The organism is Pseudoalteromonas sp. Z9A5 (assembly GCF_011378875.1).
Classification (GTDB): domain Bacteria; phylum Pseudomonadota; class Gammaproteobacteria; order Enterobacterales; family Alteromonadaceae; genus Pseudoalteromonas.
The window spans coordinates 1-57671 of sequence record NZ_WTLC01000024.1 but is presented as its reverse complement, the minus strand read 5'-3'; the positions used below and the strand labels follow the sequence as shown (position 1 = coordinate 57671).

The window sequence follows — 57671 nt, the reverse complement described above, 5'->3', positions numbered from 1 at the left end:
ATAGTTTTTTCTTGTAGCACCCTTAATAACTTAACTTGTAAATTAAGTGGCATATCGCCTATTTCATCTAAAAATAACGTGCCGCCCTCAGCTTGCTGAAACAAACCTTGATGATCTTTGATTGCGCCAGTAAATGAGCCTTTTTTATGGCCAAATAATTCTGACTCTAAAAGCTCACCCGGTACAGCGCCGCAGTTTATAGCGACAAACGGACCCTCTTTTACATGACTATGCTGATGAATAGCTTGTGCGAGTAATTCTTTACCAGTACCACTTGCACCCGAAATTAATACATTAACATGAGTCGGTCCAAGCAATTTTACTTGCTCTAGCAAATGCAACATAGCACCGCTGCGCGTTACTATATTACTTTTTGGCACAACTTCATCTGCATTAACACCATGTATTTCTATCGCTTTAGCGAGGCTGTCAAATAGCTCATCTTTATCTATTGGTTTAGTTATAAATGCAAAAATACCTTGCTTGGTTGCCTCCACCGCATCAGGGATTGAACCATGTGCAGTCATCATAATAACGGGCAATGCAGGATAGCGACTTTGTAATTGACGATGCAATGCCATACCATCCATTTCGTCCATTCGTAGATCAGTTATTACAGCATCAAAAACATGACTTTTTAATGTTTGTAATGCAATTAAGCCACTTTCACAGGTTGTTACTTCGTAGCCTTTTGATTCAATACGAATAGCGAGCAGTTTTAATAAGCTGGCATCGTCATCGACTAATAATACTTTTGCACCTTGTGGTTTTGCTGCTGCCATTATTACTACTCCTTGGTTTCTTCGCGCAATAAAAGCTGTTGCTCTATAGTCGCTAATGACGAGAGGGTTTCTTGCATTTTATTATTGAGAGCTTGTTGCTCTTTTTTAGCATTTATTTGCATAATGACTTGCTGCTTTTGCAACCATAAATATTGCTTGATGTCGTCAGGCCAAAAGTAGGCTAAGTCGAGTTTAAGCAATTTAGTCATTACTGTATTAGGGTCGTTACTGGTGTTTAAACACATAAATTTAAAAAAGCTTTTTAGTTCTTTTTCACCAAGGTAAACCTGCTTAACTGGAGTTACCTTAAATCCACCACATTGATTTGCATGCCATGCAATTACCTGCTCTGCTGGTGGATAAATAGGATCGTCCTTTGGACGAGATTTAGGGCTTGGCTTAGTGTTTTTATCTGTCGTGACCTGAGTATCGATCACTGGTGCCGGTGTTGTTTTTGTTATTGAGGCAGAAACATGTTCTTCTTGTGCGTTGTTAATCTCGCAACCCGATAAAATGATGGTGCTACCAAGCACACATAAAATAGTCATTAAACGCGATCGCATGCTAATTAACTCCTTGAATAGTTGTTATTGGAATTTTAATTAAAAATAGACAACCTTTAGGTTCATTATGTTCCACCACTAATTGCCCTCGTAATTGCTCAACAGACTCTTTTACAATAGTTAAACCCAGTCCACTGCCTTGCAGAGTAACATTTTTACTGTGTTTGCCTTGATAAAATGCGCTAAAAATTTGAGTTTTTTCTTGCTCTTTTATGCCGCACCCTTCATCAGTAACAGCGATACAAAGCTGGTTTTGCTCAAGTGCCAAATTAATAGTGACACTTTGCTTATCTTCAGAAAATTTTAAGCCATTAGAAATTAACTGAATTAAAATCATTTCAATTAATTCGCTCGGTAACGCGAGCGTTTTATTAGGGAGGTGATTTTGCCACTTTATTGCTTGCTCTCGAGCACCTAAACGATGTTCAAAGTGACTGTTTATTTTATTAATAAGATAAGTAAACTCAACTTCGCTTAAGCTATCTTTACTGGTTCGAATAGCGTTGTAACTTAATAAACTGTCGATCATAGTACGTAAGCGCACCATTGATTGAGCAATAAGCTCAAGTACCGCTTTTTGCTCATCAGTAATAGGACCAACTATTTCATCGGCGAGTAAATCGGTACCCTCAACCATTGAAGCCAGTGGCGTTTTAAGCTCATGCGTTACATGGCGTAAAAAGGTATCTTTTTGTTGTTCAAGTACATGAAGCTGCTCTTGCACCCATTGTAACTTATTACCCAATTCAACTAATTCAGCAGAGCCTTTTACCGATATTTTTTGCTGCCAATGACCTTGCCCTAATTTATCTATAATTGATGTTAATCCTTTTAAGCGACCACTTATTCGCCATAAAAAACCGCCCCCTACAATTAAAGTAAGTGGAATAAGTGCTACCAACCAATTTATAAATGATGTTTGTAAGCTTGTTAATTCATTTTTATTATCAGTGATTTGGGTTTCGTTTTTATCACGTAACCACAGTGTAAGCTCCGCCATTAAATCACTTATAGGCACAAATAATTCTGCCTGCTCTTGTTTTTCTTCAACGAGTTGTACGTGCGCGGCTTGTAGAGTTTTACTTAAACGCTGCCATTGCGCACTATGATCTTGGCTTGCATTAATGAGCGTTAGTTCATCTACGCTTTGTAAAGATGACTGCCACTTATCAACAATTAATTTATCGAGCGACTCGCTTTTTAATACCCAGTTTTGTCTTGTAGCGCGCTCAAGGCTGTTTAGTTCTTGCTTTAAAGCATTGAACGATTTAGTGACTTGGTAGTTATTACTTACTATTAGTTGAGTAACGTCTAACTGCTTGTTAAGCGCATTTAAAAATACAATAACGACCAACGAAAGAGGAAGTAGTGACAACAGCATGCTTATTACAAATTGACCTATTAAATTAGGTCGCCAATTAAGCATTGTTTTGTATTTTTCAGCCATGGTTGTTGGCATTATGTTTAATCCTCATTGACGTTAAGCATTCTATTATTAGGCGTCTACCTTATACACTAGCTGAATCAACAATTACATTTAATACGATTAACTGTTCGCGTAATAAAAACACCTTGTCGCTAAACTGCAACAACGTAACTCATTGATTTTAAATACCTAGTATAAATCTCTTAAAATTGTGTTGCTAAAAGCACACAAAAGTTACATCAAATTCAGTAAAAATTTCATACTCACATCTAACTACCTAAATAACCGGTTGAAAATAAACAAAAATACTTTTTGGCATCATTTTTGTAATGGGTATAACAACTTTATTTAATAAGGAAATAATTATGAACAATCGCTTTTTAGTAATCTCGTCATTACTCGCTTTGGGCTTTTTAAGCACAGGAGCACTCGCTATGGACGTTCAAGCTACTTTTAACGAGTTAGACAAAGACAGTAACGGTACATTAAACGAAGCCGAAGCTGGCGAAGACGCCGTATTACATGAAAACTTTGCACAAATAGACACAAACCAAGATGGTTTGTTGTCGCTAAATGAATTCAAAAAATTTATTCAATAAACACATTTAATAAGGAACGTGATTATGAAACAACTTATAGCCGCTTTTTCATTAATGTTTTTAGCAATTAGTGCCACAGTACTTGCATCACCAACAAATGTGCGTTTTGCCCATTTAGATAAAGATATGGACGGGCAAATATCAATTACCGAAGCAAAAAAAGACAAAGAAGTAATGAAACAATTTACTGATTTGGATGAAAACGACGACGAAATGATCTCAAAAAAAGAATTTGAGAGCTTTAAACCTTAAGGTTAAGTTTTACTTAAGCTTCTATCTAGTAAAGTGAACTTAAAGTATTTGCCATAATCCCTGAGGGAGTGTGTAAAAGGATTTAATGTTGGGAGTTAAATTATGGCAAGTGCTTTATCCCTTCTAGCTTAAAGCTAAGTATTTAATATTAATTAAATTTAAATATTGACTGTTTTAGTGATCTAAAGCCCCGCTAACCTCGTTTAATGCTTTTTTATATAGAACAACTGTATAAATTTTTTGACTCGTTATCAGGTTCTTTGTGTCGCTAAAGTGGGTTACTTACTTAACACTATGAGTATAAACGTTAGTAAAACCGTAAATACTGCATTTTGGAAGGAACATCATGAAGATACTTACTTTGTTATCAAGCATCTTAATGCTATCAAGTTTTAGCGCCTCAGCACTTGATGTAAAGCAACGCTTTGACCACCTAGACTCAAATAAAAGTGGATACCTAACTCACGATGAACTTGATGCTCAACCACAATTACTAAACACTTTTGTAATGTGGGATAAAGATCAAGACAGTAAAATATCACTAATCGAATTCAAAAATTATCTAACCAATAACCTCTACTGAGTAATTTCATGAAAAATATAAGCTATATAGCGTTTTTTTCGCTTAGCATTTTTAGCACATTAAGTTTTGCCGTAAGTAACGATATTGCTAAGCAATTTGAAAAATTAGATAGAAATAAAGATGGGGCTTTAACACGTTCAGAAACAGCGGCAGATCCCGCTCTGTGGTCGCGCTTTTCTAACTACGATCAAGATAAAGACGGGAAACTAAGACTTAACGAATATGACTTGTATGCAAGTAAGTAATAATTATTAAAGCTAGGTAAATAAAAGTACCTAGCTTTTTTATATTGATACGTTATTAACTGCGACTCTATTTTCCGCAAGGACAATGCGTTAGATACTTTGTATCGCTAGGTTTGGGCTCACGATAAAGTCCATTCGAGCATAAGTTAATATAGGTTGCTTACTTGTATTTTGAGCTGCGGATCATAACGCAATAGATTCATAGTCGCTGCTGCATTTTTATCAAATACTCCCTCAGGGTAGGACGAAATGGTGTTATACCCTTGAGCCCTACCCTGTGAGTTAACTAGCACAGATAACTCAACACAACCTGAAGTACTTTTCTTTGCGGCTTCTATCGGGTATCCCGGCTCAACTCTTTTAGCAACATTCCAATATTCACCTGCCTCACTTTGAAGTTCAGGACTCGATAAATCAACAAAACTCGGCATTTTATCGTTTACTTGTTTATCCGACGTTGAGTTATAGGCTGTTAGCATCATGCTCAAGGGGAGTAATAAATAGAGGGTTTTCATCGCATTTTCTTTTACTTGGTTAGTTATTATTAATTAGATTTTCACTAATGACCTCTTTCGTAAACAGCGCCTGTCTCTCCTATATAAAAAACCCTTATCTCAAGTTGTTGGTATTATAAAAATGGTTTTGCTAGTGTTAACGTACAAACAATAAAAAATAATGCCTCATGTTACTCAAAAAAATAATCAAACCACTCATACTCGCTAGCCTTTGTGCTGGCTCTAGCTACGCTATTGCACAAACTAAAGTAATCTATAACGCCAATGGCTATACCCCTTTATATAAAGGAAAAATGCTAAAAGGCGAAGTTCAACAGTTTTCTACCCTTGTAATAAAAGATGGCAAAGTAGTAAAGCTAGGTGGCGATACATTAAAAAACAGCTACCCTAATGCAAAGTTAATTGATGCAAACGGTAATACATTGCTACCAGGCTTAATTGATGCGCATGGGCACGTTATTGGGTTAGGTGATAATTTATCGCAGCTTGATGTGCGCGGCGCAAAGTCTGTAAATGAAATTACGAAAAAACTAAATATATTTGCTGACAATAAGCAAGATTGGATTATTGGTAGAGGTTGGAATCAGGAACTTTGGGATAATGCGCAGTTTCCTACCGCAGCTGATTTAGACAAAGTAGTAAAAGATAGACCTGTTGTGCTTTCGCGTATAGATAGCCATGCTATTTGGGTTAATTCAAAAGCGCTTGAACTAGCTGGCATTACGGCTCAAACAAAAGCGCCAGATGGCGGCGAAATAATTAAAGATGAATTTGGCAATCCTACTGGTATATTTGTAGATAAAGCCGAGGCATTAATTACACAACATATGCCAGCACCATCAAAGCAAGATATTAGCGACTCTCTTGATGCAGCAGGCAAGCATTTACTTAGCTTAGGTATTACATCAACCCACGATGCAGGTATTGATAAAACCACATGGGAAGTATACAAAGAACGAAGCAAGCTTGGTAATTTGCCAGTACGTATTGTTGCAATGCTTAGTGGTGCAAGTCCCGATTTAAAAACGATGTTAAAAGCGGGTCGTTATCAAGATACTAACGACTTCATGTCTATTCGTAGCGTTAAAGTATACGCAGATGGTGCGTTAGGATCTCGTGGTGCAGCACTCATTGAAGATTATGCTGATAGAGCTAACTACCATGGCTTAATGCTCGAAACTCAAGAAAAACTTGAAGCGCTTTTTACCCTAAGCTTTAAAAGTGGTTTTAGTGCAAACACACATGCTATTGGCGACAAAGCAAACAAAGTGGTACTTGATGCCTACCAAAATGTATTTAAAAAAACAGGCGGCATATTACTTCGTAACCGCATAGAGCATGCGCAAATAGTAACGCCCGACGACATCCCTCGCTTTAAAGCACTAAAAATAATTCCATCAATGCAACCAGTGCACGCAACATCAGATATGCACATGGCAGAGCAACGCTTAACCGAAAAACAATTAAGTGGTGCTTATGCGTGGAAAACCTTTTTAAAGCAAGGTTCAGTTATTGCTGCTGGTTCTGATTACCCTGTTGAATTAGCTAATCCGTTTGATGGGTTATATTCTGCAATTACACGTATGGATCATGAACAACTACCCGCTAATGGCTGGCGTGCAAGTGAAGTACTAAGTAGAGAAGATGCCCTGCGAGCGTTTACTTTAGGGGGCGCTTATGCGGCTCATCAAGAGTTTAAAATTGGCAGCTTAGAAAAGGGTAAATGGGCTGACTTTATTTTAATCGATAAAGACTATTTTAAAGTGCCGGTTGACGAAATTTATAAAACCAATGTGCTGCAAACATGGATTGCAGGTACGCTTCGTTATGAAAAAGAAGAGGTTACATCAAAAAAATAAATGCAAATAAACGAATTAATTATAAAAATTAACTAAAGTAATCAAAAAGTGTGTCGATAAGGTTGGGTAATTTAAAATTCCCCTTATGTTTCAGGAAGAAAACATGTTATCAAAAAAGATATCTTTAACTTTATCGGCACTTTTTACACTTTCACTTTCAGCTTGTTCTACTCACCCTGTATATAACGGTCATGCTCCACATAATAACAATTCGCAAAATCACGCGCACAATGCTAAATACACTGAGAACTATCAGCCACGCGTAAGTAATTGGCAATTTCCAGAAAACAACTACCGCCCAATTAATAGCAGTAAATTACTAAGTAATTACACTGAACAGTTAGCTATGAAACTAATTGAAAACATGAACTATATAAATAGCACAACACCTATCGCTATTACGTCTTTTGTAAATTTAGACGACAATCTGCAAACAACAAATATTTTTGGTAATCATTTAGCTGAGAGTTTTATAACAGAATTACAAGAATTTGGATTGTCTGTTGTTGATTATAAACACACAGGTACAGTGCATGTAACACCAATGGGTGATTTTTCGTTTAGCCGAAATGGTAAAGACCTTAAAGGTTATCCGCATATAGAATACACATTAACGGGCACACTTACTTACACCAACAGAGGCGTTATTGTTAACGCTCGTATTATTGGTGCTAAATCAAAAGTAGTGGTGTCTTCGGCTAAAGGATTTATACCGAGCTTTATAGTGGAATCGTTATACCCAACGCGCAGAACAGATGGAATAATGTTAGACGCAATTCAATAGATTAAATAAAAAACAAAAAAGGGTTAACGCAAGTTAACCCTTTTTTACTTCAGCTTTTAGGCGCTTCGGCTTTAGGCTGGCGATATATTTTTATAATGTGATATAAATTTACAAGCGACAGTAAGCCATTCGTAAAAATAACGGGCACTGCACCTATCGCAACACCGTACGCTGTAAAGACCATACAACCAAACATGTTGTACCAACGTAGCTTCACTAGGTCTGTCATTGTTAACGATGCAACTAATAAAGCTGATGCAATATAACCTAAATATTCCCAACTCAATTGTTCTCTCCTAGGCTTTAGGTTAGCATTACATTACTGCTAACTTATCGCACTTATAAGTATTGCAAAGTTATACCAATTTTCTTAATTAAGTAATTTATTTTGAGCTAAGAAAACAGGGTCGATAACAAGGCAAAAATTTCGTTATTTAGTTGTTCTAAATCAGAAGTTTTTAACACAGTTAGCGCCAAGTTTAGCTCTAAAATTGATTAAAGATTATTGTGGATTGGTATTACAACAAAATAAAAAAGCTAACTTGCTTAAAAACCTTAAAAAAGTTTGCCGGCAATTGCCAGCAGCTTCCTAAATCATTACACGGGAAATGAAGGTTAAATAATATTATTAGCAAGGCTAATAATAGTAGCAAGTTAGCATAAATTCTTAGAGCCGTAATGCTAACGTCATTAAGGTGTAATAAATAGGACATTTGTCCGAAGAGCGCATTGATGTTTCAATACCATTTTTCTAGTTACCTTGTTGACCAACTCCTCACCTTTGCGGGTAGTAGTTATCAGCAATCAAAAAAAGAAGTGCTTATCCACCAAGATCAGCCCTTAAGCAAGCTTGTGCTTGTGCGCAGTGGTACTGTGTCGTTTAGTTACGACGTAGGTAATGGACGACGCCTGCTGCTAGGTCAATTGGATTGCAATAATACTCTTATTGGCGAAATAGAAGCGCTTAATAATAACCCCTGTATTTATACGGTAACGTGCTTTAGCGATGTTACATATAATCTTATTGAGCTTAGGCATTGGCGTACGCTATTACTTGAAAAGCCAGAGCTTAGCCTTTATACCGCACAAACTATTGCAGCTAAATTTCAAGAAAATCAAAAGATCAATTTAGATAAGCTATTACTACCTTTGAGCTACAACATAGCAAAAGATTGCTTATTAAGAGCGGAGAATAACAACCCTACGCTACTTCGTGCCTACCCAACGGTAAATGCTGAAGCAGAACGTTTTGCAACAACTGAGCGCGCTTACAGGCGTGTTGTTACAGAGCTAGTAGAAAAAGGCTTAGTACTGAGAAGTAACGATGGCTTACAAGCCGTAGATATACCAAGGCTAAGTGAATACGTAGATAGCTTTGCTCAACTTTAAGCCGGTTGCTTAAATAGTTAACCAAGCAGTTAACTAAGCAATTAGCTAAATTTTAAACACAAAAAAGGCCTTTACGGCCTTTTTTATTTATCTTGAATTTTGGTTAAGCAATTAACTCCCCACCATTCAAGTTAGTTATATTTGTATATTACTTTTCTAACAAAATATCGTGTATTTTTGCAAGATCAGATTTACCAGCAATAATTTCATCCGGCGTTAAACCCGAAAGTTCATGCGGGAACACTAACCACTCTTCAGACTCATGAATATAATAATCTGGCTTCATGTCTACTTTAGAGTTTTTAGGTTTGTAATATGGGCATGCAATACGAATATCGCGCGGTAAGTTTAAGCGCATAAGCTCAGAAAGCTTTTCTTTTAACGCAAAAATACTGCGACCAGAATCAAACACGTCATCAACAATTAAAAGTGAATCGCCAGCATTCGCGTTTTCAACAATGTAATGTAAACCGTGTACTTTAATTTCTTTTGACTGCTTACCAATACCGTAATAAGACGAGGTACGCACTGCAATGTGGTCTGTCTCAATACCTTTGTAATCATAAAATTCTTGCACCGCAATACCAATTGGTGCACCACCTCGCCAAATACCAATAATAAAGTCTGGACGAAACCCATCTTTATATACTTGTGCCGCTACGCGGAACGAATCTTCAAGCAGCTGTTGAGCTGTGATGTAGCACTTATCTGACATAGTTAAAACCCCCAGTGGTGAGAATAACATTTGAGCACAGCTTAAAATAAAGCCAAGATTCAACTCAAACAGGTATTGGCGACGGATTTTACCGTAAATCGAACTAAATTGCTTGCCTTGCGCACAAAAAAAATAGGCGCTTGTGAGCGCCTATTTTAAAACTAATTTATATTATGCTTTTTCTAGCAAAGTACGTGCAACCGTACGCATACCTTGCGTTGTTGCACCCGCAGCCCATTGGTTTGTGCTACTCATGTTAAATGCCGCAGCTAAATCAATGTGTACCCAACCTTTACCATCGTTTGGTACAAAGCGTGATAAAAAGCCTGCCGCATTTGATGCGCCGCCGTAACCGCCACCTTTTTGTGCACGGCTATTAGCTGTATCAGCGTAAGGTGATGGACAGTTTTGCTGATGCCATTTTTCAAGAGGTAGAGGCCAAGCAGCTTCCATTTCTTGGCAAGCAAATCCTTCAACTTCACGTACAAACTCTTTATCAAGCGCAAATAATGCATTGTACTCTTGACCAACAGCAACTAATGCAGCACCGGTAAGTGTTGCAGCGTCAATAATAAGTGGTGCGCCTGTCTCTCCTGCGGCCATTAAGCCATCAGCTAGCACTAAACGCCCTTCTGCATCAGTATTTACGATTTCAACGGTTGTACCATTTTTATAAGTAAGAATGTCACCTAACTTATATGCATGACCCGAGATTAAGTTCTCAGCACAACATAAAAACAGCTTAATACGTTTTTCAATACCACGATTAATAGCCAATGCTAAGCCAGCAGTTACTGTTGCAGCACCGCCCATGTCGCATTTCATACCAAGCATACCTTCGCTCGACTTAATAGAGTAACCGCCTGAGTCAAACGTAATACCTTTACCTACAAGTGCAGCACTTACTGGCGCGTTTTCATCGCCAGTAGGATTGTAATCAAGCTCAAGCAATACTGGTGGACGAACGCTGCCACGACCAACAGCGTGAATACCAATCCACTGTTGCTCTAATAATGCATCGCCTTTAATGATTTGGTAGCTGACGTGTTCAGGCGCTAATGATTGAATAAATTCAGCGGCTTTTTCAGCTAGGCTTTCAGGGTAAATGTCATCGGCTGTACCGTTAACCATTTCACGCGCCCAAATTGCCGATGTTTTTAAGTAAGCAAGTTCTTTAATATCTGATTGTGCGTTATCAACAAACTCAACACCATCTAATGATTTTGGTGTTACAAAACCTTGGTAAAAAGCCCACTGGCTTTCTGTGCACCAAGTGTCGCCTGCTAATTCAACGTTTTTAACGCCTTGGATTGCAATAGTACGACCTGCTTTTTGAACATTTTTTAATGTTTCTTGTTCAGACAAATGAACCGTTGCACCATGCTCGTTAAAAGATAACGACGCATTTTCGCCCCAATGGCTTGGCGCAGACTGCTCGCTTAGTTGAACAACAAATTTTTCACTCATGTTAGAATACCTTTGCACTTAAATGTGCCACCGAGTTTACTATAGAGCGCTTAAGTTCCCAACAGCTTGAGATAAATAACATAAATCACGCTACTGCTTAGCATTTACGCCTTGGAAGTTATTATGAAATATACGCCAGCACTGCAATCAGCTACATTATTAAGGCGCTATAAACGTTTTTTAGCCGACTTACAGCTTAATGACGGTTCTGAATTTACCGCGCATTGTGCTAACACAGGTAAAATGACGGGATGCGCAGAGCCTGGTTTTAATGCTTTTTATTCCACAAGCAATAATACTAAACGAAAGTACCCGCATTCATTAGAGCTTACCCAAAACCATTTATCGCAACTTATATGTGTAAATACAGCCATAGCAAATAAAGTGGTAGAAGAAGCAATAAATAACAACGTTATTAGCGAGCTTACACATTACGAACAATTACAAAGCGAAGTAAAATATGGCAGCGAAAACAGCCGTATCGACTTTTTACTTACAAGTAAAAATGAGCCTGATTGCTACGTAGAGGTTAAATCGGTCACTTTATTAAGTGAAAATGATACACACAATGGGCAAGGTTATTTCCCTGATACACAAACAGTTCGCGGACAAAAACATATTCGTGAATTAATAGAAATGGTCGAACAAGGGCATCGCGCCGTACTACTGTTTGCTATTTTGCATGAAGGGATAAATACCGTCAGTGCTGCGGCGCATATAGATGAAAAATATGCTCAGTTATTAAACCAAGCAATTAACAAAGGCGTTGAGGTATTGGCTTACAAAGCTATTATTTCTGCAAATGAAGTTACACTTCATACAAAAATTTCATTTATATAAAAATCTATTAATACAAAGCATTAAGTTAATTAAAATTTTTAAATAGCACTAAACTTTAGTAAAACTTTAAAATAGTCGTTTTGAATTCACTAAACTAACTTGTTTTTAAAAGTTTTGCCCACATAACAAGGCAAGTTTTAGAAAGCGAATACGTGAATGAATAAAAGTGTAAACAAGATATTAATACGCTTTTAAATCACTAAATATGGTTGAAGCTAATTCGATTAATTAAAAATAAATTTGCCTAGGATATAAGTTTCTGTTATTTATACCGCCGGCTAATGCTGAGGCATTAAATTAAGGATTTAGGAGATAGTTATGCCAGACCAAAAGAAACATGGTTTATTGGCTCAAGCCGGTTTAGAACCATACCAAGAAAAACCAGGCGAAGAGTACATGAATGATGCACAACGTGCTCATTTTAGAACGATTTTAGAAACTTGGCGTAACGATCTTCGTAACGAAGTTGATCGTACAAAGTCGCACATGCAAGACGAAGCAGCCAACTTTCCAGACCCAGTTGACCGCGCAGCACAAGAAGAAGAGTTCTCTTTAGAACTTAGAACACGTGACCGCGAACGTAAACTAATCAAAAAAATTGAAAAAACAATTAATTTGATTAAAGAAGATGATTTTGGCTTTTGTGAGTCTTGTGGCATCGAAATTGGTATACGCCGCTTAGAAGCGCGCCCAACTGCTGATCTATGCGTAGACTGTAAAACACTTGCAGAAATTAAAGAAAAGCAATCTGGACGCGGCTAATTAATTTATATTAATTAGTTATGCCTCCTACAGCCGTTACTGCGCCTATGTGTAAATATCGCGGGCGTTTTGCACCGTCTCCTTCTGGACCATTACATTTTGGTTCACTTGTGGCGGCTGTAGGTAGTTACCTTGATGCAAAAGCAAATCAAGGAAAATGGTTAGTCCGTATTGAAGATATAGACACCACGCGCGTTATTAAAGACGCCGACACCGATATTCTAAACACCTTACAAGCCTATGCCCTATACTGGGACGAACCTGTTGTTTATCAAACGCAGCGCCTTAATTTATACCAAGACACCGTTAACTCCCTTTTAAAGCAAAACCTTATTTATGGGTGTAACTGCACCCGAAAACAAATAAAAGCCATTGGTGGTATTTATAAAGGGCATTGTAAAGCGCTTAAGCACAACACAAATACTGACGCACTTCGTCTTATTCAAACTCATGCAACAACGCAATTTAATGATCTTATTCAAGGCGATATTAACGTCAATAGCGCCCTCGCCCATGAAGATTACTTAATAAAACGTAGCGATGGTTTATTTGCCTATCAACTTGTAGTAGTGGTTGATGATATTGAGCAAGGTATTAATCGTATTGTAAGGGGCGCAGATTTAATTGAGCCAACAGCACGACAAATTAGTTTGTTTAAACAGCTTAATAACCCAATACCTGAATTTGCACATTTACCGTTAGCTGTAGCTAAACCAGGATTTAAGCTTTCTAAGCAAAACTATGCACCCGCCATAAGTAAACAAAATCCAAAACCGGCATTAATAAGTGCATTCGAGTTTTTAGGTTTACCAATAAACGCTAATTTAATGGACTTAAATATTGAGCAGTTAATGGCATGGGGAGTAAACAAATTTAACTTAAAACAGATTCCACACGTACCTGAAATACAAATTTCTCAGCATCCAACTAGCTAAGCCATCCAATTTACACAATTAAGTAAATAAAAATCACTAAAAACGGCTTAATTTCAACACATCAACTTAATTTTTAAACCCTGCTGGTATATGATACCCGCCTAAATATATGCTATTTACGTTAAACAGTTAGTATTACGTTATAACACCTATACTTGCTGTAGTTTTTGATTGCGATGGCGAGCCAATCAACACCTTCTAGGAGACAGATTATTATTTCCAAGCTTTTTCAATTTTGCAGACAAATAATCGGCCCAAATACGAGTGCCGAAAACACGCCTGTAAGTGCATCTGTAAGCAGCGAACCGTTAGTGATCACTCGTGGTGAACATGGTATCTCTCGCAAACAATTTAGCCCAAATGCAATCAAAGTACTTTATCGTTTAAAAGACGGTGGCTACGATGCCTATCTAGTTGGTGGTTGTATTCGCGATATATTGTTAGGTCAGCAACCAAAAGATTTTGATGTAGTAACAAACGCGACACCTGATCAAGTAAAAAAACTATTCAGAAATTGCCGTTTAATAGGTCGTCGCTTTCGTTTAGCACACATTGTATTTGGTCGTGAAATTATTGAAGTAGCGACTATGCGCGGGCACCACGAAGCGCCAGAAGATAAAAACCAAATAAGCCAATCAAGCGATGAAGGTCAATTACTTCGCGATAACGTATTTGGCAGTATTGAAGAAGATGCAGAACGCCGCGACTTTTCAATTAACGCGCTTTACTACTCAATCAACGATTTTAGCATTCACGATTACGCCAATGGTTTAGCCGCAATAAAAGCTAAACAAATTGAGTTAATTGGTGACCCAGAAACGCGTTACCGAGAAGACCCTGTGCGTATGTTACGTGCGGTACGCTTTGCAACAAAACTTGATATGAGCATTGCGCCAAACAGCGAAAAACCAATAGCTGAACTAGCAAACTTACTTGATAACATTCCGCCTGCGCGTTTGTTTGAAGAAATACTTAAGTTGTTTTTAAATGGTAAGGCTGAAGCAAACTTTTTAATGCTGCGTAAATACGGTTTATTCCGTTCGTTATTCCCTGAACTAGATAAAATTTTAGATAAAAACCCTGACGGTCTTGAAAACAAACTCGTTCAGCAAATGTTTCAAAATACCGACAAGCGTATAAATTCAAATAAAAAAGTAACGCCTGCGTTTATTTTTGCTGCACTGCTTTGGTTCCCGTTATTGGAGCACACTAAAAAGATTCAAGAACAAGAGCAAATACTTGAGTACGATGCCTTTGCACAAGCAATGAATAAAGTACTTAGTGAAAGCTCTCAACATATTGCAGTACCAAAACGCTTTACGTTAGGCGCACGAGATATTTGGCATATTCAGCATCGTTTAGATAAACGTGCAGGACAACGTGCTTACAGATTAACTCAGCAGCCTCGCTTTAAAGCCGCTTACGACTTTTTATTGCTACGTGTGGATGCTGGCGAAACTCAGCATACTGAGCTTGCACAGTGGTGGACACAATACCTAAGCCAAGATATTAACGGTCAAAAAGACATGGTTAAAAACTTGGGTCATCAAGGCGGTCCTAAACCACGTAAACGCACTCGTCGACGCGCGCCTAAAAAACCAACCGAGTAATAATATGCACTGTGTTTATTTGGGTTTAGGTGCCAATCTAAACTCACCAAAAGAGCAGCTTGATAACGCAATAACTGCGCTTAAAAAGCTGCCTGATTGTGAGTTTGTAAGCGTATCGCATTACTATGCAAGTAAACCGATGGGCCCACAAGATCAACCTGATTACATAAACGCCGTTGCATGTATTAAAACAAGCCTTGAGCCTGAGCAATTACTGGATTTAACACAAAGTATAGAGCTTGAGCATGGGCGAGTTAGAAAAGCCGAACGTTGGGGTCCACGTACACTTGATATAGACACCCTATTATTTGGCGATCAAATTATAAATACCACGCGCTTAACAGTGCCTCATTATGGTTTGAACGTTCGTGAGTTTGTAGTGTATCCATTGTTAGAATTAGCACCCAAACTCATTTTACCTAGCGGCGTTGCATTGCAAGATATTGCAAATAATTTACCGCTCAATGACTTACAACAATTACCTCTGTAATTAACCTAGGCTTATGCCTGCGAGGAATATTATGTCTAAAATAACCGTTTCTACTTTGAACAAAATGAAAGCAGAAAATAACAAAATTACTGCATTAACAGCCTACGACGCTAGTTTTGCAAAGTTATTTCATGATAACGGCGTTGAAGTTATTTTAGTCGGCGACTCTTTGGGCATGGTACTTCAAGGTGGCGATGACACGCTTGCCGTGACCAATCAAGATATTGCATATCATACCCGTTGTGTACGCGCAGGTAGTCGCGAATTATTTGTAATTGCGGACTTACCTTTCATGACTTATTCAAGCGTAAGCGATACCTGTAAAAACGCAGCAGAACAAATGCGCGCAGGCGCTAATATGGTAAAACTTGAAGGCGGAGAGTGGCTTTACGAAAGTATTCAAGCGCTTACCCAACAAGGTATTCCGGTATGTGGGCATTTAGGTCTTACGCCGCAATCTGTTCACGTATTTGGGGGCTTTAAAATACAAGGTCGTGAAGAGAGTAAAGCACTTGAAATGATTGCAGATGCAAAAGCGTTAGAAGCGGCTGGCGCGCAATTATTAGTACTAGAATGCATTCCAAGTGCACTTGCTAAACGCATTACCGATGCGATAAGCATTCCTACTATAGGAATAGGCGCTGGTAACTTAACAGACGGTCAAATACTGGTAATGCATGACTTAGTAGGTATTTCAGCTGGGTATATTCCTAAATTTTCTAAGAACTTTTTACTTGAAACAGGCAACATGCCTGAAGCAGTTCAAAAGTATTGTACCGATGTTAAAAGTGGCGCATTTCCAAGCGCTGAACACGAGTTTAAATAATGCAATCAATAACTGAAATCAGATCGTTACGTAGTCAAATTAAAGCATGGCGCCAAGCGGGTCTTAGCGTTGCACTAGTGCCAACTATGGGTAACTTGCATCGCGGGCATTTTTCGTTAGTAGAAAAAGCAAAAAACTTAGCAGATAAAGTCGTCGTTAGTATTTTTGTTAACCCAATGCAATTTGGTGCTAACGAAGATTTAGATAATTATCCCCGTACGTTAAACGAAGATAAACAAGGTTTAGCGGAGCTCGGAACAGATATAGTATTTACGCCAAGCACAGAAACTATTTATCCTAATGGATTAGGTGCACAAAGCTTTGTGGATGTACCTGATATTTCGCTGGGTTACTGTGGTGGCTCTCGACCAGGTCATTTTAGAGGCGTTGCAACAGTCGTTACTAAGTTATTTAACTTAGTACAACCTGACTACGCCTGCTTTGGTGAAAAAGACTTTCAGCAACTGCAAGTTATTAAAACCATGGCGCGCGACTTATCAATTCCGGTTGAAGTAATTGGTGTGCCTACCATGCGCGAAGTATCTGGGCTTGCTATGAGTTCGCGTAATGGTTATTTATCCGATGAGCAAAAAACAACTGCAACTATATTGTTTAAAGCACTTAATACTTGTGCAGAGCAGCTAAAAAGTGGCAATAAAGACTTTGTAAAACTTGAAGAAGAAGCTAAACATAATTTAGCTCAAGCAGGTTTAAAGCCTGACTATTTTGAGATAGCTCAACGAGATACATTAAAAAATGCTACACTCGATGATACACAATTTGTGATTTTAGCCGCAGCCTATTTTGGTGGTGTTAGATTGATCGACAACATTCAGGTCGAAATTTAATATTATTGCGACTCTATTTTTAAGGATAAGAAGCATGCAAACTTTAATTAAAACAAGCGTAGCCGCCCTTACTTTTTTAGTTTTAGCAGGTTGTCAAAACCAAATAGAAAGCCCTGAACTTAACCAGTGTGCTCAACAAAACTATCAATGCGAAACTAACTGCGAACAGCAATCAATTGGCGAAGGCTTAAAACAACAAGTATGCTCTGGTAAATGTGTTGAGAGCTATAATCAATGTAAAGTACAAGCTGAAAACTTAGGTAATTTATAATTTAGTTTTTGTTTTTAGTTTTAAAAAAACCGCTTAGTTGGCGGTTTTTTTATGCCTTAAACATCGCCGCATGTAAATTTAAGGCGCGTTACGTCCACTCGGCGTTGCTTTAAAGTCTTTAATCATATTATGTGGGTCAACTAATGAACGGTGCTCTTTTGTTGCCTCACCCCACCAAATAAGTCGATTAATGGTTCGGCTAAAATAGTCAAACCATGAAATTTGATCTTCATCTGTTTGCAAAGATCCATCCTCATTAAAAACGTCTTGTGCTTTAAAAAAACGAGAATCTTCATATCTAAAACTCTATTTATTGAATCGTAGAAAATCATCACTGTGATTAATTACCATGCGATAGAAATTATGTTTTTAGGAAAGTTGTACAATTGTTTTTTATTACCAAAGTAATGATTTTTAAGATAAGTATTTTAGATAGGATTTATTCACTAAAGGATAGTTAACTACAAAGTGGGATTTATAATAAAGTAGCTCTGTAATTACCTCTGCATTAGTTTATTTATATTGGCTATCAATCAGATGCCTTTAAAAAACACGTTTTTAATAAATGTACTATAAACAAAAAAACCAGTTAATGAATGTCATTAACTGGCTTTTATATTCGCTATATTAAGGTTTGTTTAATTTAAACCAAGCTTTTTAAGTTCTACTTCTACTAGCTTTGCAGAAAGTGGTACATAACCATCTTTTTCTACAATTTGCTGACCGTCTTTTGAAAGTACCATTTTTAAGAACTGTGCTTCCATTGGAGACAACGGCTTATTTGGGTGCTTGTTTACATAAACATATAAAAAGCGAGACAACGGATATTTACCTTTAGCAACGTTATCTAATGTTGCATCAACAAAGTTATCGCCTTTTTTAGCAAGTGGTACAGTACGTACACCCGATGTTTTATAACCAATACCAGAGTAACCAATTGCATTTAATGACGATGAAATTGACTGTACTACTGATGCAGAACCAGGTTGCTCATTTACGTTGTTACGAAAGTCACCTTTACACAATGCTTTCTTTTTAAAGTAACCGTAAGTACCCGATACAGAGTTACGTCCGTAAAGCTGAATGTCTCTTGCTGCCCAGTTACCTGTTAAGCCAACATCACTCCAACGATTTACTTGCTCAGACGCACCACATTTGCGAGTAGATGAAAAAATAGCATCTACTTGGTCAATACGAAGACCTTCAATTGGGTTGTCTTTATGAACATAAACAGCTAGTGCGTCAATTGCTACGCGTACTTCTGTTGGTTTGTAGCCGTAGCGTTTTTCGAACGCTTCGATTTCTTTTGATTTCATTTTACGGCTCATAGGACCAAGGTTAGCTGTACCTTCGGTAAGTGCCGGTGGAGCAGTAGAAGAACCTGCTGCCTGAATTTGAATATTTACATTTGGGTAAATACGTTTGTACTCTTCAGCCCAAAACGTCATCATGTTGGCTAAAGTATCTGAACCTACTGATGAAAAGTTGCCTGAAACACCGCTAATTTTTTGATACTCAGGAATATTTTGATCTAGAGCAAAAGCTTGAGCAGATACGAAAGTTGTAACAGCCACACCCATTGCGGCAACTAAATTTTTAAATTTCATGTTGGGTTCTCCAGTTTGTTCGTCCCATTTTGTAACTGGTGCCCACTCTAAAGTGAGTACATGACAGTTACATTACTCTTAAATGACACTTTTATGACTTGACTGATTAGCTTAATTTTTTAGTTAATGGAACAATCTTATCCATTGAAAATTCAAAAGAAAAACACGATCCTTTACCTACTTCACTCGTAATATTTAATTGGCTATCGTGGCGTGTTAACACATGCTTTGTAATAGCTAAGCCTAAACCGGAGCCACCAGTTGTTCTACTGCGTGCTTTATCTACTCGATAAAAACGCTCAGTTAAACGGTTAATATGCTCTGCTGCAATACCATCACCGTTATCGATAACACTAAAGCACGCTTTGTTATTTTTACGCTGCCAACACACTTCTACTTTGCCACCAGGCTTTGTGTAATGAATAGCGTTAAATACTAAATTAGAAAATGCACTGCGTAATTCGTCCTCAGAGCCTTTAATATCTAAAGAGGTGTCTATATCAAAAATAAGTTCGTGCGCTTTATCTTGATTGATTGATTGCGCTTCTGTTTGAATATAAGTAAGTAACTGGGGAACATTAATTGCTTTATCGTTATCTTGGCGGCGTGCACCTTCAATACGCGAAAGCGACAATAGTTGGCTAACTAAACTATCCATCCGTTTGCATTGCTCAAGCATTGTTTTTTGTGCTTTACCCCACATAGCCGGTGGCGGCATCATATCGCCATCCATCATTTCAAGATAACCGGCAATAACTGTTAGTGGAGTTCGAAGTTCGTGCGATACATTTGCCACAAAGTCTTTACGCATTTGCTCAAGTTGTTTTAAACGCGTTACATCTCGCACGACCACCATAAGCTGCGTACTTGCATATGGCATTACCCTAAATTCAAGTACTTGCTCCACAGCATGCCCATTATCAAGCTCAAGCGCATCGTCAAACTCGCCTTTGTGCATATATTTAGCAAACTTAGGTTCGCGTATTAAATTATCAAGTCGCTGACCATGATCCCCCGGCCACTGTAAACCAAGTACTTTAAGTGCAAGTTGATTACACCACACAATACTTAAATCGTTTTGCAGCACCACAACGGCATCAGGTACAGCTTCTGCACCATCACGAAAACGGCGAATTAAATCGGCAAGTTCATTACGTTTTTTACGATTACGATGTTGCAGATGATAAATACCTTCGAACACTTGCTCCCATGCCCCCTCACCTTCAGGCGGATTAAAGCTACGTTGATTAAGTAGCCAATCACTCAAACGATAAAGTTGATGGTAGTGCCAAACAAGAAGAGAAAAAGATCCTAAAAATAAAAGCAAAAATGGTGCGCCAACTAGCACACCAATTAATAGTAAGGGTAAAAAATAGATAAACAGGCGTTTTACTAATGCCTGTTTATTAACAACTCGATACATACACTCACTTTACCTTAGAGTAGTAATACATGCGTATTTCACACATTAACTAAGCTTTAAGCTGATCACAGCTTACTTGAAAAACGATAACCGGCACCACGTACAGTTTGTACTAAACGGTCATGTCCAAGTGATCCAATTGCTTTACGTAAACGACGGATATGCACATCAACAGTGCGATCCTCTACATACACATTGGTACCCCATACATGATCTAGTAATTGTTCACGACTATAAACACGCTCTGGGTGGGTCATAAAAAAGTGCAGTAATCTAAACTCGGTTGGTCCCATATCAAGCTCATTACCCTCTGAGGTAACACGATGCGAGATTGGGTCTAAGCGTAAGCCATGTACTTCAATAGCTTCCTCTAATGAGGTTGGCGATACACGGCGAATAACCGCTTTAATACGCGCCATAAGTTCTTTAGGAGAGAACGGCTTAGTTACGTAATCATCTGCGCCTACTTCAAGACCGCGTACTTTGTCTTCTTCTTCACCGCGTGCCGTAAGCATAATAATTGGTATTTGGCGTGTGTGTTCATTTTGTTTGAATTTTTTAGCAATTTGAATACCACTACCACCTGGTAACATCCAATCAAGTAAAACCATATCAGGATACGGTTCAACCATAGCAGCAATAGCAGAGTCGTAATCTTCTGCTTCAATTGCTTGAAATCCATTTTGCTCTAAAACAAAAACCAGCATCTCCCTAATAGGAGCTTCGTCATCTACGACTAGTACTTTACGTGACATTCCAATTTATCTCTTACGCTATCGAATTAGTTTTCATTATTATGACTAAGTATGACATTTTTATGAAAGTGTAACGTGTAATTTAAAATGATGGTAAAAAAAACACAAAATAGTGACAATAAATCTCATTAACACCATATTTTTAAACATTTTAGTATTTCAGTCAGTAAAAAAGTGATTTGCGATAAATTTATATAAACAAAGACTTTTTACAAATTTAGCCACCCTACCTCTTTCTATATGTTGCTAAATAAAGCTAATTTACTGGGATCAATATTTTACTAACCATACTTTTTTAACTGATCGATTGTTTAAAAAATAGCTTTAAACACAATTTGAAACCGGTAAACACGCTTGTATAAGCATCAACATGTACAAAAATAGATCTGTATTTTACTAAGCCCATAATAAAAGATCAGATTTTTACCAAGCTGATCTATTTACAGATCAGATTTGTACCTAGTCAAACATCTAAACTGTTGATTGTTTATACAAACATATAACGATCAGATTATTTTAAAGCTTAAAATACCGTCAATGTGTATTTTACTTAGTAAAGTAATGATCCCAAATTACTTATGTTAGTAAATGCGTGATCCCAAAATACAACGTTAGTAATGCAGTGATCTCACAAATGTAATCTGCAAGATAAAGTTACAAGCATTAAAAAAGCCAGCAACTAAGTTACTGGCTTTAAAAATGATCAGTTATAAAATGATCAATTATCTAATTTTAGGGTCTAGCTCACCGCTTAAATACTTAAGGTGCATTTCATCAAGTGAAATTGGCTTAATTTTACTAGCCTGACCAGAGGTACCAAACGAGTTGTAGCGTGCAACACAAATTTCTGTCATTGCTTTAGTCGCTTCGGCTAGGTATTTACGCGGATCGAAGTTAGATGGATTTAACGCCATATGACGACGAATTGCACCAGTAGATGCTAAACGTAAATCGGTATCAATATTTACTTTACGAACACCAAACTTAATACCTTCAACAATTTGCTCAACAGGTACGCCGTAAGTTTCTGGAATTTCGCCACCGTACTGATTAATAATTTCTAACCATTCTTGTGGAACAGAAGACGAACCATGCATAACTAAATGCGTGTTAGGAATACGCGCATGAATCGCTTTAATACGGTCAATTGCTAAAATGTCATCGGTTGGTGGACGTGTAAATTTATAAGCACCATGCGATGTACCACAGGCAATTGCAAGTGCATCAACGTGAGTTTTATTTACAAAGTCAGCGGCTTCTTCAGGATCTGTTAGCATTTGCTCAGTAGTTAATAACCCTTCTGCACCAACGCCATCTTCTTCGCCAGCTTCACCTGTTTCAAGTGAACCTAATACACCTAGCTCGCCTTCAACCGATACGCCACAGGCATGCGCCATAGCAACAGTTTCGCGCGTTACTTCTACATTGTATTCGTAGCTTGAAGGGGTTTTACCATCGCTCATTAATGAGCCATCCATCATTACAGATGAAAAACCAAGCTGAATTGAACGTTGGCATACACCTGGCGATGTGCCGTGATCTTGATGCATTACAACTGGGATATGTGGCCATTCTTCAACGGCTGCTAAAATCATATGACGGATAAATGGAGCACCAGCGTAAGCACGAGCGCCAGCTGATCCTTGAACAATTACTGGGCTGTTTGTTTTGTCAGCCGCTTCCATTATTGCGCGCATTTGCTCTTGGTTATTAACGTTAAAAGCAGGTACGCCGTAACCATGCTCTGCTGCATGATCTAAAAGTTGTCGCATACTGATTAAAGCCATTGGGTATTCTCCAATTTATCGATAGTAGTTCCCTACCATCTAGTTTGAACGGATGTGTTAGTTTGGCGTTACTACAACGCCACGAAAAACCACTGCTTTGCAGTAAAATTCCGTATAAATTAACTATTAAATTAGGGTGAGAGGTATTTAATAATTAATTGTCGCAGGTGGAGTAAACCCCACCCGCTTACGCCTAAGTAAAATAAGTTACTTAGCGCGTGATTCTAGCATTTCAACAGCAGGAAGTTTTTTGCCTTCTAAAAACTCTAAGAACGCACCACCACCGGTAGAAATATAAGATATTTTGTCGCTAATACCGTATTTATCAATTGCAGCTAGGGTATCACCGCCACCAGCAATCGAAAACGCATTTGAGTTAGCAATAGCTTGAGCAATAGCACGTGTGCCATTACCAAATTGATCAAACTCAAACACGCCAACAGGACCATTCCATACAACAGTGCCCGCATTTGCAATAATTTTTGCAAGCTTGCTCGCTGTATCTGGGCCAATATCAAAAATCATATCGTCGCTTGTTACTTCGCTTACATCTTTAAGCGTAGCTACAGCAGATTCCGAAAACTCATTACCAACAACAACGTCGGTCGGTACCGGAATTTCACCATTATTAGCAACAGCTGCTGCACATAAACGGTTTGCTTCATCCATTAAATCAGCCTCATAAAGCGACTTACCAACAGGATGACCTGACGCTGCAATAAAGGTATTAGCAATACCGCCGCCAGTAACTAGCTGGTCAACAATTTTAGAAAGTGAATCTAAAACAGTTAACTTAGTAGATACTTTTGAACCACCAACAATCGCCACTAAAGGACGCGCTGGGTTATCAAGTGCTTTACCTAATGCTTCAAGCTCAGCCGATAATAACGGACCAGCACACGCAACATCTGCAAACAAACCAACGCCATGCGTAGACGCTTGTGCACGATGAGCCGTACCAAATGCATCCATTACGTAAACATCACACAGTGCTGCAAGTTGTTTAGATAACGCTTCGTCGTCTTTTTTCTCGCCTTTGTTAAAGCGCACATTTTCAAACACAACAACTTCGTTATCGGCAACATCAACACCGTTTAGGTAATCTTTTTCTAAACGTACAGTTTGTTCAAGCGCATCGTTTAAGTAATCAACTACAGGCGCAAGCGAAAACGCTTCGTCATACTCGCCTTCTGTAGGACGACCAAGGTGAGACATAATCATTACTTTAGCGCCTTTTTCAAGGGCTAATTTAATAGTAGGTAGTGCTGCACGAATACGCGCATCTGACGTCACTTTACCTGCTTTAATTGGTACATTTAAATCTTCACGAATTAATACGCGCTTGCCGTTTAAATCTAAATCTGCCATTTTTATGACTGACATGAACATCTCCTTAGTTAACGATACTGAACTTAAAATATATGTTTAAAATTATAATATTAATAAATAAAATTACAGCTTTGTTGCCATCATAGCACGTGCAGTGTCGAGCATACGATTAGCAAAACCCCATTCGTTATCGCACCATACCAACAGCTTTATTAATCGTTTGTGACTAACGCGCGTTTGTGTGCCATCGATAATACAAGAATGCGGATCGTGATTAAAATCAACCGATACTAATGGCTCTTCGGTATAACTTAAAATACCTTCAAGGCGGTCTTTCGCTTGTGCTTTTAGTGCATTATTTACCGCACTTAAATCTACATCGGTATTAACCGTTACACTTAAATCCATTGCCGTTACATTTATAGTCGGAACTCGTACGGCTATGGCTTCAAAACGGCCTTTAAACTTAGGTAAAATACGGTCTATACCACGGGCGAGCTTTGTATCAACCGGAATAATAGACTGACTTGCAGCGCGCGTACGGCGTAAATCATGATGATAACCATCAATCACTTGCTGATCGTTCATCGACGCATGAATAGTCGTAATAGCGCCCGACTCAATACCAAACGCATCATCTAATACTTTAATAACCGGCACAACACAGTTAGTTGTGCACGAGCCGTTAGACACAATTGTGTGCTCGCTTTTAAGCTCATCGTCGTTAATGCCATATACAATAGTGGCATCAACATCGTTATCAGCCGGATGCGAAAACAATACCTTTTTAGCACCTGCGGTAATATGTAACTGCGCATGTTCACGCGAGTGATAAACGCCAGTACATTCAAGTACAACGTCTACATCGAGTGTTTGCCAAGGTAATTCAATTGGGTTTTCTTCACAAAAAAGTGCAATGGTATCGCCTGCAACACTAATGGTGTCTTCACCAAGTTTTACAGGGAAAGAAAAACGACCGTGGGATGTGTCGTATTTTAATAAATGAGCAATAGCTTCAGGGTCAGCAAGTTCGTTAATCGCGACAATTTTTATATCGTCGCTTAAACCTGACTCGTATAACGCGCGGACAATATTTCGACCAATACGACCAAAACCATTAATTGCAAGTTTGATTGCCATGAAATATAAAATCCACTCTTTTAGCGTGCAGATAAAGGCAATACGCCTTTTAGATGGCTGTATTGTAATCGACCTTGAGTATGATTATAAGAGGGTAGCATTAGAAACTTTAAATTAAGAGTAAAGAGCTTACGCGTTGCAAGCTCTTTAATGGTTCTGGGCTTTTAGATTAAGCCTTGTAAATTAAGCTTTTTAAACTAGTTTTTTTAATGCATTAATTATATCTTCTGGCTCAGAGCGAGTACGGTAATCAACATCAACATAGCGCCAAGTCACTTTACCTTGTTTATCTAAAACAAAGGTGGCAGGAATAGGTAAAATACTGCCATTTCCATTATTCAGCGACTCTAAATCTAGTCCTCGGTCTACTCGCATATGCTCTAGTAAAAATGTAGGTACTTGCCATGCTACGCCGTAGCTTGCTGCTACATCCGCATTTTGATCCGACAGTACTACAAAATCCATTTTACTTATTTCGTTTTCGCTCATTGAGCCATCGGGTACTTGCGGGCTAATAGCCACCAGCTGCGCACCTAAAGCATGAATTTCAGGTAAACGTGACTGCAGTGCTTTCAGTTGTAAATTACAGTACGGGCACCAACTACCACGATAAAAAGTAACAACCACAGGCCCTTTAGCAAGTAACTCGGTTAACTGCACCGATTGACCATGTTGATTTGGTAACTCAAAACTTGGTGCGCTTTGGTTTAAATCAAGTGCATTAGCACCTTGTTGAAACGCTTTTGCTTGTGCAATAGTTTCATCAACGCCTTTCATAAAATCAGGATTACCTTTACGCCCTGCTGCTATTTTTGCCTCAGTTTGTGCTTTTAACGTGTTATTTTCATCGCTCATAATATGGCTACCTTCAAATTAATCAAAAACTTAAAGCCAGCTTACATTATGAAAATGTATTTGAAATGAAAATTTCAACTTAATCATTTACTTCTAAATCAAACACCACGTTTATTGATGATTTAAATGTAATAGTTTCTTGCAGGTACTTGCCTTGTTCAAATGGATTTCTAGTAACTTTAGAACCGGTTACAACTATTCTCTCAAAATTACCTGCACCATAACCATAACTTGAACGGTTAGAATTTGAATTAATGCTGTAAATTTTTCCAAGCTCTGCGCCAAATGCTTTAGCAAGCTCGCTCCCTTTAACTATAGCGTTATCTATTGCGCCTTGTGTTGCTTCAGCTTCTAACTGCGCGAATTTTGAAGACATAAGCTCAATATTCGTCAGTTCATTAATTTTTACACTTAATGCAAAATCGATAAAGTCATTCACTTTTTCAATATTTCTTAATGTTACTTTAAGTGTTCTTGTTGCCACAAACCCTGCATTAATCATTGTACCACTCTCAACATTAAACTTGTCGTCATCATTGTAAGTTAACAGGCTTGTAGCAGAAACATCAGTCTCCTTAACACCGAACTTGCTTAAACCTTTAAGTAGCAAGTTTACTCGATCATCAACATCACGTTTAGCATCAAGTGATTTGTCTTTAAAGCTTATTACTTCAAAAGAAATCTCAGCCATATCGGGCTTTGCTAATATCTCAGCAGTGCCCTGTACTGCAATATGGCGATTAGCAGGCAAGCTTGAATTAGCAAAAGTGATAAGTGGGAATAATATTAGAAAAATAGTGGTGATGAGTTTCATACTCGTTCCTTGAATAGCAATAATTTATTATCAAATCGCTTGTTGTTTAACGAGTGTTAGGACTTCTGGTTTTTTTAATTCTTCTATTAAAAATTTACTCCAACACAATGAATACAAATAACCTTCAAAACCTTCTACAAAACCTGAAAATTCACCTTTAAAACCTCTTTGTTCACCACGTGGTCTTGCATCATAAAATTTCCAACATTTAGTATGTAAAGCTATATTAAAGAAAGGAATTTTTTTAGAAACAAGCTCTACAACTTTACTTGGTCTTAACTTAAAAGGACTTTCGACCCCCTTGATAAATGCAACACCTTGTTCGTAGTTTTCTAACTCTTGCTCACTTAACTTATTTACGTTAATAAACTCTATAGCCATATCCGCTGACTTTGCATGATTTCCTAGTTTAGGAACCAAAAAGGCTCGAACCCTATATTTTTGACTTTGAACTACATCATCGTTTAGATCATTTCGATATGTTTCCATATATCGGCGAACAACTTTGTAATTATCTTTTTGAAGCTGTTTCAAAGCATCTATCTGAGCTTGTTCGGAAATTCTTGTTAATTGCATTGCAATCGCAAGACTTGCGGTTAAAGCATGCTCATCTCCAAACTCTTCAACTAGTATTGTTTCGAAATTACTTAATGCTGACTGACATTCGCCACTCACGGCTAAATCAATAGCAGGTAAGCTTCGGTGTTCTATTTTATTTCTTAACCCGATTAAAAATTTTATATTCGCTTTTTCTGGAGCTTCAAATCCCAACCAATACCCATCGATGCACTCACTCAATTCCCATGACTTTTCTTCACCATCGATAAAAATCGTTCTTCCATTTGCACCTTTATGGAAATAATCAATTCCTTTCTTCTCAAATATAGCATGCATAAGTGATGTATAAGCAATCACTATATTTACTATGAACCCATAAGTTTTAAATTCAGTATAGGGGTTGTTATAAGTTGATACGGCAAGCAACGCGAACTCTTTAGCCTTGTGAAGTAATATTCCTTTTACAGAATGATTAATTACTTGTTGTAACTTTTGGCTATGAACCGCTCTAAATTCATTTTTACTTAAAAAAGCTATTCCGGAACTTGAATACTGCTCTCCATCTTTTTCTAGATATTGATACCATCGTTTAGATAAATATGTTCTACATGTGTCAGCCTTCCACTCCGTTGCTTCCATTAATTGAAGTACAGTAAACGCTTCACTCTCTTTTTCTTTTTCAACAAGAAAATTATAAGCTAAATCAACTTTTTCGTATTTATTCATCTTCGCTATTCCATCTGCGTTTTCTGTTTATGAAATTTATATTTTTGATATTAAATAATGAATATACAAGTACCTATAATCATACGAATAACAATAAAAGTAAACTGCCTATCATTAAACCTTAGTTTTAACCGATAAGGTATTTTATCATTGGGTGTTGCTGTCCTCTGCCTAACCTACGTCAACTCGCCTACCATCAACTCTTTGCCACGGCTTATTTGATGGCACTGGGCTAGCAGTAACTCGGCGGTGGCTTGTGCATCGGTTAACGCATGATGGCAATGATAGCTTGGTAACTCATAACGTGTGCGGCAAGCATTAAGGGTTAAATCATCTTGTTTTATTTCAGATGAATGATGCAGTAAGCGCTTTTTCTCAATATGGAGTGTGTCGATTATGAGTTTAGGACGTATAGTTATATTGGCATTTTTAAGCGCTATTTTTAAAAACCCCCAATCGAGCATGGCATTATGAAATACTAAAATACAATCACTAAAGTGGCTACTTAACTGCGTTAATATACTGTTTAGGCTTAGCCCTTTTGCTATAGCATCGTCGCTAATTCCATGAAAAACAGGACTTTGCTCAAGGCTTTTTACGTCTTTATTTATAAGGTGCTGCGACTCGCTCATTTTTATACATTGGTTATCTATTATCACCCACGCTACCGATACAATTTCGTGCTGTTTTGCATCAAGCCCAGTGAGCTCTAAATCAATCACCAAATAACGTTGTTGTAAGGCATTTTTACCTAATAATTTACGGCGCTTTAAATACCGAGTGAGCAGCTTTTTAACCATGTTAGTAATCCATTATTATAAACTGCCGCGAGCAAACTTAAACGCGGCGGCTTGCTGCGCTTGTTTAACAAGGTAAAACGCTTCTTTTAGTTGATGGCGTTCTAGTGAGTTTAATTTATTAGGATTAATACAATTACTCGGTAAGCCTTCTTCGTTTATTTGTGTACTCAAGCGAAGCTGCGTTAAAAATCGCCAGCAATCTTTTAGGTTGTATATATCTTCTTTGCTGATCAGTTTGTGTTTTAGTAGTGCGTCTAATCGCTCTTGCGTGTTGGCGCGCTTAATACCCGCTTTTAAAGCGTATAAACGTACTATGTCGTTTATGATCACCACGCCGCGTTTTTTTAAATCTATGTATTTGTCGTTTTTATCTGTTTTTTCGGTTTTAAATTTATTAAATAAACCAATAGGTACGTTGTTGTTACTTATGTCAGTTGCCATAGCAGCGTAAAACAAATCGTTACGCGATATACGAATTAATTGCTCGCAAAAAGCCGTGTATAAAGCGTTTGAACCTTCAATAAATCGCAGGTCAAAAAATATCTTACAGTTAAGCATTGCATTGGGTGTGGGGCTTTTTATCCATTTAAAAAAGCGCTCGCTCCAGTCGTTTACGCTCATTCGGCACTCATCGCTGCTTGCCATAATATTACCTGGGCAACGCCTAATGCCGCACTCAACTAAGTTTTCACATACAAACTCTCCCATGCTTTTAAAGTAAGCGTGTTGTTCGGGGGTTAAGTCGTTAGGGAGTAATAAGCCGTTATCTTGATCTGAATGCAGGGTTTGTTCTTCGCGTGCTTGCGAGCCAAAGCAAATAAAACTAAAGCTGGTTGGCGCTGCGCCATGCTCTTCTTGAAATAAGTGAATAAGGCGCGATGTAAGCGCATCGGTTAAACCACTGAGTAATTTACCAATGAGCGATATGTCGTCAATATTGTACGAAAAACTACGCAGTAGTTCGGGGATTTCTTTTGCGTAGCGTTTTAAATCAGTAACAGTATGCGCTTTATATATGCGCCCAATAAGCTGTACGGGGTCGCTTTTTTGTTGGCGCAGTAAATCGGTGCTGGTTATCATCCCTATCGGGTTGTGACTTTCGTCAAGCACGGGTAAATGATGAATATTATATTTAAGCATTAAGTGCAGCGCCGAAAACACCCGGTTATTTTCAAATATAAACTTGGGCTTGGCGGTCATAATACTGCTTACTGCATCTTGTGGATCTACCTCGTCGGCAAGTACTCGATTACGTAAGTCGCGGTCGGTTACTACCCCTACTAAGTGCGCGTGCTGCGTTATCATTATTGACGATACGCCATGCTCTTTCATTTTTTTAGCACTTTGCCTAATACTTGCATCGGGCGTAAGCGTAATGGCGGTGCGGGTCATCAGCTCTGATATTTTACGCTCAGACCAACTATCGTTTTTACTTTTATAATGCGATGACAACAACCGGTTAGCATGAGCGCGTACAAAGTATTGCTCAAACGATTTATATTCTCTGCGTAAAAAATCAAAGTGCGTTTGAGAGAGCATATACACAATGCCCTCTTTTTGTACTTCTAACCTATTTTGAATTGCCTCGCCGGTTAACAGCGACGGAAAACCAAAATAATCACCTTGCGCCAAGCGTGTAACAACATCGCCCTTGCCATCAACTAGGTCATACAAACCAGAGCGAATTAAAAACAGTTTAGGGTTTTCACTTTGTAACCACTGAGTTTGGTTTTCGCGGGTGAGGTAAATAATATCAAGATGATTTACAAAATATTCGTATGCGCTGCTATCAAGCATAGTAAAAGGCGCTTGCAAACAAACGTATTGGGCTATTTCTTGTTGTTCTACACTCATTGTATTCGCTCTTTAAATGGTGATGTACCAATCTAATGTACTTATTTATTAAACAAATAAAAAGCCCGACTAAAGTCGGGCTTTTGGTGCTTTATGTTATCTAAACTATATCTATAAATTGTAGCCTAGTGGTCGTGCGCTTCTGCAGACCCTTTAGGGTTACGAATGCTTTCAACCATTTCTTGAATTTCAACTGGTGTAGGTTTAGTAAACTTAAGAACAATTGCAGCAACTGCAAAGTTAATAATCATACCAATTAAGCCAATACCTTCAGGCGAAATACCTAAAAACCAGTTTTCAGGGCTGTTTAGCTCTGGGCTAACAAACTTGAAGAAAATGATATACGCAGCGGTAAAGCCAATACCCGTTACCATGCCTGCAATGGCGCCTTCGCGGTTCATTGTTTTAGAGAATATACCCATAATAATTGCTGGGAAGAAACTCGCTGCCGCCAAGCCGAATGCAAATGCCACTACCGATGCCACAAATCCAGGCGGGTTAATACCAAAGTACGCGGAGATAACAATAGCGACCATGGCTGCCAACCTCGCTGCAAGTAACTCTTGCTTGTCGGTAATATCGGGCTTAAGGGTTCGCTTGAGTAAATCGTGCGAAACGGAGGTCGAAATAACCAGTAGTAAACCTGCTGTTGTAGAAAGTGCAGCGGCAATACCACCAGCAGCTACAAGTGCAATTACCCATGCTGGTAAGTTAGCAATCTCTGGATTAGCTAATACCATAATGTCGCGGTCTACATTTACTTCGTTAGCACTGTTCGGATCGGTGATTTTACCCGCCGTGTAGAACATTTTTCCATCGCCGTTTTTATCATTAAATGTAATTAAACCTGTGCGTTCCCAGTTTTTAATCCATCCTGGTGCTTCTGCGTAAGCTGTACCGCTACCGTCTTTACCATTAATAGTATCAACCATGTTTACGCGAGCAAAAGCGGCTACCGCTGGTGCTGTGGTATAAACAATCGCAATGAACACTAATGTCCATGCTGCAGAAATACGCGTGTCTTTTACGCGAGGTACCGTGAAAAAGCGAACAATTACATGTGGTAAACCCGCAGTACCTACCATTAACGCACCCGTAATAGCGAACACATCAATCATGCTCTTAGAGCCTTCGGTGTATTGCGCAAAACCAAGTTCAGCACTTAAGCCGTCTAGTTTATCAAGTACGTACACGCCATCGCTGCCAATTAACGTGGCACCAAAACCGGTTTGTGGGAAGAAGTGACCCGTCATCATCATCGAGATAAAAATGGCTGGTACTAGGTATGCAAATACAAGCACACAATACTGCGCTACTTGTGTGTAGGTAATGCCTTTCATGCCGCCAAGTACCGCATAAAAGAATACAATCACCATACCAATGTAAACACCAGTTTCAATTTCTACTTCTAAAAAGCGTGAAAATACGACGCCTACACCACGCATTTGCCCTGCAATGTAAGTAAAACAAATGAATATGGCACATACAATTGCCACTAAACGCGCAGTGCGTGAATAGTAACGGTCGCCAATAAAGTCTGGCACAGTAAACTTGCCGAATTTACGTAAGTAAGGCGCTAAACACATGGCTAATAGTACATAACCACCTGTCCACCCCATTAAGTAAACGCTGCCATCGTAACCTGCAAACGAAATAATACCCGCCATTGAAATAAACGACGCGGCGCTCATCCAATCAGCAGCCGTTGCCATACCATTAGCAAGAGGAGGTACGCCGCCGCCCGCTACATAAAACTCTTTAGTTGAACCCGCTCGAGCCCAAATTGCTATGCCGATATAAAGCGCAAAGCTTAAACCAACAATTAAAAACGTGAGTGTTTGAACATCCATTGCTTAGCTCCTATTCGTCTACGCCATATTTTTTATCTAACGTATTCATTTTGAAAACGTACACAAAAATCAAAGCAACAAAGGTATAAATCGCGCCTTGCTGGGCGAACCAGAAGCCAAGTTTAAACCCAAAAAAACGTACTTCATTAAGTACATCAACCAGTAATATGCCAAACCCAAAAGACACAATAAACCACACTGCTAACAGTTTAAATAACAGCGAAATGTTTTCTGCCCAATAAGCTTTTGCTTGTTCTTCATCTTTAAAAGCCATTTTTATTTTTCCCCTTTAAGCATCACAATATTGTAATGAGTGGTTTTTTATCTTCGTTAACCAATTTAGCAATACTGCTTAAATATTGAATTGAGACCATGGTCGTAACAGCCTGTTAACGTTTACGTAAACTGCATTTAACCATTAACGATAAAGTTCGTATTTTTATTTAATTTCAACTGGTTAAGTAAATATCGCACATTGGCTTTTTTGCTAAACCTATAACTTGTTGATTAATACGACATTAGTCTAATGTTTTACCTTACTTTATTTTTATTATTAATATTCAATAAGATAGCTTTAAAATTAAAACTTTACTTTAAATTCAACCCTCACACTTAACCTCAGTTCTGGTATTGTGTAGGTACTCGCTATGTCCGAGTGTAAATTTAAATAATAAGGTTAAAAAACAACATGACTGCCGTACTCATTATTGTTGCTTTAGGATATATAGGTGTGCTGTTTTGGCTTGCCAACTGGGGCGATAAAACAACACCTTTAGCAAAGCGCATTAGCCACCATCCCTTTGTGTATTCGCTTTCGTTAGGAATTTATTGTACTTCGTGGACTTATTACGGGTCGGTGGGTACAGCTGCCACAAGTAGTTGGAGCTATTTGCCTATTTTGCTTGGTCCTGCATTGTTGTTTTTTTTCGGGCAAGGGTTTTTACGTAAACTGGTATTGGTAAGTAAAAAACAAAATATTACGACCATTGCCGACTTTATTTCAGCTCGTTATGGTAAACGCCAAACTACCGCAATTATGGTTACTGTAATCGCATTACTGGCGACTATTCCCTATATTGCACTGCAATTAAAAGCGCTCAGTACTAGCTTTTTACTGCTGCAAAGTAGTACTAAAATATCGGGCGATATGCTCGCGCTTTCGGCAACATTAATTATGGCATTATTTGCAATATTTTTTGGTACCCGCAAGGTTGATGTAACAGAGTATCGTTCTGGATTAATGCTTGCCGTAGCGTTTGAGTCAATGATTAAACTTATTGCACTTGTAGCGGTAGCAGGGCTTGCAATATTTACCTTATTTAATTTACCCGAAGCCACTGAAAACAAAGTAACTGAGTCGATTTGGGCGCATTGGAGCGACTTTAACTTTTTTAATTTTAACTTTATCGGTCAGTCGTTAATGGCCGCTGCGGCAATTATATGTTTGCCTCGTCAATTTCATGTAACGGTGGTCGACAATCAAAATAAACGCCATTTGCTTACCGCTCGCTGGGCTTTTCCGCTGTATTTACTACTAACAGCCGCAATGATTTTACCTATTGCGACTGCGGCAATTCATCCTGAAATTGGCAGCGGCTATTCACCCGACAGCTTTGTACTTGCCCTACCGTTAATTAACGACAACGCCTTTTTAACCACCTTTGTATTTATAGGTGGGTTGTCGGCCGCAACCGCAATGATTGTGGTTGCAACGCTTACGTTAAGCACCATGATCTCAAACGACGTAGTGCTGCCACTTATACTACGCCGTAAATTTAAACGTAACTTAATAACCACCAGTTACAAATCGCAAATTTTACTGGTTAGGCGCTTTACCATTGCCGGTATATTAATTTTGGCTTACTTTTATCAGCAATGGTTTGGTCATAGCAGTGCACTGGCAAGTATGGGGTTAGTTGCTTTTTCGCTTGTTACTCAATTATTACCCGCTATTGTGGGCGGTTTATATTGGCGAAAAGGTCATGCTTATGGAGTATATGCTGGTTTATTAGCAGGCTTTATTTGCTGGATACTTTTTTTAATGCTGCCAATTTTAGATGCAGGAAACACGCTAAATAGTGAGCTGCAACAAACATTAATTACACGCGGTACGCTCATTGCCTTATTTGCTAATATTGGTTGTTATATTAGCTTTTCGTTAGGGGCTGAAGAGCGCTTAATTGATAAAATTCAGGCTGCTGCATTTGTTAATCCAAAAGATCAGGCTATTTTATCAAGACGTTTAAATAAAGACGTAAAAGCCACTGTTTACGACTTTAAAATACTACTACAAACATTTTTAGGTATTCAGCGTAGCCAACAAGTATTGGCACATTACGCACTCGCTCATCACTTAAACGATAACAACGCTCACCCAGAGCCAGAGTTTATTGCTTACTGCGAACGCGCATTAACGGGCGTATTAGGTGCGTCATCAGCGCAAGCATTAATACACACGGTTTCGTCGGGTAAACGTATGGCATTTGAAGAAGTGGTAAACTTTTTTGACGAAACCACACAAGCCCTGCAATTTAACCAAAACCTATTGTTTACGTCGCTTGAAAATTTAAGCCATGGTATTTCGGTTGTCGATAAAGATTTAAAACTAGTTGCATGGAATAAGCGTTACGGCGAAATGTTTGGCTACCCAGAGGGATTTTTAGAAGTAGGTCAACCCATAGAAGACATTATAAGGTACAACGCTAACCGGGGTGAATGTGGTCCAGGTGAAATAGAACGCCAAGTAGAAAAACGTGTACAACATTTAAAATACGGTAGCTCGCATCACTTTATTCGTCATCGTCGTAATGGGCAAGTATACGAAATGATAGGTAATCCACTGCCTGATGGCGGATTTGTTACCAGCTTTTCAGATATTACTAATCACATAAGTACGCAAAATGCGCTTGAAGAAGTAAATATGGATCTTGAAAACCGCATAGAAGCGCGTACTCAAGAAGTACAAACCATTAATAAAGACTTACAAGCACAAATAGATAGCCGTATACAAACTGAGCAAGCACTTACTTTAGCCAAGCGCGAAGCAGAGCAAGCAAACGACAGTAAAACACGCTTTTTAGCATTAGCGAGTCACGACATTTTACAGCCATTAAATGCAGCGCGTTTGTACCTTGCCGCTATTGACGAAAAACAGCTCGATAGCACCAACCAAAATAACTTTGATAAACTCGGTGATAGCCTCGATTCAACCGTGCATTTAATGTCGGCACTGCTCGAAATAGCCAAGCTAGAACAAGGTGCTATGACCCCTACCCCACGCCACTTTTACATTGAAGATATTTTAGCGCCACTGCAAAGTGAATACGCTATTTTATCAAGCGATAAAGGCCTTAAATTAGGTGTACGTTCAAACCAACAAGTTGTGCACAGCGATATAACCTATTTGCGCCGAATTATACAAAACTTAGTGTCTAATGCGGTTAAATATACCGATAACGGCCGTGTATTGATTGCCTGTAGAAACCGTAAGCATAATTTACGCATAGAAGTATGGGATACAGGACCTGGCATTAGTGAAGTAGAACAAGCCAAAATATTTAACGACTTTTATCGCGTAGAATCGGGTGATAACAAAGGCGTTGGCTTAGGACTTGGCGTAGTAAAACGAATGGCAGACCTACTAAGTTTACCGCTAGACGTACATTCAGAGCCCAATAAAGGCAGCCGCTTTAGTATTGAGGTGCCCTACGGCGATGTACAATTTGTACAACAAAAGCCAACAGCAAGTAACTTAATAGAAAACCGCGCTGCAATTAATATTGTAGCCGTAGACGACGACCCCGAAAACCTAGCTGCAATGGCAAGTTTACTTAAAAAATGGCAGGCTAATTACACACTATTTGATAATGTAGATACGGTACTAAGGCACGCTAAAGAAAACGGCGCACCCGATGTTATTTTAATGGACTACCAATTAGGTAATGACTGCGATGGCATAACGCTTATTAAAACTCTACGTGAAATATGGCAAAGCCAAGTACCTGCTATTTTAATTACAGCAGTGCGCGACACAGAGCTTAAACAAGAAACCAAAGCCGCCAATATTCATTATTTAAGTAAGCCAATTAAACCAGGCAAACTAAAAGCACTGCTTAACCACAGTACTTAATACCAATAACTATTAGCTAACTTTTACCGGCACAAAACAAAAAGCCCAGTATTAATACTGGGCTTTGCTTTAGTTAACTTTCTTAACCTGAGTTCTGTTTACTTAACTAACTCGGCTTCTAAGCTTTTGGAATAACCAGCTTAACCCAACCAACGAGAGCCCTAAACCAATAAACGAAAGCGCTTTAAGTAAGCCCTCCAAGTTAGCCATATCAATTAAAAATACTTTTACAATAACGGCAGCCAATATACCTAAGCCTAATTTTTGTATTAATAGCTGATTTTTAAGATGACCAAAAATAACCGTACCCGCACCTAATACTAACCAAATAACAGAGTAGCTATAAAGTTCTGCATCGCTTACCCCTTTTGATAAATAAATATAAGGTCCTTGCCAGTATTGGCGAATAAAACTGTTTATTGCTAACAAAACAAATGCGCCAGCAATAGCCAATATAAACGGCGTCGCTTTAGCGTTAATAGGCTTTATAAATGTTGAAAGCCAAAGCGTTAATCCACCAGGCACTAACCACAATAACAATAACCAGTTAAATAATGGCAACTCACCAACATAAATAGATTCAAATAGCGGATTATTATCTAACAGTGTTTTTAGTGCAAAAAGCCCCGCTAATCCTACAAGTATAAAGCCCGCTGTTTGATACAACTTAGTTAAACTACCTGCAATGCGTGCTCTGTGTAAATACACACACCCAAGCGCAAGCCAGTTACAGGTAAGTAATACTTGCTCGTAAAAGCTAAGGGAGTCAAATTGCGGATAATGCCCGACTAGCTGATAACTTGTTTCGGTGGTAATAAAAAGTGCTAAACAGTGCAGCGCAGCGCCCTCTAGCCATACCTTCATTTTAGATTCGTTAAAACACTTGGCCGCTACAAAAAATAACGCAGTACATAACGGATACACCACAATACTCCAATGCAAGCCCAATATAGTTAGTGCATCGTAATTGTCTAGCCATGGTGCAGCAGTCAACCGCAGTAATAATACAGCTACTAGCGCTTTTATAGGCCAGTGCGGCATAGGTACATTATGGCGCTTAACCAGTACGCTTATAAGCAACACTTGAACGGCAAGCGCTATAGTTAAACCACTGTCGTTTAATAGCATAGTTATGGCAAGCGTAATGTTAGCATTAGCACCAACCCAATACGTAAAACGCTGCCAAAGTGTAGTGCCTTGCTGCGCTAATTTAATTAAAGCGGCGCTGACTAAAAACAAAATTACGGCCCAAAATGGGTATGCGGTGCTTAACGCCGAATTTGGAATTATTGCGTATAAAGTACCTATCATTACAAATAAGCTAAATGCAGCGGTAATATGAAAAGCCAAACGTTTAGATTGCTTTTTACCGTAGTAAAGCCCATAAGCCGTAAGCGCAAGCCCTAGTAATATCCCTAAGCCATATTCGTTTTTAAATATAAATAAAGCGTCATCAAATAACTCAGGGGTAAATCGGGTCTGCTCTGCACTGAGCACTAATACCGTAGCAGTCACTAGCGCTACACCTTGCCATAAATCCCAGCGGCTATTTTTAAGTACTAAAAATAAAATAACAACAATGCTTATTAAGCTAATTACCTGCCATTGCATATCAAAAGAATCAATAGCCATCGCAAATACAAGCGGTGCTATTAAAGCAACAAGTAATAAATGATCAGGAAACACTTTTATTAGGCGTTTTAAACTGTGTGGTCGATGTTCAATAACATCTAATTTTAAGCCCAAGCGAGGTATCGCAATTAAGCCTATAACACTTAGTAATGCAAACGCACCCATAAGCCAAATAGTGTCATTTTTAAATAATGAAAAGCCCACTAAATACCAACCAATGTGCCCTGCCCATAATAAATACCAAAGCCAAATTCGTTGTACTTTACGCGCAACTAACGCAGCCGATAAACTTACAAAACCAACATACATAAATAACGCAAACAAGTTACCGCTGCCTGTATTAACCCATATTGGTACGCTATAAGCACCAATAATACCTAATACCGCTAATAACGGACCAAGTCTAAGTGCCATAGCGCTCGCACTAATAGCAATAACGGCAAGTGCAAAAAATGCCACTGTTGGGCTAAGCATATTGTAATTACTGTATGCTAAAAGCGTTAAAGCAAAACAGGTAATAAACCCGCCACTGGCAAGCGCCGCAGGTATGTAGTTATTAAAGCCTTCAAATACAATACGTTTATAATGCAAATAAGCCGCAGCTGCAATTAAGCCCAGCCCAAATAAGCCGCCTAAACTCAGCCTCATTACAGGCGATAGTAATCCAGCTTCTAGGCTGTATTTAGCTAAAAATATGCCCCCAAACGCAAGCGCTATTGCGCCTATCCAGGTCATCCAGTTTTCTTCAAACCCTGCTCGTAGTTTATTAAATAACAACTCAATAGAAGATGGCTTTACCGGTTTAGCTTTTGTTGTATGACCTGATTGGGGTTTAGCACTTGCTGGGTGAACTGTTTGAGTAACGTGTTCAGAATTAGAACTAATAGTTGGTTTAATAGTTTGCTCAGTTAGTAACTCATCACCCTTTTGGATGTTTGATGAATTAACTGATTGCATTGAAACCTGGGAGGTATGCAAATTTGCTGACTGAGCATTGTTTTGCACTGCCGTGTTTTTTTGCACTGCTGTAGTGTTTTGCCCAGCAGTATTGGGTTGCAAGTTGTGCACTTTTGTTTTTAAAAGTACAACCTCATGCTTTAAATTACTTAGTTTTATAAGCGCAATTAAACCGCAAATAGCGCCCGCTAAAACAACCAATATAAATATTATTGCTAAACCAATTAAATCATCCATGGCACACTCTATTGTTATTTTTTACCTGCTTAGTGTACCTATGTTTATCTGTATATGTATATTTTGTTTATAAAAAAGCCTAAGCATTTAACACGCTTAGGCTTTGAGTTACTTAATTTATTTAAATTTAGTCAACGCTGTCGGTAATAGTCCGATTTAACGTCATTTTATAACCAGAACTCGTTGTTTCATCATGCTCTAAAATTAATATGTAGTTACCCTCTTGAGTAAAGTCCATATCGCCTTCTTGAATAAGCACAATTTGCTGACCATTATCTTCAAATACAGCATAAACAGTGTAAATTTCGTTATCTACAACCTGCTCTTCTTGATCGTATTTATCAAGCCCGTCAACCACGTTAGTTGTATCGTCTACTGTTTCGCCATTAAGTGTAAAGTACACATCAATGTCTGAAACCGGCTGCCCAGCATAGCTTTCAATAAGGTTTACAACCGATACAGTATGGCTATAACTACTTGGTGTTAGGTTTTCTTCAACGCTCATCATACGTAAACCGTTATCAGCGTCGTTATAAAAAATACCAACCGCACTTTGTTCACGCTCAAGTGTCATTAAAAAGTTATCAGCAAGCTTAGTGCCTGCCTCATCATACATAGCCACACTGTAACTATTAGGCGAAAGCTCAACATAATCTGTGTATGAGTCGCTTGTTACCGTATTTGTTGTATTTACAGTTGTACCGCGTGTAGTCGAAAAACTTACAGGCGAGTAATCATCAACCGTATTAATAAAGCGTAACTGCCCTAATGCAGATTGATGCTTAAGCTCAGTTACATAGTTATTGTCGGTTACTACATCGAGTGTAATACCGTCATCTTCTGTTGCGTAGCTTGGGCGAATAATTGCCACATAACTTGCTTCGTCATATAAATAAACAGATGCCGACTCATACACCACATCGCTACTACCTGCTGGTGTAATATAAATAGTGTAATAACCTTCATCAACACCTTGTAAATCAAGCTCATTTAAATATTGTGCAGAAGCAAATAACGTCGCGCTTTCAAAAACACCGTCGTCGGTAGCCATGTAAATATCGTAGCTGGTGTCTTCACCCGTAATATTAAAAAAGCCTAAATTAAACTCACCTGTATCGCTTGAAATAGGAACACTAAGCTCTGTAAATGTAGGTTCAGCAAAGTCGCCACTCATTACGATTAACTGCGTTTTATCGCCTTTAATCGATATTTCTTGATCGCTAATTGTTATGTAGCTGTCGTTTGCATCTAAGTACTCAAAACTTACATCATAAGTACTTGTGCTGTAATTATGGCGAGTTGTTACATCAGCAAAATCAGCGCCTGAACGCTCAGTTTCTTCAACAAACAAACGTGTGTAAGGGCTGTTATACGAGCCATTATACATTTGAATGTAGCCTGTTGAGCTAGAGCTATCATCAGAGCCACAGCCCGATAAAATAGTAATTAAACTTAGTGGTAATGCAGCTTTTAAAAGGGAGTTGGTCATTAAGGTTATTCCTTATTATTAATATCCCCATTATGACCCAAATGTTCTATTTTAATTTCATGATTTACAAAGCATTACCTGCACTGACACTTCTTTACGAAAACGTTAAAAAGTGTAGTAAATGTGCAAACAATAAGGACGAAGTTTACACTTGGTTAAAATGCGTTACTGAGCTATTTCAAAGCGATCACGCCCGCTATTTTTAGCCTTGTATAATGCCTGATCAGCACGTTTTATAACGCTATCAAAGGGCTCACATTGAGTGTTTTTAGCAATGCCAATACTCACAGATACAAAACGTTCATCTTTAATATTAATAGTGCGTGCAACATTCAAAATATCTTCAGAAAACTGAACTATTTCATCAGTGTTACTTGATGGAAAATAACCCGCAAACTCCTCACCGCCAATGCGTGCAAAAATATTCTCATTTTCAAATAAAGCATTAATTTTTTGTGCAAACTCTTTAAGAATTTTATCGCCCATATCATGACCAAAGTCATCATTAATTAATTTAAAATGGTCTATATCAATAATTATAATTGTGTACAGTACCGCAGTCGCATTCTTAACTTCTTTGTAAAAGCAGCGCCTGTTATAAACTTGAGTTAAATCGTCTATTATAAATTCTTGCGCTAAGCGGTTATGCATTTTTTGCATAAACGATATGGTTTTAAATAAGCCATAAGCCGTAATAGTTATTCCTATGGTTCTGCAAAAACTATCTAAATAAAGGCTTATCCAATAAGGCAGTATAACTACATCCCCAAGGAGCTGTGCTGTTATACCCATAATCCATAAAATTAAACCTAAGCTTACAAATATATACGCTTTTTTTGCTAATTGTGAGCATTGTACAACCCAAAAAACAGTCACAATAATGACCAAGTTAATAAACTCAGTCGCCAAACCATAAGTATTTTTATGTAAATCTTGAAGCGGATAATTAACTAAACAGTAAATACAAAAAATAACAATATAAGAAAGTAGGCCAAGCATTAACAGCTTGTTTAACCAAGTAATATGCATAAAGCGGCTTAGCTTTAAGCTAAGCGTATCGGGAGTCATCATCTAATCTACAGCCATAATAAGCTAACATTTCAAATTTTTCTGTCCAACATGCAAAAGTGCGGTGCACAGAAAAGCTAAACACATTTATATTAAATAAGGGTACTTATTCCCCATGCGCCTAATATTAAAACTGTTAAGCCAACCATCGCCTTTGTTTTATGCTTACTAATGACACGCTCAGCTTCATTACCTGCATAATAAACAATAATAGCCAGACCAAAATAGCGAATAGAGCGCGCAATTGCGCTAGCAAGTAAAAATAACCATATTGAATATTTAGTCGCCCCCGCTGCAAGCATCGCTATTTGAAACGGAATAGGCACAATGCCCAGCGTTATAACAAACCAAAAACCCTGATCTTGCATTTTTTGTTTAACGCTCTCAAATTGCTCAGGGCTCGAAAGTGTATTAATAATCCAATCACCAACTGCATCAAATAAGTAATAACCAAGCGCGTAACCAAACAATGCACCCACTACACAGCCCAAGGTCGCCATTAATGCTATAAGCCATAGCTTTTCACGACGTGCCTGCATTAACGGCACTAGCACCGCTTCAAGCGGAATAGGCACTATTGTGGACTCTAAAAACGACGCCACTGTAATTCCCGTAAGCATGTGTTTAGAATCTATAAACTGACGTGTTTTTTGTTTAAGCTTTTTTTGAATCACCATTAAAACATCCTTTTGTATCATCAAGTAAATGGTTAATTATAGCGGCGGTTAAAAGCTCAATAACAACGTTAAATATTCAATATACAATTACTTATATTAATATTTATTGCAGCTAATGAAGTTTTAACCCGTTGAAATGAGTAATGCTTTAATTTAATTTGTATTGCCCATAAGGCTAAGCATTTCACATATAATGACATAACAAAATTAATGTAAACTTAAAATCCATAATAAATAAGCGCTTATAAAAAAAGCCCTTAAAAAGGGCTTATAAATATAAAATTTTATTTAGTATCGCGTTTAATTTCCTGTGTTATATACATCAAATTGCCTTTCTAGCTCAACAGAGGTTTCACCGCTAACTAAAGCAATAACACGTGTTTTTCTTCCCGCGAGCGACTTTGGAATATTTTTTGAATTAATAAACGTCTGTTCTTTTATCTCAATATTTTTAACGTTATGCGCTAACAAAGCCGTTTTAACACTCTCCACTCGCTTTAAAGCAAGCTTACGATTGTATTGTAATGACCCCTCAGTGCTCGTATCACCAATTAATAAAATAGTGATATTAGGTAAATCCACCACACTTTTTGCAAAGTTAGATATCTTTAGCTTAGCAGCATCTGTTAACGTAGATTTATCGTAACCAAACTCAATTACAATATTTCGAAAGGTTGCAACCTCTTTTTCGCTTGGGCAACCATCATTATTAGTAATCACTTCAATTGGCGTATCTGCGCATTTATCTCTGGCGTTAATAACACCGTCGCGGTCTTGATCAAATAAATCGTTTGATTGAATTTGATGCTCATACTTTTTCACATCACTCGCACAGCCAGATAGCAGTAACGCAGCACTTAAAAACATAATACTTTTCATACTTATCTATCTCCTAATAGCCATGCATCAGGCTTATCAACTCTCAAAGCTTTAACTAATCGCCCAGTAGCGTTTATTAATCTAAAGCTCGCTTCACGCTGATCATAATCCGATTCAATATAATTACGACGAGCAGTAAAAAGCTCAATTTGAGAATCAAGCACGTCTAAAAGTGAACGTCGTCCTAAATCAAACTGACGCTCATAACCTCTTTGGGCAACCTCTGCAAAGCCAACATTTTCTTGATAAAAGCCTTTTTGTTTCGCTAAAAACATATTTGCATTCCATGCAAAATTAGTTGCTTCTTCAACTTGGCGGTGCGTAGTATCTTTAACCGCTACCGCTTCTTGGTAACGCCATTTTGCCGCATCAGTTTGTGCATTAGTACGTCCACCGCTATACAAATCGTAGCTCATAGTAAGCATTACTCGCCCGTTTTCATCGCGACCAGGTGCACCTGTAATATTGTTATTATCAGCCACATCAAATTCTAAGCTTACTTTTGGCCAATAATCACTTTTTTCTCTTTCGATTTGACTATTAGCGGCTTCAATATCAAAAATAGCAGCGGCTATTTCTGGATGTGATTTTTTAGCAATACTAACAGCGTCTTCAAGAGTTGCAGGTAAGTATGTTTCATCCGCTTTTGGAATCATTAAATCTTCAGGATATTGCCCTACTAAATCATAATAATTTGCTTTAATGTCTTGCAAGTTATTTTGCGCAGCTAAATGGCTTGATTGCGACGTAGCAAGTCGAGATTGCACCTGAGCTACATCGGCATCACTTGATAAACCACGTTTACGACGTTGTTCAATATCATTTAATATTTTTCTGTGTATTTCGATATTTTGCTCAGACAAGTGCACCAACTCAACCGATTTAAGTAAATCTAAATATACCTGCACAACTTCAAGGCTAATATTTTCAGCAGCCGATATAAGACCTAATTGATCAGCTTTTGCTTCATTATCTAATCGTGCAACCTCAGATGAGGTTCTGAAACCGTCAAACAACATTTGTGTTATTTTTAAACCAATTTCTCTACGATTTAATTCACTATCAAGTTCTTGGCCTGATTTATAATTAACATTTTCATATCCGTATGCTGCATATAAACGAACTTGTGGTAAATATTCACTAAACGCACTGCGTTTATCACGATATTTAGCTTCAAAGCTCGCATATTTTTGCATTAATCTCGGATTAGTATTTAACGTCTCAGCTACGGATTGTTCAAGCGTTAACGCATGCGATAATCCTGGGGTTAAGGCTAAAACAGAGAGTAGTCCTAATGTACGCATTTAATCTTCCTATTATGGTTCACGCATTGCATTGGCTTTTGCTCTAAGCAAAGGTTTAAGCCAATAATCTAAAACAGTTTTTTTTCCAGTAATCACATCTACCTGTGTTTGCATTCCTGGAATGATAGGTTGCTCTGCTATTTGGCTTATTGTTGTTTTAATATAAGCTTGGTAGTAAGCAGTTCCATCTTCAAGATACTGAGCATCAGCACCTATATAAGTGACCTCACCTTCAAGCCCTCCATATATTACAAAGTCGTAAGCAGTAAATTTAACTTTTGCTTTCATACCCACTCTAATAAAGCCAATATCTTTTGGTTGAATTTTGGTATCAATTAAGAGCAAATCATTCTGAGGAACAATTTCCATCATTACCTCACCGGGGTCTATAACACTGCCAATAGAGCGCGACACAATATTTTTTACAGTTCCGCGCACCGGCGATCTTACTTGTGCTTTAATAAGCCTATCTTCTAGCGACTTGCTACTTTGTTGAATTTTAGCCAGCTCGTTACTTACTTCATCTAATTGATTTTGTGAATCTGCCAAATAATCAAAAACAATTGCTTTACGCTCTTCTTTAACTTGGCTTTTTGCCGCTTTTAATTGCTGTAACAACGCATTCGCTTGGTTTAGTTCGCCTCTCATAGCAATTTCATCACGCTGTAGCTTAACTAATTCCATTTCAGCAACGGCTCCGGCATCTACCGCCCCTTGTGTTAGCAGCACTTCTCTGGCGATAAGTTTTAAGTTTTGTTTAAGTGCCGATATATTTGCACGTTGCTCAACACTTGCTTGCTCTTGCTGCATTAAGTTTTGAGTGCGTTGCTGAAGCTGAGATTCTAACTGAGTAAGTCTTGAGGTATACGTATTGTATGCTTGTTTGTATACATCTACGGTTATATCTTTTCGAGGTATTTCTAAACGATCTATATCGGCACCAAAACTACTTTTATCATTTAAAACAACACTTTTAAGCTCTGCCACCAAACGATTACGCCTTGCTAATAACGACGTAAGTTCTTGGTTTGATTCTGCATAAGCAGCTGCAAAACGAGTCTCATCAATTAATAACAGCGGATCCCCCACCTCAACAAGCTGACCTTCTTTGACTAATACTTCTTTTAAAATGCCACCATCAAGATTTTCTATAGTTTGAACACGCTGTACTGGTATAACAGCACCTTGGCCTACAACAACTTCCTCTAGCTTAGCAAATTTAGCCCATAAAACCACAGTAAAAAGCAATACAAAAACTATAATAACCAATCTCTTAGCTTGTTTAGCAGCTTGTAGCTGCCCCATATATAAATCAGCCATTAGTTAGATGAACTCCCAGTCTCTGTTTTATTCACCCTTGTCACTTTTTTACTTACTAGCTTTACACCACCATGCACTTTATTACTAAATAATGAGCTTGGGGTTTCTATACTTTTTAAGCGACCATGGTCGAGCACAAATATTCTGTCGCATATAGACAGCATATCTTTACGGTGACTCGAAATAACAACCGTTTCAGTGCGCTCTTGAAGGGTTTTAATAAGGAGCTTTTCGTGCCCGTCGTCCATTGCCGACGAAGGCTCATCTAAAATAAGTAATGCGTTATCGTCTTTTAACAAAGCGCGGGCAATACATACAGCTTGACGTTGTCCGCCCGATAAAAGCCGACCAAACTCGCCTACTTGAGTTTCAAGCCCCGATTCTAAACGGTCAATAAATCGGCTTACGCCAGATTTAACTAACGCATTGGTTAAGTTTGTTGGGGTTATACTTTGTGCGCCTAGAGTAATGTTTTCAAGCACTGTGCCATAAAACAAGCTGGGGCTTTGCGCTACCCAGCCACTTTGTTTACGCAGCGCACTTAACGACCAGTGTCTTATATCTATGTCGTCAATTAAAAGCTGACCCGATGTAGCTCTGTACTGCCCAGCAATAATTGCAAGCAAGGTAGACTTACCAGAGCCTGCACGGCCATATAAACCTATTTTTTCGCCCTGCTTAATTTCAAAGTTAATACTGTGCACTGCCTCAAGTTCTTGCTCATGGTATTGAAAGCTCAAATGGCGGGCTGTAATATTGCCATTTACAGGCGCATTAATCGTGTTTTCGCCACTATTTTGTTCTTGCTCAAGCGCCATTATATTTTTAACCGACTCAATGGCTGTTTGTGTTTGTTTATATTTTAAAACAAGCCCAGCTAAAGCCGAAATAGAACCCGATGCGCGCCCACTCAGCATAACAATAGCAATCAGTGCGCCCATACTTATGTCGCCGTTACTAATTAAATAAACACCAAACACAATAAGCGCAATACTGGTAAATTGGCTAAGGCTTCCTACGGTGTGTGTAAGCGTTGTTGCGCTGTGGCGTGATTTATTTTGCCAATCAACCATTTGTGCGAGTGTTTGTTCAAGCTTTTGCTGCGCACTTGCTTGACCGTTCATTTGTTTAAGCTCTACAAGCTGGTTTAGGTTTTCGATTAAATACGCTTGGCGCTGGGTCGATAACTTAGATGCCTGCTCAACACTTTCACTCAGTCTTGCTTGTAATACTGCGCTTGTAATAACAACCAAAGTAAGTACTACAATCGGTATTAAAACAATTAAGCCACCTAACCAAAAAATAAGTGCTAAAAACAGCAATGTAAAAGGCAAATCGATTACCGATACAAGGGTTGCTGAGGTTATAAACTCTCGCACGCTATCAAAGTCTTGCACTTGTTTTGCATAAGCACCTGCAGAGGCTGGGCGCTGCTCAAGGCGCATACCTAGTACTTTAGCGTATAGCATACTACTAATACGTAAATCTATTTGCCTGCCAGCCGCATCGGTTAAATTTCCACGTGCTTGCTTTAATAACCAGTCAAACACAATAGCTATTGTTGCACCGGTTGCAAGTACCCATAGCGTATCAAGTGCAGCATTAGGCACAACGCGGTCGTATACGTTCATGGTAAACAACGGCACCACTAAAGCTAATAAATTAACGGTTAGCGAGGCGAGTAACAACGAGTTATAAAATGGTTTAACTTGATCCCATGCTGGCTTTAGCCAACTAGGAATACGTGTATGAAGTTTTTCTGAGCGCTCATCTGTTACATTATCGTGCGACAAATACCAAATAAGCTCTTTATCAATATCACTTAATTGTTTAGGTTTTGCTTCATCAAGTGAGCTAAACGTACTTTTACCCTCGTTTTCAAAAAACCAAAAGTAGCCTTCTTTATCAAGCACCAAAGCAGGGTAAGCATAATGCTTTGGCGTAGTTTGCTGCTGCGCACTCACATTAATATTACTTAATGCTTGCTCTAAATGATGAGCCGAAAACTCATTACTTGGCAAACCAAGTAACAAGTTATCGCTTTGATGGCGCAAATGCAGGGCATCAGCAATATGCTTACCGAGTGCCAGCATTTGTTCCCGGTTAAGGATTAGCTTCATACGTTTTGATCGCCGCTGGTCATACTTGCAATCGTCTCATCATGTGCTGTATTACCACTACCAGACATATCACCATAATCAGGCGCGCTGTCGCCGCTCGCACTTGCGGTACGCGCTGAGCTAGTTGTAGCCGACTCAGAAATAGTCACGTTGATTTCCTCAGGCAAAGCTTCTTTTGTTTCACCGTTAAGTGTTGAAAATGCAGTTAACGTTAAGTCAAAACTATCGCCAGCATCGGCATTTTTAATCACAAGTGACTCAATATCATTGATATCAACAGTCCAGACTTTTCCAACTTTCTCACCAGAGTTAAATTCATAATCATTAAATCCGGTAATTTCAACATAACCTGTTTCACCGGTTGCTGGGTTTTGTAAATCAACATCAAGGTTAAGTGCAATATTGTTAGTTGAATTACTTGTAACATCCTCAGCGGCTGTCCATAACGGCGCATCTGCTTGTGGTTCTAACTCAACAATAAAGTCTGACGTTTCAGGTGTGCCCGTTACAGTAACAGTTTCACCATTAATAACTGCGCTATCAACTGTTGCTACCTCAACGCTCATATTAAATGTGCCAAACGCAAGGCCACCGGCATTAAAGTCAAAGTTTTCTATACCACTGCCTTCTTCGCTTATTACGGTTGCAATATAGTTATTACCCTCTTGTTCAAAGTTAACTTTAGTACCATCTGCAAGCTCTATATAGCCATTTTCTAGCCCAGCTAATGCCGATGAGTCAGAAGTATCACCATTAATAATAACTTTAAGTTGCACTTGCTCAGTACCATCAGCCTCAGTGCTAAAGGCAGCAAGATCAATAGTTACGTTGCTATCTTCGTCACCTGAATAGTTACCTTCAGGTTTTTGACTAAAATCAAGCGTGTCGGCTACAGGGTTAACACTCACAATAAAGTTTTGTGATTGCTGTAATAACTCGCCCTGTGTACCATCTTGGCTAATCGCATTTAAGCTTAGTGTTATGTCTCCACTAAAATCCAGAGGAGGTAGTAATACAATGTTATCGGCATTTCCTTCAAGTAAGCTTCGTGGAATAGTCCAGCTCGTTGTGCCATTTTCTGAACCGTCATCACCATTATTAATTATTTGTAGCTCTTCACCTGTTACCGCATCAATTAGGGTGGCACCTTTTGGTACACCGCTAATTGTAAAATAGGTAGTTTCGGAGTCATCTAGCGAAGTAGCCGCTAATCCCGTAAGTTTAATTTCGCTGTCTTCATTGCCAGTAACGCTATTAGCAGTAAGCGTTACACCGTCTGTTACAGGTGTTACGTTTACTGTAATTGTTTGGTTAATAGTAGAGCTAGCTTTTACTTCACCTGTCGAAAGCGTGGCTCTATCTACTATTGTTGCGCTAATATCAATATCAAAGTCACCTTTAGCATTTTCAGGTGGGTTAATCCCAACACCGGCTAAATCAGCGTCAAATGTACTGCCATCACCTTTGTATAAATAACTGCCGTCAGTTTGTAACTCAAAATTACCCGAAGGGTCATATAATGTACCTCCATCTGGTAACTCAATTGTTATTGCCTGAGTAAAGTCAATTTCTTCAACACCGCCATCTTGCGAACTTGTACTTTCGTCTGTTGAGGTAAACGTAATACCAAGTGATGTATTTGTATTGTCTTCACTAATTGTCTGCGTTGCAGCGGTTAGGGTGCCACCATCAACAACAGGGTTTATATCCACACTTAATGATTGGTTTATATCTATTTCGCGGTCGCCACTTGGGTCTACGGCAACTATTTTTACTGGAATCTCTAATAAGCCAGAGTAGTCACTGTCGTTACTGTTAATAACCATTGTACTTAGCGAGCTTTCAGGAATTATGTACTCTATACCCGTGTCTGTTTCTACTGCTATTATACCATCGCCCTCAATAGTGAAGCCTTCTGGCAAGCTGCTCTGCTCAACATAAATAGTAATTACATCGTTATAGTTGTCATCAACATCTTGAGATAAATCTTCCCCTAAATTAAAGTCACTTGCCTCAAAAGTAACGCTACCGCCTTCATCAGCCGTAACATTTTCTATTTGTAACGTATTAACTGGCGATGCAGTAGTCGTTTCACCTTCGCCATCAATATTAAACCGTACTTTAAAGTTACCACTAACAAGAGCGCTGTCGTCACCGTCTTTAACACGTGCATTAACTGTCACATCAACGTCAGAACCAGTAGATGAATTAGCTTCAATAATTACGTTATTAAGTAAATCGTTTATGGCGTCTTTAGCGGCGTCACTTGTACCAGCGTCTATAGGAATAACCCAGCGGCCAGTCCCATCTGGCGAAGCTATATTTTTACCATCTTGCATGTAAATAACTTTTAATGAGGAGTTTTCTGGCAAGATAATTTCGATGTATGTTATATGCTCAGAGCCATCTATATCCTCTTCAAAGAATGATGCAACGCCAGTTAAATTAATTTGACGCTCATTACCACTTCCTTCATTAGTAATGGTTTCATTTGTGGTTTCGATACGAGTAACAGCGCCGTCAGCCTCAATGCTTGAGGCTACATCTACTTTGCCATTAACGGTTACCGCAATATTTGCATTTATATCACTTGATACAGCAGCAGAAGTATCTTGTACCGTGTAAGTTATATCAACGCTAAGCTCGCCTGAGTAATCTTCATCAGGTTTGAGCGTAACACTATCTGTATTTAAGTACTCAGTAACATCTAGCCCACTACCAACAGCTGTTTCAATGCCGTTTATATAAAGCGTTGTACCATCTGGAATACTATTAATAATCGCTTTTGTAATACTTTCAGAGCCATCAATATCTGAGAGTTCAGGATTTAATTTAAGTGAGATTTGGCTGTCTTCATTGCCAACAACATTTGTATTTAAGTTGGTGGAGTCAATAACCGGCGTAAATGTAACACTTGCCTTAATTTCAGTATCTTTAGTATTAAATTCACCGGTATCGGGCTCAGTAGTCACCACTGTAATATTAAAGTCAACGTTACCGCTAAAATCAGCACTTGGTTTTAATGCATAATTACCAGCCTCGCTGGCTAACAAGCTGTACTTAGGATTGCCATTAGCGCCAATACCTACAACAGGTAAATTAGCAGGCTCTCCCGTTGTTGCATTTACAAGCGTTACACCATCGGGTAATTCTGAAATTACTAAACTAACGGTTTCTGAGCCATCGGTGTCTTCACTTTCGAATAAAAAGTCGAGCGTGAGTAATTCATCTTCTACACCGGTGGTATTTGTTAAAGTAAGCCCTGTGTCGTCGTATGCCCAGTTATTATTGCTTGTTAATACAGGTGAATCTGCAACACCCACTACTTTAAAGGTAAATTCTTTTACGCCGGTTTCTGCACTACTATCAACATTACCATCTACAACTTCTTCACTAATTGCATTTACCTTAAGTGCAATTTCTTCTTGCGCTAAATGCTCAGGTAACTTAAGCGTATAATTTGCTAAGTCAGTGTCAAAAATAGTGTAAACACCATCAACTGGCGTTACTTCATTATCATCACCATCTAATAATATAACAACTTGCTCTTTACCATTAGCATCTATAAAAGTTGGTATTTCTATTTCGTATTTGAGGCGCTCAGAGCCATCTGTATCAACGAGCTGCCCGTTTATTAAATCACTCAGTTGAGGGTTTGAATCTTCGTTAATTGTATCAACGCGCACAGCTAGTTTTGGCGCGTCGGCTACTGGATCAATCGTTACTGTAACCGTTTGTTTATCAGCCGTTGCTGTGCTGTTATTGTCTTTTTCTGTACTTGTTGCTTGAATATCAAACGTATATTTGCCAGTTGAATGTAATTTATTACTAACCGTTAAGTTGTTAAGTTCGCTTTGTGTGAGTGTTGCACCTTCGGTTATTGTTCTGCCGCCTATTTTAAGTACTAAGTTTTCATCTAAATCTGAAATTACATAAGTTAGCTCTTCAGAGCCATCAGTATCAGTTAATGCTGCACTAATAGTGAGGTTTTCAGGTGAGTCTTCATCTAGGGTGTATTTATAAGTATTACCAGCATCCCACTCTGGGGCATCGGCTACTGATTCAACTGAAATGGTAGTCGAATCGCTTAACTCTCGCGGTGCTTCACCATCTTTAATAGTTATTGTGGTTTCAACTTTAAATTCAACCGTATTAGAAAAATCGGAGCTGTTTTCTGCCGGTTGAAAAGTTAAATTAGCAACTGTCACTGTTTCATCAGCTTTAGTAGTTAATGCTGTGCCTGTAAATACATAATAGCCATTCACAATTGTAACATCGGCACTGTCTGTAGCTAAGTTACCATTAAGGTAAAGCTCTCCGCCTTGTAAAGACGCCACCTCAATTCTTATTTCACTAACCTCCTCGTTTTGGTCAGTAATATCACCTCTGTCAATGGTAATGGTTACTTCACTACGTGCATTGTTAGCGTTACCGCTACCGTCAATGGCATCTTCGTTAATGTCCGTTGCAGTAACGGTTAACTCACCTTTGTAATCACTTATTGTTAAATCAATACTTCCTGTTGCGGTATCACCATCGTTGTCGATAACGGTATAGCTAATTGAGTCTGTAAAATTCTCGTCAGCGCTTTGAGCAAACTCGTCAGTTTTAATTACTACTTTACCGCTTTCGTATACTCTTAATGTGCCAGACGTATCACCGTTACCCTCACCTTTAAAGGCAACTTCTTTATAGTTACCGGTTGAATCAGAGCCTGAGTCAAACGCAGTGTACGTTGTACCACCATAAATAAATGAAGCTAATTTAGCACCATCTGCACCTGGATTATTGGTGTTACCAACAAAGTTACTGCTATCAATATCAAGCAGTTCGAGTGTTTTACCGCCGCCCTCAACAAGGTTAACAGCGACAGGTGTGGTATCTACTGTTGGTGTATCATCAGTTACTGTAATAGTTACTGCTGCGTTATTAGTATCGCCATCAGCATCAACCGCAGTTACAGCAAAGCTGATATCTTGCGTATTTGTTCCGTCAGCATCAGGGTGTTCTATTGCTGTAAATTGCTCGTAGGTATAAGAGCCGTCAGGATTAAATTTAACGCGTAAAACATCTTCGCCGTTCGCTGTAGCGATATACCAGCCATCAGCGTTTTTATCAATTATGGTAATTGCATTATTTCCATCCGCAGTACGGTAACCTTTGTCTTTAAAGGTGGTTATAAAGTCATCTGCAAGCTTAATCTCAATAACTTCATCAGAGCCTTGCGTGACTGTAATTTGCCCCGTTGTTGTTATTGAGTCATTATCTCTGAGGTTAGCCTCATCAACACTTGCAGCAGAATCAGCTATTGCAGGGTCTGTACCGTCGTTTAATGTCACTGTAACGTTACTTGTAACCTGTGAGCCATCGGTATCTTTTGTATATACTGGGATCTCGATTTGAGGTGTATCTGTATCTGGATCTGTATCTGTACTATAGATATGATCTATTGCACCGGTAATTTCAAATGAAATTGAGTAGGTTGCAGACGTTTGTGCTGCTACATTTACATCTGGTAGCGTAATTTTAAAGACCTCTGTTGAAGTGCCTTCTAACACACCTTGCGCCGTACCGTCACTGCCTATCAACCAAACTATGTTAGTGGTTACTTTATTACCATCTTTATCAAGCGTGGTTTGCGTTAACTGATTGCCGCCACTATCTAAAACTGCAGCTCCATTTGCTATACCAACTTGCATGTCCACTACATCATCAAGACCAGCGGTTACTGTAAATGAGGTATCAGTATCAGTACTTGCTTGGCCATCTCCATCTTCGTCATTGTCTGCCACGCTGTTAGGTATTTCAGAAACAGTTAAATCAATATCATTTTGAGTATGCTCAGCGCCACCATCATTAACGGTAATATTTAACGTTGCTGTATCGCTATCGCCATCAGTGTCTTGCACTTCTACTTGTAGTGGTACGCCTGTTCCGCCTTCTTCGCCTGTATCGTTATCAAATGGGCGATATAATGTAAAATCGTAAGTTAAGTTTTGGCTTGCTGTACCATCAATTACAGGTAACGTTGCAATAAAGATAGTCTCTGTGCCGTCACCTGTGTTGGCGGTTATTGTACGTCCGTCGTCACTTAAGGTGTATACAAGTGCTACGCCACCGGCAGTTAAATTTGGTTGCGAGTCGGTAGAGAAAGTAAGTGATTTTAACGAATCACTGCCCAGCGTTGTACTCACGGTACCTTGTTGAGATACTGTGGTGTTATTAGCAGGGTCTAAGCCACTTTCATCAATATTGACTCGTGTTGCTGTAGGTGTAGTATCTGCAACTTCTGGCGCGCCGCCATCTTCAATGGTTATGGTAACGTTACCCGCACCGCTGATTGCTGTACTATCACTATCCTCTCCGTTAAGAGAAAGCGCAAAATCAATATCTTCTCCATTAGGGTTATCAAGCGGTAAGCTAATTGTTGTTTGTACATTAGCGTTTAAATCTTTGCCATTTTGGGTTGCGCTTACGCTAAAGCTAATCACTTCGCTGCTATTAGCAGAGCCTGTAATTGTTTTACCGTCGCTACTTAAAGCAAAGGTAATAGCTTCACCAGCACTTGTTAAATTAAGTGCGTTTAAGTTTGTGATAGTGTCATCAAAGGTGATTGAACCGGCGACTAATGCATCAGAGCCTGCCACAACAGCAAAGGGTTTGTTATTTGTTGTGGTAACGCCATAATCGCTTTCAGTATAAGTAGCTGCTTGATTTATAAAACTTGCTGCGCTGCCATCTTGTACAGTAAATGTAGCTGTGCTTGTAGAGCGGCCTACACCGTCACGATCTGCTATTGTGTATTCAATAGTAAACTGTGGTTCTGGATCAGAATATTGGTTATCAATAGCATTAAAGCTCCATGTGCCATCGCTGTTAACCGTTAATGTGCCTTCATCGGTTTCTATCGTTGCAGGTGTACTTGTAGTTACATCATAGTTAGTGCTACCAAATTTTACGCTGGTAACTGTTGGCGCACCCTCTACAACACTATCGTTAGTAACTAAGTTACCTGTTGATACTCTACCCGCATCAGTGTCGGCTTCTGTTACTGTAAAGCTGTCGTCACTACTTTGTGGGGCTGAATCGGTAATAGTAACGGCTGTTGGTACAACTACTAATTCGGTTGTGCCATCGGCATCTGTTTGTAGTGCGTCTACAAAAATATCAGTTAGTAAACTTTCACTTTCGTGATCAATGTGATCAATAGGTGCATGTAGCGTGGTAGTAAGCTCACCACCTGCAAGCGCCACACTTAACACTAGGTTACCTTGTAAATCTTTAACCTGTAACGATAAGCCATCAGTTGCTAATGTAACAGTTACAGCTTCATCATTTACTGTTAAACCCTCAAGACCTGATTGATTTTCACTTAATGTAAGGTCAGCGTTATCTATTTCTATTGAACTAGTCGCTGAGCTTGTTCCGCCATTACCTGTATTGCTTTCATTAAGTGTTTGGCTATCAAGCGCATCAAGTATTGGTGTGCTGTCTTCTGCAGTATTACCTGCAGAATCTGTAACAGAGGCAACAATAGTCCACTGCTGTGAGCCATCGAGCGCAGACACATTAATACCATTAACGCTCCAAGCACCATCTGTAACAGTGGCAGTTACTACTTCACTGTTGGTGCCATCAGAAATAGTAAGCGTTACGGTAGAGTTATTTTCAGCATCGGTTGTACCGCTCAGCGTGGTTACTTCACCAGCTTTAAATGCTCTACTGTTAATGCCATTTTCACCAGTATCAATATCAATATTAATAGTGGCGTCTTTGGTGAAGGTGGTTGAGTTAGTGGCTAAATTGCCCTCAACGTCTAATGCGCTAACACTTGCTGTAATTTCACCATCGGCAAGCGTTGTTATGTTTGCTGTATTAACTTGCCATTTTCCATCTGCGTCAATAGCGACGTTTTCAACTGTGACTTTATCTCCGTTCACATCGGTAAATATTACGGTGGCTGTTTGGTTAGCATCAGCTTCATCAATCACACCGCTTACGACTACATTACTTTGCTCATCGCTATTAACTACGTCATCGCCCACTGCCATTTGTATGGTAGTAGTTGCTGTTTTATCGTGTGTGGCTGTGTCTGTATTCGTGGCTGTGTTACCGGCTACATCACTTACTGTGGCTGTGGCGGTTAAGGTGCCGTCGTCAAGCGCTGATACGTCTGCACCTGTGATTGTGTAAGCATTATTAGTAACGGTGGCTTCAAAGCTGAGCTCGTTACCGGCTGCATCTTTTACTACAACCGTTACTTTTTGGTTATCTTCAACACCGGTTGTGGTACCTGTAATTTCAACACTTTCGTTTTCACTATTGCCATTTATTACGTCATCGTCTGTATCGTTTATATCGACTGTTACAGTAGCTTTGGTGTCTTTAGTGAAGGTGGTTGCGTTTGTGGCTAAATTGCCCTCAACGTCTAATGCGCTAACGCTTGCTGTAATTTCACCATCGGCAAGCCTTGTTATGTCTACTGCATCAATAACCCATTCACCCGCTGCGTTAATTGATACGCCAGTAACTACAACTGTGTCGTTATTGCTATCTGTAAAGGTGACTGTCGCGGTTTGGTTTGTATCGGCTTCTTCTAT

46 protein-coding genes (1 of these 46 running past the window's edge) are annotated in these 57671 nt (G+C 38.8%); 16 read left to right on the top strand and 30 right to left on the bottom strand.

Going from position 1 to position 57671, the window contains the following annotated elements:
* The 3 genes in view from GQR56_RS13270 to GQR56_RS13260 are tightly spaced (at most 5 nt apart) and all read right to left on the bottom strand, a layout consistent with a single transcriptional unit that may run on beyond the window.
* Positions 1–782 carry the 5' portion of a sigma 54-interacting transcriptional regulator gene (locus GQR56_RS13270; protein ID WP_024611699.1) on the bottom strand. It extends 568 nt beyond the left edge of the window, so only the first 782 of its 1350 coding nucleotides appear in the window; its start codon is at positions 780–782; its stop codon lies off the left edge, out of view.
* Between the two features lie 5 nt (positions 783–787).
* Positions 788–1345 (bottom strand): hypothetical protein, encoded by a 558-nt coding sequence (locus GQR56_RS13265; RefSeq protein WP_166112265.1) that lies wholly within the window; start codon positions 1343–1345, stop codon positions 788–790.
* 1 nt (position 1346) lies between these two features.
* Positions 1347–2804: a HAMP domain-containing sensor histidine kinase gene (locus GQR56_RS13260; RefSeq protein ID WP_166112262.1), complete on the bottom strand. Its 1458-nt coding sequence runs from the start codon at positions 2802–2804 to the stop codon at positions 1347–1349.
* Positions 2805–3136: 332 nt separating this feature from the next.
* Here GQR56_RS13260 and GQR56_RS13255 point away from each other — a divergent pair, with 332 nt between their 5' ends.
* The 4 genes from GQR56_RS13255 to GQR56_RS13240 all read left to right on the top strand — a co-directional run bounded on the left by GQR56_RS13255 (position 3137) and on the right by GQR56_RS13240 (position 4450).
* Positions 3137–3370 (top strand): cag pathogenicity island protein Cag25, encoded by a 234-nt coding sequence (locus GQR56_RS13255; protein WP_024611702.1) that lies wholly within the window; start codon positions 3137–3139, stop codon positions 3368–3370.
* Between the two features lie 24 nt (positions 3371–3394).
* Complete coding sequence (locus GQR56_RS13250; protein ID WP_024611703.1) at positions 3395–3622, top strand: hypothetical protein; 228 nt, start codon at positions 3395–3397, stop codon at positions 3620–3622.
* Positions 3623–3968: 346 nt separating this feature from the next.
* Positions 3969–4205 (top strand): calcium dependent protein, encoded by a 237-nt coding sequence (locus tag GQR56_RS13245; protein WP_024611704.1) that lies wholly within the window; start codon positions 3969–3971, stop codon positions 4203–4205.
* Positions 4206–4213: 8 nt separating this feature from the next.
* Positions 4214–4450, top strand: a complete 237-nt coding sequence (locus GQR56_RS13240; RefSeq protein WP_166112259.1) for an EF-hand domain-containing protein — start codon at positions 4214–4216, stop codon at positions 4448–4450.
* Positions 4451–4596: 146 nt separating this feature from the next.
* On the opposite strand, the gene GQR56_RS13235 is transcribed toward GQR56_RS13240, so the two are convergent.
* Positions 4597–4965: a TonB family protein gene (locus tag GQR56_RS13235; RefSeq protein ID WP_240920933.1), complete on the bottom strand. Its 369-nt coding sequence runs from the start codon at positions 4963–4965 to the stop codon at positions 4597–4599.
* 167 nt (positions 4966–5132) lie between these two features.
* Between GQR56_RS13235 and GQR56_RS13230 the strand changes: the two genes are divergently transcribed.
* Together GQR56_RS13230 and GQR56_RS13225 are read left to right on the top strand one after the other, a co-directional pair.
* A complete protein-coding gene (locus tag GQR56_RS13230; protein ID WP_166112256.1) occupies positions 5133–6824 on the top strand; it encodes an amidohydrolase in 1692 nt (563 codons plus the stop codon).
* A 103-nt stretch (positions 6825–6927) separates the two neighbouring features.
* The gene (locus GQR56_RS13225) at positions 6928–7608 is read left to right on the top strand and encodes a FlgO family outer membrane protein (protein WP_024611514.1); all 681 of its coding nucleotides are present in this window, start codon (positions 6928–6930) and stop codon (positions 7606–7608) included.
* A 49-nt stretch (positions 7609–7657) separates the two neighbouring features.
* Here GQR56_RS13225 and GQR56_RS13220 read toward each other — a convergent pair whose 3' ends face one another.
* Complete coding sequence (locus GQR56_RS13220; RefSeq protein WP_024611515.1) at positions 7658–7894, bottom strand: YgjV family protein; 237 nt, start codon at positions 7892–7894, stop codon at positions 7658–7660.
* Between the two features lie 446 nt (positions 7895–8340).
* On the opposite strand from GQR56_RS13220, the gene GQR56_RS13215 reads away from it, so the two are divergent.
* A complete protein-coding gene (locus GQR56_RS13215; RefSeq protein WP_024611516.1) occupies positions 8341–8997 on the top strand; it encodes a Crp/Fnr family transcriptional regulator in 657 nt (218 codons plus the stop codon).
* 148 nt (positions 8998–9145) lie between these two features.
* Here the strand turns inward: GQR56_RS13215 and GQR56_RS13210 are convergent, their stop codons facing one another.
* A complete protein-coding gene (locus GQR56_RS13210; RefSeq protein ID WP_024611517.1) occupies positions 9146–9712 on the bottom strand; it encodes a phosphoribosyltransferase family protein in 567 nt (188 codons plus the stop codon).
* Positions 9713–9883: 171 nt separating this feature from the next.
* Complete coding sequence (pepB, locus tag GQR56_RS13205) at positions 9884–11179, bottom strand: aminopeptidase PepB (RefSeq protein ID WP_166112253.1); 1296 nt, start codon at positions 11177–11179, stop codon at positions 9884–9886.
* A gap of 123 nt (positions 11180–11302) precedes the next feature.
* On the opposite strand from pepB, the gene sfsA reads away from it, so the two are divergent.
* The 8 genes from sfsA to GQR56_RS13165 all read left to right on the top strand — a co-directional run bounded on the left by sfsA (position 11303) and on the right by GQR56_RS13165 (position 17761).
* Positions 11303–12019, top strand: coding sequence for a DNA/RNA nuclease SfsA (gene sfsA, locus GQR56_RS13200; protein WP_166112250.1), 717 nt, complete (start codon positions 11303–11305; stop codon positions 12017–12019).
* 318 nt (positions 12020–12337) lie between these two features.
* A complete protein-coding gene (gene dksA / locus GQR56_RS13195; protein ID WP_024611520.1) occupies positions 12338–12781 on the top strand; it encodes an RNA polymerase-binding protein DksA in 444 nt (147 codons plus the stop codon).
* A gap of 20 nt (positions 12782–12801) precedes the next feature.
* Positions 12802–13716 carry a tRNA glutamyl-Q(34) synthetase GluQRS gene (gene gluQRS, locus GQR56_RS13190; protein WP_166112247.1) on the top strand — a complete coding sequence of 305 codons (915 nt, stop codon included), beginning with the start codon at positions 12802–12804 and terminating at the stop codon, positions 13714–13716.
* A 176-nt stretch (positions 13717–13892) separates the two neighbouring features.
* Positions 13893–15326 (top strand): polynucleotide adenylyltransferase PcnB, encoded by a 1434-nt coding sequence (gene pcnB / locus GQR56_RS13185; protein WP_024611522.1) that lies wholly within the window; start codon positions 13893–13895, stop codon positions 15324–15326.
* Positions 15327–15330: 4 nt separating this feature from the next.
* Positions 15331–15816, top strand: a complete 486-nt coding sequence (folK, locus tag GQR56_RS13180) for a 2-amino-4-hydroxy-6-hydroxymethyldihydropteridine diphosphokinase (RefSeq protein ID WP_166112244.1) — start codon at positions 15331–15333, stop codon at positions 15814–15816.
* Positions 15817–15847: 31 nt separating this feature from the next.
* Positions 15848–16642, top strand: a complete 795-nt coding sequence (gene panB, locus GQR56_RS13175) for a 3-methyl-2-oxobutanoate hydroxymethyltransferase (RefSeq protein WP_166112241.1) — start codon at positions 15848–15850, stop codon at positions 16640–16642.
* Positions 16642–17490 (top strand): pantoate--beta-alanine ligase, encoded by an 849-nt coding sequence (panC, locus tag GQR56_RS13170; protein WP_024611525.1) that lies wholly within the window; start codon positions 16642–16644, stop codon positions 17488–17490. The genes panB and panC overlap by 1 nt, the downstream gene beginning before the upstream one ends.
* Positions 17491–17524: 34 nt before the next feature.
* On the top strand, positions 17525–17761 hold the full coding sequence (locus GQR56_RS13165) for a hypothetical protein (RefSeq protein ID WP_024611526.1): 237 nt from the start codon (positions 17525–17527) through the stop codon (positions 17759–17761).
* Between the two features lie 78 nt (positions 17762–17839).
* On the opposite strand, the gene GQR56_RS13160 is transcribed toward GQR56_RS13165, so the two are convergent.
* The 14 genes from GQR56_RS13160 to GQR56_RS13095 all read right to left on the bottom strand — a co-directional run bounded on the left by GQR56_RS13160 (position 17840) and on the right by GQR56_RS13095 (position 33533).
* Entirely contained in the window at positions 17840–18004 is a 165-nt protein-coding gene (locus GQR56_RS13160) for a hypothetical protein (protein ID WP_166112238.1), read from the bottom strand.
* Positions 18005–18399: 395 nt separating this feature from the next.
* The gene (locus GQR56_RS13155) at positions 18400–19368 is read right to left on the bottom strand and encodes a phosphate ABC transporter substrate-binding protein PstS family protein (RefSeq protein ID WP_024611528.1); all 969 of its coding nucleotides are present in this window, start codon (positions 19366–19368) and stop codon (positions 18400–18402) included.
* Between the two features lie 106 nt (positions 19369–19474).
* Positions 19475–20791: a phosphate regulon sensor histidine kinase PhoR gene (gene phoR / locus GQR56_RS13150; RefSeq protein WP_166112235.1), complete on the bottom strand. Its 1317-nt coding sequence runs from the start codon at positions 20789–20791 to the stop codon at positions 19475–19477.
* 65 nt (positions 20792–20856) lie between these two features.
* Positions 20857–21546 carry a phosphate regulon transcriptional regulator PhoB gene (gene phoB, locus GQR56_RS13145; RefSeq protein ID WP_024611530.1) on the bottom strand — a complete coding sequence of 230 codons (690 nt, stop codon included), beginning with the start codon at positions 21544–21546 and terminating at the stop codon, positions 20857–20859.
* A 722-nt stretch (positions 21547–22268) separates the two neighbouring features.
* Positions 22269–23333 carry a class II fructose-bisphosphate aldolase gene (fba, locus tag GQR56_RS13140; protein WP_007587174.1) on the bottom strand — a complete coding sequence of 355 codons (1065 nt, stop codon included), beginning with the start codon at positions 23331–23333 and terminating at the stop codon, positions 22269–22271.
* 207 nt (positions 23334–23540) lie between these two features.
* Positions 23541–24716: a phosphoglycerate kinase gene (locus tag GQR56_RS13135; RefSeq protein WP_166112232.1), complete on the bottom strand. Its 1176-nt coding sequence runs from the start codon at positions 24714–24716 to the stop codon at positions 23541–23543.
* A 69-nt stretch (positions 24717–24785) separates the two neighbouring features.
* A complete protein-coding gene (gene epd, locus GQR56_RS13130) occupies positions 24786–25802 on the bottom strand; it encodes an erythrose-4-phosphate dehydrogenase (RefSeq protein ID WP_166112229.1) in 1017 nt (338 codons plus the stop codon).
* A 192-nt stretch (positions 25803–25994) separates the two neighbouring features.
* A complete protein-coding gene (locus GQR56_RS13125) occupies positions 25995–26657 on the bottom strand; it encodes a peroxiredoxin-like family protein (protein ID WP_166112226.1) in 663 nt (220 codons plus the stop codon).
* Between the two features lie 79 nt (positions 26658–26736).
* Positions 26737–27471 carry an SIMPL domain-containing protein gene (locus tag GQR56_RS13120; RefSeq protein ID WP_166112223.1) on the bottom strand — a complete coding sequence of 245 codons (735 nt, stop codon included), beginning with the start codon at positions 27469–27471 and terminating at the stop codon, positions 26737–26739.
* A gap of 30 nt (positions 27472–27501) precedes the next feature.
* Positions 27502–28755 carry a DUF3644 domain-containing protein gene (locus GQR56_RS13115; protein WP_166112220.1) on the bottom strand — a complete coding sequence of 418 codons (1254 nt, stop codon included), beginning with the start codon at positions 28753–28755 and terminating at the stop codon, positions 27502–27504.
* A 176-nt stretch (positions 28756–28931) separates the two neighbouring features.
* Entirely contained in the window at positions 28932–29555 is a 624-nt protein-coding gene (locus tag GQR56_RS13110; RefSeq protein ID WP_166112217.1) for a 3'-5' exonuclease, read from the bottom strand.
* Between the two features lie 15 nt (positions 29556–29570).
* The gene (locus GQR56_RS13105; RefSeq protein WP_166112214.1) at positions 29571–31409 is read right to left on the bottom strand and encodes a DUF294 nucleotidyltransferase-like domain-containing protein; all 1839 of its coding nucleotides are present in this window, start codon (positions 31407–31409) and stop codon (positions 29571–29573) included.
* 125 nt (positions 31410–31534) lie between these two features.
* Positions 31535–33259 carry a sodium:solute symporter family protein gene (locus GQR56_RS13100; protein ID WP_166112211.1) on the bottom strand — a complete coding sequence of 575 codons (1725 nt, stop codon included), beginning with the start codon at positions 33257–33259 and terminating at the stop codon, positions 31535–31537.
* A gap of 10 nt (positions 33260–33269) precedes the next feature.
* Positions 33270–33533 carry a DUF4212 domain-containing protein gene (locus GQR56_RS13095; RefSeq protein ID WP_007377498.1) on the bottom strand — a complete coding sequence of 88 codons (264 nt, stop codon included), beginning with the start codon at positions 33531–33533 and terminating at the stop codon, positions 33270–33272.
* Positions 33534–33947: 414 nt separating this feature from the next.
* Between GQR56_RS13095 and GQR56_RS13090 the strand changes: the two genes are divergently transcribed.
* Entirely contained in the window at positions 33948–37388 is a 3441-nt protein-coding gene (locus GQR56_RS13090) for a PAS-domain containing protein (protein ID WP_166112208.1), read from the top strand.
* A gap of 102 nt (positions 37389–37490) precedes the next feature.
* Here the strand turns inward: GQR56_RS13090 and GQR56_RS13085 are convergent, their stop codons facing one another.
* The 9 genes from GQR56_RS13085 to GQR56_RS13045 form a co-directional block, all read right to left on the bottom strand.
* On the bottom strand, positions 37491–40214 hold the full coding sequence (locus tag GQR56_RS13085; protein WP_166112204.1) for a DUF2339 domain-containing protein: 2724 nt from the start codon (positions 40212–40214) through the stop codon (positions 37491–37493).
* 127 nt (positions 40215–40341) lie between these two features.
* Positions 40342–41703 (bottom strand): hypothetical protein, encoded by a 1362-nt coding sequence (locus tag GQR56_RS13080; RefSeq protein WP_166112201.1) that lies wholly within the window; start codon positions 41701–41703, stop codon positions 40342–40344.
* Positions 41704–41868: 165 nt separating this feature from the next.
* Positions 41869–42771 (bottom strand): GGDEF domain-containing protein, encoded by a 903-nt coding sequence (locus GQR56_RS13075; protein WP_024593706.1) that lies wholly within the window; start codon positions 42769–42771, stop codon positions 41869–41871.
* Between the two features lie 92 nt (positions 42772–42863).
* Complete coding sequence (locus tag GQR56_RS13070; protein ID WP_024612996.1) at positions 42864–43448, bottom strand: VTT domain-containing protein; 585 nt, start codon at positions 43446–43448, stop codon at positions 42864–42866.
* A gap of 300 nt (positions 43449–43748) precedes the next feature.
* Entirely contained in the window at positions 43749–44327 is a 579-nt protein-coding gene (locus tag GQR56_RS13065) for an OmpA family protein (RefSeq protein ID WP_024593708.1), read from the bottom strand.
* A 2-nt stretch (positions 44328–44329) separates the two neighbouring features.
* Positions 44330–45631: a TolC family outer membrane protein gene (locus GQR56_RS13060; protein WP_024593709.1), complete on the bottom strand. Its 1302-nt coding sequence runs from the start codon at positions 45629–45631 to the stop codon at positions 44330–44332.
* A gap of 12 nt (positions 45632–45643) precedes the next feature.
* The gene (locus GQR56_RS13055; protein WP_166112198.1) at positions 45644–46951 is read right to left on the bottom strand and encodes an HlyD family type I secretion periplasmic adaptor subunit; all 1308 of its coding nucleotides are present in this window, start codon (positions 46949–46951) and stop codon (positions 45644–45646) included.
* Complete coding sequence (locus GQR56_RS13050) at positions 46951–49071, bottom strand: ATP-binding cassette domain-containing protein (RefSeq protein WP_166112195.1); 2121 nt, start codon at positions 49069–49071, stop codon at positions 46951–46953. The genes GQR56_RS13055 and GQR56_RS13050 overlap by 1 nt, the downstream gene beginning before the upstream one ends.
* Positions 49068–57671: hypothetical protein (locus GQR56_RS13045; protein ID WP_166112192.1), on the bottom strand; the 8604-nt coding region annotated here is incomplete at its 5' end. The genes GQR56_RS13045 and GQR56_RS13050, both read right to left, overlap by 4 nt.

What these genes read in the sequence shown, in the direction of transcription:
- GQR56_RS13265 (WP_166112265.1), bottom strand. Translation starts at nt 1,345, where the DNA reads ATGCGATCGCGTTTAATGACTATTTTATGTGTGCTTGGTAGCACCATC.
- GQR56_RS13095 (WP_007377498.1), bottom strand. Translation starts at nt 33,533, where the DNA reads ATGGCTTTTAAAGATGAAGAACAAGCAAAAGCTTATTGGGCAGAAAAC.
- GQR56_RS13105 (WP_166112214.1), bottom strand. Translation starts at nt 31,409, where the DNA reads ATGAGTGTAGAACAACAAGAAATAGCCCAATACGTTTGTTTGCAAGCG.
- epd (WP_166112229.1), bottom strand. Translation starts at nt 25,802, where the DNA reads ATGGCAATCAAACTTGCAATTAATGGTTTTGGTCGTATTGGTCGAAAT.
- folK (WP_166112244.1), top strand. Translation starts at nt 15,331, where the DNA reads ATGCACTGTGTTTATTTGGGTTTAGGTGCCAATCTAAACTCACCAAAA.
- GQR56_RS13225 (WP_024611514.1), top strand. Translation starts at nt 6,928, where the DNA reads ATGTTATCAAAAAAGATATCTTTAACTTTATCGGCACTTTTTACACTT.
- GQR56_RS13210 (WP_024611517.1), bottom strand. Translation starts at nt 9,712, where the DNA reads ATGTCAGATAAGTGCTACATCACAGCTCAACAGCTGCTTGAAGATTCG.
- GQR56_RS13060 (WP_024593709.1), bottom strand. Translation starts at nt 45,631, where the DNA reads ATGCGTACATTAGGACTACTCTCTGTTTTAGCCTTAACCCCAGGATTA.
- phoR (WP_166112235.1), bottom strand. Translation starts at nt 20,791, where the DNA reads ATGTATCGAGTTGTTAATAAACAGGCATTAGTAAAACGCCTGTTTATC.
- GQR56_RS13245 (WP_024611704.1), top strand. Translation starts at nt 3,969, where the DNA reads ATGAAGATACTTACTTTGTTATCAAGCATCTTAATGCTATCAAGTTTT.
- GQR56_RS13115 (WP_166112220.1), bottom strand. Translation starts at nt 28,755, where the DNA reads ATGAATAAATACGAAAAAGTTGATTTAGCTTATAATTTTCTTGTTGAA.
- sfsA (WP_166112250.1), top strand. Translation starts at nt 11,303, where the DNA reads ATGAAATATACGCCAGCACTGCAATCAGCTACATTATTAAGGCGCTAT.
- GQR56_RS13070 (WP_024612996.1), bottom strand. Translation starts at nt 43,448, where the DNA reads ATGGTGATTCAAAAAAAGCTTAAACAAAAAACACGTCAGTTTATAGAT.
- GQR56_RS13055 (WP_166112198.1), bottom strand. Translation starts at nt 46,951, where the DNA reads ATGGCTGATTTATATATGGGGCAGCTACAAGCTGCTAAACAAGCTAAG.
- GQR56_RS13080 (WP_166112201.1), bottom strand. Translation starts at nt 41,703, where the DNA reads ATGACCAACTCCCTTTTAAAAGCTGCATTACCACTAAGTTTAATTACT.
- GQR56_RS13235 (WP_240920933.1), bottom strand. Translation starts at nt 4,965, where the DNA reads ATGAAAACCCTCTATTTATTACTCCCCTTGAGCATGATGCTAACAGCC.
- panB (WP_166112241.1), top strand. Translation starts at nt 15,848, where the DNA reads ATGTCTAAAATAACCGTTTCTACTTTGAACAAAATGAAAGCAGAAAAT.
- GQR56_RS13120 (WP_166112223.1), bottom strand. Translation starts at nt 27,471, where the DNA reads ATGAAACTCATCACCACTATTTTTCTAATATTATTCCCACTTATCACT.
- GQR56_RS13165 (WP_024611526.1), top strand. Translation starts at nt 17,525, where the DNA reads ATGCAAACTTTAATTAAAACAAGCGTAGCCGCCCTTACTTTTTTAGTT.
- gluQRS (WP_166112247.1), top strand. Translation starts at nt 12,802, where the DNA reads ATGCCTCCTACAGCCGTTACTGCGCCTATGTGTAAATATCGCGGGCGT.
- GQR56_RS13125 (WP_166112226.1), bottom strand. Translation starts at nt 26,657, where the DNA reads ATGAGCGATGAAAATAACACGTTAAAAGCACAAACTGAGGCAAAAATA.
- GQR56_RS13065 (WP_024593708.1), bottom strand. Translation starts at nt 44,327, where the DNA reads ATGAAAAGTATTATGTTTTTAAGTGCTGCGTTACTGCTATCTGGCTGT.
- GQR56_RS13240 (WP_166112259.1), top strand. Translation starts at nt 4,214, where the DNA reads ATGAAAAATATAAGCTATATAGCGTTTTTTTCGCTTAGCATTTTTAGC.
- GQR56_RS13250 (WP_024611703.1), top strand. Translation starts at nt 3,395, where the DNA reads ATGAAACAACTTATAGCCGCTTTTTCATTAATGTTTTTAGCAATTAGT.
- fba (WP_007587174.1), bottom strand. Translation starts at nt 23,333, where the DNA reads ATGGCTTTAATCAGTATGCGACAACTTTTAGATCATGCAGCAGAGCAT.
- GQR56_RS13075 (WP_024593706.1), bottom strand. Translation starts at nt 42,771, where the DNA reads ATGACTCCCGATACGCTTAGCTTAAAGCTAAGCCGCTTTATGCATATT.
- GQR56_RS13110 (WP_166112217.1), bottom strand. Translation starts at nt 29,555, where the DNA reads ATGGTTAAAAAGCTGCTCACTCGGTATTTAAAGCGCCGTAAATTATTA.
- pepB (WP_166112253.1), bottom strand. Translation starts at nt 11,179, where the DNA reads ATGAGTGAAAAATTTGTTGTTCAACTAAGCGAGCAGTCTGCGCCAAGC.
- panC (WP_024611525.1), top strand. Translation starts at nt 16,642, where the DNA reads ATGCAATCAATAACTGAAATCAGATCGTTACGTAGTCAAATTAAAGCA.
- GQR56_RS13255 (WP_024611702.1), top strand. Translation starts at nt 3,137, where the DNA reads ATGAACAATCGCTTTTTAGTAATCTCGTCATTACTCGCTTTGGGCTTT.
- phoB (WP_024611530.1), bottom strand. Translation starts at nt 21,546, where the DNA reads ATGTCACGTAAAGTACTAGTCGTAGATGACGAAGCTCCTATTAGGGAG.
- GQR56_RS13100 (WP_166112211.1), bottom strand. Translation starts at nt 33,259, where the DNA reads ATGGATGTTCAAACACTCACGTTTTTAATTGTTGGTTTAAGCTTTGCG.
- GQR56_RS13050 (WP_166112195.1), bottom strand. Translation starts at nt 49,071, where the DNA reads ATGAAGCTAATCCTTAACCGGGAACAAATGCTGGCACTCGGTAAGCAT.
- GQR56_RS13090 (WP_166112208.1), top strand. Translation starts at nt 33,948, where the DNA reads ATGACTGCCGTACTCATTATTGTTGCTTTAGGATATATAGGTGTGCTG.
- GQR56_RS13260 (WP_166112262.1), bottom strand. Translation starts at nt 2,804, where the DNA reads ATGCCAACAACCATGGCTGAAAAATACAAAACAATGCTTAATTGGCGA.
- GQR56_RS13215 (WP_024611516.1), top strand. Translation starts at nt 8,341, where the DNA reads ATGTTTCAATACCATTTTTCTAGTTACCTTGTTGACCAACTCCTCACC.
- GQR56_RS13230 (WP_166112256.1), top strand. Translation starts at nt 5,133, where the DNA reads ATGTTACTCAAAAAAATAATCAAACCACTCATACTCGCTAGCCTTTGT.
- dksA (WP_024611520.1), top strand. Translation starts at nt 12,338, where the DNA reads ATGCCAGACCAAAAGAAACATGGTTTATTGGCTCAAGCCGGTTTAGAA.
- GQR56_RS13135 (WP_166112232.1), bottom strand. Translation starts at nt 24,716, where the DNA reads ATGTCAGTCATAAAAATGGCAGATTTAGATTTAAACGGCAAGCGCGTA.
- GQR56_RS13155 (WP_024611528.1), bottom strand. Translation starts at nt 19,368, where the DNA reads ATGAAATTTAAAAATTTAGTTGCCGCAATGGGTGTGGCTGTTACAACT.
- pcnB (WP_024611522.1), top strand. Translation starts at nt 13,893, where the DNA reads ATGGCGAGCCAATCAACACCTTCTAGGAGACAGATTATTATTTCCAAG.
- GQR56_RS13085 (WP_166112204.1), bottom strand. Translation starts at nt 40,214, where the DNA reads ATGGATGATTTAATTGGTTTAGCAATAATATTTATATTGGTTGTTTTA.